Raw genomic sequence first — 57,671 nt, forward strand, 5'->3', positions numbered from 1 at the left:
TGTGGTTAAAGGAATGGAATCATCCAACATGGTAGTAACCACATCTACAAAAGGAACAGCTGCAAGAATTCCGTTATACAATTCTGGATTCATATTAATAATGGCACCCATTAACATACCACCTGCTGAACCACCATAAGCATATAAATGCTTTGGTGATGTGTAATTTTGTTCAATTAAATATTTTGAACAATCTATAAAATCATGAAACGTATTTAATTTGTTTAATAGTTTTCCGTTCTCATACCAATCTCTACCTAAATATTCACCACCACGAACATGAGCAATGGCGTAAATAAAACCACGATCGAGTAAACTTAGGCGTACTGAGGAAAATGAAGGATCGATTGTAGAACCATAAGAGCCATAAGCATATTGCAGTAAAGGACTTGTGCCATCAAACTTCACTCCTTTTTTATAAACTAACGACATGGGTACTTTTACACCATCGCGTGCCGTTGCCCAAATACGTTTAGACTCGTAGTTTTCCTTTTTAAAGGTACCTCCCAAAACTTCTTGCTCTTTTTTAATCTCACTTAATTTTGTTTTGAAATTATAATCAATTACTGAACTTGGTGAGGTTAAAGAATTGTAAGCGTAACGCAATACATCACTATCAAAATCAGGGTTACTACCTATATAGGCAGTGTAAGTTTCACTTTCAAATGGAAGAAAATAATCTTCAGTGCCATCCCAACTGATGATGCGCAGTTTGTTCAATCCGTTTTCACGTTCATTAACTACTAAATAATCTCTAAAAATTTCAATATCTTCTAATAAAACATCCTTTCTATGTGCAATAACTTCTTTCCAATAACGCTTTTCTGTTTTGGTTTCACTTGTTTTTAGTAGTTTAAAATTGGTGGCACCATCACAATTGGAAATAATATAGAAACTGTCATTATAATGGGCGATACTGTATTCAAAATCTCGTTTTCGCTTTTGAAATATTTTAAATTCTGCATCAGGCGTATCGGCATTTACAATACGATATTCCGAAGAAACCGTACTTGATGACCCAATAATTAAATATTTTTTTGACTTTGATTTATATATAAACGTATTAAATGTTTCATCAGCTTCATAAAAAACTTCTATGTCATCTTCAACATCTGTATGCAATTTATGCTTAAATATTTTATGCGAACGCAAGGTCACCTCATCTTTCATACAGTAAAACAAGGTTTTATTATCATTTGCCCAAGTAGAACTGCTTGTTGTATTTAAAATTTTATCGGGGTAAATCTCACCTGTAACCAGGTTTTTAATTTGAATGGTATATTGTCTCCTTCCAACCGTATCTACAGAAAAACTTACCAAGGTGTTATCTGGACTCACAGACATGCTTCCTAAATTGAAAAACGAAAAGCCTTTAGCCATCTCGTTACAATCGAAAAGTATTTCTTCAGGAGCTTCCAAACTGTCTTTTTTACGTGTGTAAACCGGGTAATCTTGCCCTTTTTCAAATCGGGTTATGTACCAATAGCCATTTAGTTTGTAGGGAACCGATGAATCGTCTTCCTTTATTCTGCCCTTCATTTCTTCAAACAAATCCTTTTGAAATGACTCGGTATGCTGCATCACTTCCTTTGTATAAGCGTTTTCTGCGTTCAAATATTCAACCACTTCAGGATTTTCTCTATCGTTCAACCAATAATAGTTATCAATCCTAACATCTTTATGTTTTGTTAGTTTTTTTGTTTTTTTTGGTGCTTGAGGGATTTGGACAATGGTTTTTAAAGACATATTTATTCTTAAATTAGGGCTGCAAAAATATAAAAATTAAATAGCTTTGTAGTGAATTCTAAATTATAAAATTATGTTTGGAGATATGATGAATATGATGGGTAAACTTAAAGAAACCCAACGTAAAGTTGAAGAAACTAAAAAACGCTTAGATACTGTTTTGGTTGATGAAAAAAGCAACGACAATAAACTTAAAATCACCTTAACAGCCAATAGAACCATTAAATCTATTGATATTGATGAAAGTTTGCTTGAAGATAAAGAACAACTGGAAGATTACTTAATTCTTACCTTGAATAAAGCCATTGAAAAAGCTACAAGCGTAAACGAAGCGGAACTTGCCGCCGTTGCTAAAGAAGGCATGCCTAATATTCCAGGTTTGGATATGTTTAAGTAGGCTTCTTAGATTGTTAGGCTCCTTAGAATTTTAGAGGGTTAGATTTTTCAGAACTTCTAGAAATTTTTCATGCATGGCATCGGTATAATCTAAATGTGTAACGATACGCAGTTTATTGGTGCCCATACCTATAATATGAACATTTTTATCTAAGAGTTTTTGAATGAATGTTTTTTCATTAACATCTCTATTCAATTCAAAAATAACAATGTTGGTTTCAATAGGTTCAACTGTTTTTATAATTGATAATTTGGACAAAGCTTCCCCTATTTCTTTGGCTTTTTTATGGTCGTCAATTAATCTTTCCATATTATTATCCAATGCATAAAGGGCTGCAGAAGCTAAATATCCAGCTTGCCGCATGTTACCACCAAAAACTTTTCGGATTCTTATGGCGTTTTTCATAATAGTCTCATCGCCAACTAAAACAGAACCTACCGGACACCCCAAACCTTTACTGAAACATACCGAAATAGTATCGAAAACTTCTCCATATTGCTCGGTAGTTTCATTTTTATCAACTAAAGCGTTCCACAACCGAGCGCCATCCAAATGAAATCCTAAATCCCGTTCATCACAAACCTTTCTAATTTTTAAAATCTCATTAAAATCCCAACAAGAACCACCACCTCTGTTGGCAGTATTTTCAATTTCAACCAATCTAGATGGACTATAATAATAAGCCTCTGGGTTTATAGCATCTATAACCTGTTGCGCCGTAAACATGCCTCTTTCGCCATCTATCAACTTACAGGACACGCCACTATTAAATGCAGCTCCACCAGATTCATAATTATAAATATGGGCGTATTTATCACAAATTACCTGATCGCCCGGGCTTGTATGCAACTTAATAGCTATTTGGTTTGCCATGGTGCCGCTAGGAAAAAACAATGCCGTTTGTTTACCGAACATGCTGGCAATTCGTGCTTCAAGCTGGTTAACGGTTTCATCTTCTCTAAAAACATCATCTCCAACTTTTGCTGCCATCATCGCTTCTAACATGCCTTTTGATGGTTTTGTAACGGTATCGCTTCTTAAATCTATTATCATATCAAAAAAATATAGGTAAAGCTATAAAATTATATTTAAGAATTGTTTTCTGCTCCTTGTATAAATCCTATTTTTGTTCAAAATAAAAAACTATGATAACTTCCGATCAAATTAAAGATCTTAATACCCGCCTAGACAAACTTAGGCACTATCTTTGACGTAGATAAAAAACTTATTGAAATACAAAACGAAGAAGAAAAAACCTTCGATCCCAATTTTTGGAACGACCCCAAAGCTGCCGAAGCCATTATGAAATCGCTTCGTGTTACCAAAAAATGGGTTGAAGATTATAACAAAGCCAAAACACTTACCGAAGATTTAGAAGTTCTTTATGAGTTTTATAAAGAAGGTGAGGCCACTGCCGATGATGTTGAACAGCAATATGAAAAAGCCTTCACGTTACTTGAAGATATTGAGTTTAAAAACATGCTTTCTGAAGAAGGTGATAGTTTAAGTGCCGTATTACAAATAACCGCTGGTGCCGGTGGTACCGAAAGTTGCGATTGGGCAAGTATGCTAATGCGTATGTACCTTATGTACGCCGAAAAAAGCGGATTTAAAGTTAAAGAACTCAACTTTCAAGAAGGCGACGTTGCTGGCATAAAAACGGTGACTTTAGAAATTGAAGGTGATTTTGCATTTGGCTGGTTAAAAGGTGAAAATGGCGTACACCGTTTGGTGCGTATTTCTCCATTTGATAGCAATGCAAAGAGACATACTAGTTTTGCTTCGGTTTATGTGTACCCCTTGGTAGATGACACTATTGAAATTGAAATAAATCCTGCTGATATTGAAATCACAACCGCACGTTCTAGTGGTGCTGGCGGACAAAACGTTAATAAAGTTGAAACTAAGGTCCAATTAACGCACAAACCTACAGGTATTCAAATACAATGCTCTGAAACCCGTTCGCAACATGATAACCGATCCAGAGCTATGCAAATGCTTAAATCTCAATTATATGAAATTGAGTTACAAAAGCAAATGGCTCAACGTGAAGATATAGAAGCTGGTAAAATGAAAATTGAATGGGGAAGCCAAATTAGAAACTACGTGATGCAACCCTATAAATTGGTTAAAGACGTAAGAACTGCCCACGAAACTAGTAATGTAGACGACGTTATGGATGGAAATATTGGTCCGTTTTTAAAAGCATATTTAATGATGATGGGGCAAAAAGTAGAAGACAATAATACATTATGAAACAAATAGATACCATAATTTTTGACCTGGGAGGTGTTTTGGTTGATTGGAATCCGGAATACGTTTTTTTAGATGCTTTTGATGGTGATAGAAAAAAAATGGCGTGGTTTTTTGAAAACATTTGTACACATGATTGGAACGAAAACCAAGATGCAGGGTATCCTTTAGCACAAGCAACTCAAGATTTGGTCGACAAATTCCCCGAATATGCACATTATATTAAAATGTATTATGGCCAATGGGAAAACATGTTGGGCGGCGCTATTGAAGGCACCGTAAAAATTCTTGAAACATTCATTAAATCTGATAAATACAAAGTTGTTGCTTTAACAAATTGGAGTAGCGAAACCTTTCCTATTGCTCAAAAACACTTTGAGTTTTTACAATGGTTTGAAGGCATTGTGGTTTCTGGAGATGAAAAAACCAGAAAACCTTTTAAAGACATTTATGATATTACTTTGGAACGTTTCAACATCACTCCAGAACATGCTATTTTCATTGATGATAATTTAAGAAATATTGAAGCTTCAAGTGCTTTAGGCATTAATAGTATTCATTTTGAAAGTCCAGAAAAACTCATTCAACAATTAAAAAACTATAATATTCATTTATAATGATAAAAATACTTCACAATAACAGATGCAGTAAATCGCGATGCGGAGTGGAATTTTTAGAAGCATCGGGAAAACCCTTCGAAATTGTAAAATATCTTGATGAAACTTTATCTGCTAAAGAATTAAAAGATATTATTAAACTTCTAAAAATAAAACCCATAGATTTAGTTAGAAAAAATGAAGCCATTTGGAAAACCGAGTTTAAAAACAAGACATTGAGTGATGATGAAATAGTTGATGCCATGGTTAAAAATCCGAAACTTATTGAACGCCCCATTGTTATAAATGGCAACAAAGCGGTTATTGGAAGACCTACCGAAAAAATCTCAGAAATCATCTAGAAATTCACCTAAAATCTTAGTTAAGTTAATTAACTTTTATTTAACAAAACAGCGTTAAACCATGGTTAGTTTTGCAAGTCTAATTCGCAAAACGTAATTATGTCAAAATTTTCAAGCTTCATTTTCATCTTTTTTTCGTTCATTTCTTTAGGATATGCACTGCCGGATAATGCCGATAAAAATATAACTATTTCTGGGAAAGTTATAGATAATGACACCAAAGAACCTTTAGAATATGCCACTGTAGCATTTTTTAGTAAAAAAGAAAATAAAATTGTTGATGGGGGTATTACAGACTCTAACGGTAATTTTAGTATAAAAATTGAAAACGGCGTTTACGATATTACTATTGAATACATTTCCTATAAAAAAATAACGTTGCCCAATAAAAGGTTGAATTCAGATTTGAATTTAGGCACTATTTCTTTGGAAATTGATTTTGCTGCTTTGGGTGAAGTTGAAATTATAGCAGAACGCACCACCGTTGAAATTAAACTAGATAAAAAAATATACAACGTAGGTAAAGACCTTACCGTTAGAGGCGGTACCGTTAGCGATGTGTTGGATAATGTACCTTCCGTTTCAGTAGATGTTGAAGGTAATGTGGCTCTTAGAGGTCAAGATAATGTAAAAATATTAATAAACGGCAAACCTTCAGGTTTAGTGGGCTTAAACTCTACCGCTGCCCTACGCCAATTACCCGCCGAAGCTATTGAGCGTGTTGAAGTCATCACGTCACCATCGGCTAGATACGATGCCGAGGGTACTGCGGGTATTTTAAATATCATTTTACGCCGAAGCAAAATGCAAGGTCTTAATGGAGCCATTACAGCCAATGCAGGTTACCCGCTTTCTGCTGGACTTTCAGGGAATATAAATTACAGAACAGGTGATTTTAATTTTTTCAATACTACTGGCTACAGTTACAGAGAATCCCCTGGAAATTCAAAAACAGAAACGGAGTATTTTAATGGTATTGAACCGAGTACCTTTTTAAATGAAAAGCGTGAATTTGATAGACAAAGTAAAGGGTTGAGTACAAATTTTGGTGTGGAATGGTATATTAACGATACCGCTTCTTTAATAACATCTATTGTTTATAGAGATAGTGATGAAAATAATGATGCTACAAACCTTACGAACGAATTAGATGTTAATGGCAATATTTTAAGCACCATAAATAGATTCGATCCAGAAGAAGAAACCGATAAAAATGTTCAGTACGCTGTTAATTTTGATAAGCAATTTGATGGTAATATGGATCATAGGTTAACCTTCGATTTTCAATATGAAAACAGTCAAGAAGTAGAAAAATCGTTAATTGTTCAAAATGGTGAAGATGTAGAAAATGTACAAACCATTGAAGAACAAAATAGCATTCTTTTACAAAGTGATTATGTACTACCTATTGGAGAAAAGAGTCAATTTGAACTTGGATATCGCGGTAATTTTAGTGAATTGAACACCGATTATACTCTTTTGGAATTTAATGACGATGGAACTGTTGATGATGATGGCAGCAATAATTTGATTTATAGAGAATACGTTAATGCCGTTTACTCGCAATTTGGAAGTAAGATTAAGGACAAATTTTCCTTTTTATTTGGATTGCGAATGGAAGCTTCAAGAATAACTGTTAACCAATTAACCAGTACCGATTTTGAACGCAAAAATTATCACGGTTTTTTCCCAACCTTAAATTTAGGCTATGAAATTTCAGAAAAACAAAGTATTACACTTGGTTACAACAGGAGGTTGAGTCGTCCGCGTTCTCGTTATATCAACCCATTCCCATCACGTAGTAGCCCTATAAACTTGTTTCAAGGAAATCCAGACCTTAACCCTAGTTACTCAAATTCATTTGATTTAGGCTATTTAAACCAAATAGGAAAACTTACTTTAAATTCATCCATATATTACCAACACGCTACCGATGTGTTTTCATTTATAGCCCAAGGAACTGATGATTTTTACATTTTTGACACATCGCAGACCGTAAACATAAACGACCCTAATTATGATGATTTAAACGATCAGTACACATTGGTTCAAGTTATAAAAAGAACACCTGTTAATTTAGCAACCAATGACCGATTCGGTTTTGAATTTACCGTAACACATAAACCAACCCAAAATTGGAACATTAACGGAAACTTCAATTTGTTTCATTCCACTACAAAAGGGTTTTATAATGGAACGGATTTTGGAGCAGAAAACTTAAGCTGGTTTGTTCGTTTAAACAATAAATACACCTTACCTTCTAAAATTGATTGGCAAACCAGAGTGTTCTATATGGGGCCATCTGAAGATGCCCAAAACAAAAACAAAGGTATGTTTTCAGCAAGTATGGCGTTCAGTAAAGATTTGTTTAAAGAAGCTGCATCTATTTCATTAAGTGTTAGTGATATTTTCAATTCACAAAAACGCATAAGCGAATCTACAACTCCAGAGTTTTATAGCAACTCAGAATTCCAACGAAGACAAAGAAGCTTTAACTTATCATTTACTTACCGATTCAATCAACAGAAAAAGAAAGATTCAGGAAGAAATAGAGAAGGAAATGATGGAGGGGATAATTTTGATTTTGAAGGTTAATAGTCCAACATATAAAAACAAAAAAAGGGAAGCTAAAATTTAGCTTCCCTTTTTTTGTGGAATTATATTGTTAAGTTATGAGTTTTGACGTTTAGCCTTCTTCTCTTCTCTCATTTCTTTTAATCTTTCAATTAAAGCTCCACCAATCCAATAAGGAATTACGAAGGTTAATAAGAAAATCATTAACCAAAAGCCTAATGTTAAAATGGTTAAAAAAGCTAAAAATCCTAAATATTGGTCAAAATCAAACATAATTGTATGTATCTATTAAAAAAATATTACGCAAATATAATGCAAAGGTTCTTGTTATACAATATCAAATTAAAATTTATTAACAGAGTTTTCAAGACTGCTTTTATTGTAACAGCTCACAGTTAAATCCGTTTGTATTTAAAATGCTTACTACCAAATTGACATTGATGCTGCAATTTTCAATTCTTAAAATGTTATCGCAATCTTCTAAATCAAAATTAATATAAGAATTTGGCAAATGGATGGCTAATTCACTTAACACCGTTTTTGCTGTGTTTTCATCTGCAATATTCGTTTTAAAAATCTCAACCATAATTATTTATTTTTCTGGAAACTTGCTTTCATCCATAAAAAATACTTCCCATTGGTGCCCATCTAAATCTTCAAAACTATGTTGATACATAAACCCATAATCTTGAGGTTCCATATAAATAGTAGCACCTGCTTTAACTGCTTTTTTTATTATATTATCAACTTCGTCGCGCGTATTTAACTGTAAAGCCACTAATACTTCCGTTTGCTTTTTTGCATTTGAAATTGGCTTTTTAGTAAAGTCTTTAAATTTTCCTTTAGTAAGTAACATAGCGTATAATTTGTCGCCCAACACTAAACATGCTGCAGTTTCATCTGTGAATTTAGAATTGACAGTAAACCCTAAAGCTTTAAAAAAAGCTATGGATTTATTTAAATCTTCTACTGCCAGATTAACAAAAAGTTGTTGTACCATAATTAAAATTTTTAGTTATTTTCTGATAAGTTTTTTACAATTTCAAGTGCTTTTGGAAACGTATTTTTAAAATAGCTTTCAAATTCTTTATCTGAATCCAAACTAACTTCTAAATGAGTCATCCCGTTTTTTTCAGTTAATGTATAATCCTCTTTAGCTCCAGACCACGCTTTTGTTTTTTCATCTATGGGTTGCTTAATATGGTCCTTAACAATTCCTAAATGTTCAAAACCCATAAAAGAGTTTGGGATGCTTTTATATATTTTGCTGAACATACCGCTGCCATTACCATCTAAAAACATTACGCTACTTCCCTCCTGCCAGTTTGAAACAGCATGAGAATCTTCACTAAAAACTTTAGTCCATTCCCGATACGTAACATCGTTCCATAATACAGACCAAACGGTTTCCTTTGGTGCTTGTATGGTTATCTTGAAATTTAATTTTGCAAACATTATAATTGGGTTTACTGTGGTTTTTTAAAACTGATCATCCACTCGACACCAAACTGGTCTTCTGTCATTCCAAAATAATCGCCCCAAAACGTATCGTCCATGGGCATGGTTACTTTTCCTTCTTTTGAAAGACCAGCAAACAATCTGTCCGCTTCTTCTTTAGTATCGGTGTTGATGGAGATATTAACATTTTGCCCTATGGTAACGTTACCCATAGACGGATTGCTATCACTGCCCATGAGCATATTTTTGCCAATAGGTAATGATACGTGCATGATTCTATTTCCAAATTCTTCGGGCATAGGTTCATCACAACCGTCTTCTTTTGGCATGTCGTTAAATCTTCCAAAAAACTCAAATTCACCTCTAAAAACGGATTTATAGAAGTTAAATGCTTCTTCGCAATTTCCGTTAAAAATGAGGTAAGGATTAATTGTTGTCATAATATATCGTTTTTATCTGTTTAAATTATTGTGGCATTTTGCTCATATCCATGTATAATACGCTCCAACTATGCGCATCGGGGTCAGAAAATCCAAATCCATACAACCAACCATCTTTTTCATAAGGTTTTGCATAAATGGTTCCTCCTGCTTTTTTTACAATTTCCACCATAGCATCTACTTCTTCTTTACTTTGTGCATCAATATTGAACAATACTTCAGTGCCAGAATTGGTATGTGTTGCATTTTTAGGAATGTATTCTTTGAAAGTTTCAATAGGAAACAGCATCATCACCACATTTTTACCGCCAATAAAAAAACTTCCTAAGTGGCTATTATCAATATGATGTGGATTCTCTATGAAACCAATTTCATTAAAAAATTGTTTCGATTTTTTTAAATCTTTTACCGGTAGATTAAACCAAAATTCTTTTGCCATGAGTGGTGTTTTTAATGATACTATACAAAGTTAACAATCTACTTTCAATACTTTAATGTGCATATACGTCAATATAAAGGGTTGATTGCGACAAGATTATTATCTATTTTTGATAAAAAGAAAATGGCATTGTAATGAAACATATATCGGTTTATATCCCAAAAGGACACTTCAGTTTAGTCAATATTGAAGGAGCCTACCAAATGTTTAATTGGGTAAATAGCTACTATGAGCAAATGGGGAAAAAGCCCCTATTTAATGTAGAACTTGTAGGTATTGAAAAAACATCTACACTGGCCAATGGTTTGTTTTCTATAAATCCGCAACGCTTCATTGAAGATGTAAAACATACAGACCTTATTATTATTCCAGCAATTCATGGAGACATAGCGCATAATTTAAAAATAAACGCTGAATTGCTCCCATGGCTTATTAAACAATACAACCAAGGTGCCGAATTGGTTAGTTTTTGCATTGGCACGTTTTATTTGGCGGCATCTGGGTTGCTTAACGGTAAACCCTGTTCTACACATTGGCAATATGCCAATGAATTTAGAACCATGTTTCCTAAAGCACTGTTGATGGATGATAAAATCATGACCGAATCTAACGGTATTTATACTAGTGGAGGGGCTTACTCTTTCACTAATTTAATAATTTATCTTATTGAAAAATATGCAGGACGTGAAGCGGCTATTATGGCTTCAAAAGGATTTATGATAGATATTGATAGAGAAAGTCAATCGCCGTTTATGATGTTTAAAGGGCAGAAAACACATGAAGATTTAGAAATACTTGAAGCCCAAAATTATATAGAACAAAATTTTAATGACCGAATAACGGTGGATGAACTCTGTAAAAACAGTCATGTAGCAAGACGCACTTTTGAACGTCGATTTAAAAAAGCAACTGCAAACACGGTATTGGAATATATTCAACGTGTTAAAATTGAAGCCGCTAAAAAGGAATTGGAAACCGGTAGAAAAACAGTAAACGAAGTGATGTACAATGTTGGTTATAATGACACAAAAGCGTTTAGAGATGTGTTTAAAAAAATAACAGACATGACGCCCATAGACTATAGAAACAAGTTTTCTTCCACATATAATTGAAATAAAAAAAGCACCATAACTCGCGTTATAGTGCTTTTTCATTTAAAAACAATGCCTAATTTAAATTGGGTTGAGGCGTCATTCGTAAATAAGGTTTAATTTCTTTATGTCCTTTTGGGAACATTGCCGGTATCTCCTCATTTGTAATTGCTGGCGAAATAACCACGTCTTCTCCATTTTTCCAGTTTGCAGGCGTAGCAACTTTATGGTATGCAGTTAGTTGTAAAGAATCGATAACACGTAATAATTCTTCAAAATTTCTTCCTGTTGATGCAGGATACGTTATAATCAACTTTACTTTTTTGTCATCGCCTATAACAAAAACGGAGCGCACCGTAAATTTATCACTGGCGTTTGGATGAATCATATCGTATAATTCAGATACTTTTCTATCTTCATCTGCAATAATTGGAAAATTTACTGTGGTATGTTGGGTTTCATTAATATCATTTACCCAACCTTTATGCGATTCTAAACCATCAACACTTAACGCAACCACTTTTACGTTACGTTTGTCAAATTCCGGTTTATATTTTGCCACAGTACCTAATTCGGTAGTACAAACAGGCGTATAATCTGCAGGATGTGAAAACAATATCCCCCAACTATCTCCTAACCATTCATGAAAATTAATATTTCCTTCAGTAGACTTTGCAGTAAAATTTGGAGCTTCGTCTCCTAATCTAATTGTTGCCATATTATATAATATTTTATTGAAAATTATTAAAAAAATCTATTACTGCTAAGTTACCTTTTTTTATTCAATTTATAAAAATGAAGTCGTTATAACTCTGTTAAAAAAACTTATAAAAACTAACACATATCATACCTATAAAAGCATAAAACAATTAACTTTGCATCTTACATTCATTAAAATAGTTAACAATGGGGTTTAGAATAGAAAAAGATACTATGGGCGAGGTAAAAGTACCTGCCGATAAACTTTGGGGAGCACAAACAGAGCGCTCTAGAAATAATTTTAAGATAGGTGCTTCGGCGTCTATGCCTTTAGAAATAATTTATGGTTTTGCTTATTTAAAAAAAGCTGCAGCTTATACCAATTGTGAATTAGGTGTTTTACCAATTGAAAAACGTGATTTAATTGCTGCCGTTTGCGATGAAATATTAGCAGGGAAGCACGACGACCAATTTCCTCTTGTGATTTGGCAAACGGGATCGGGAACACAAAGTAACATGAATGCTAATGAAGTGATTGCCAACAGAGCACAACAATTGGCTGGAAAAGTTATTGGTGAAGGTGAAAAAGTAATCCAACCTAATGATGATGTTAACAAATCGCAATCATCTAATGATACGTTTCCAACAGGCATGCACATTGCCGTTTATAAAAAAGTAGTAGAAGTTACCATCCCTGGTGTTAAACAACTTCGTAATACTTTAAAGAAAAAATCTGAAGCATTTAAAAATGTGGTGAAAATAGGGCGTACCCATTTAATGGATGCTACGCCACTTACATTAGGTCAAGAACTTTCGGGTTATGTTGCGCAATTAGATCATGGTTTAAAAGCGTTGGAAAATACATTACCGCATTTAAGTGAATTGGCTTTAGGTGGAACTGCCGTTGGAACGGGTTTAAATACACCAAAAGGGTATAGTAAGCGTGTTGCTGAATACATCGCTCAATTTACAGGGCTTCCTTTTGTTACTGCGCCTAATAAATTTGAAGCTTTAGCTGCACATGACGCTATAGTTGAAACACATGGTGCTTTAAAACAATTAGCCGTTTCTTTAAATAAAATTGCTAATGATGTTAGAATGATGGCATCTGGACCAAGAAGTGGTATTGGTGAAATTATTATTCCTGCGAATGAACCAGGTAGCTCTATTATGCCTGGGAAAGTAAACCCAACACAATGTGAAGCCCTTACCATGGTTTGTGCACAAGTAATTGGCAATGATGTGGCTATTTCTGTTGGTGGTTTGCAAGGACATTATGAATTGAATGTGTTTAAACCTGTAATGGCTGCAAACGCTATACAATCGGCACAATTAATTGGTGATGCTTGTGCAAGTTTTGATGAACATTGTGCGGTTGGTATTGAGCCAAACCACGAGGTTATTAAAAAACTATTAAACAACTCCTTAATGTTGGTTACTGCTTTAAATACTAAAATTGGTTATTATAAAGCAGCTGAAATTGCAAATACTGCACATGCTAACGGTACTACTTTAAAAGAAGAAGCTATAAATTTAGGTTATGTTACTGCCGAAGATTACGATGCTTGGGTAAAACCAGAAGACATGTTGGGCGGCTTGAAATAAACAATCCGTTTATATTATAAATTAAAAAAACAGGTAAATAATTTTACCTGTTTTTTTTGGTTGGTTAGCTATCAATCCTTGTATTGTTCAAAGGAAATCGAGTCAAATATATAATTTAACATATTCAAATATGTTAACAAATGTTAATTATTGTCAATTTTCTTTCTTATTCTACTTAACTGTACCGCTGTGATGCCTAAATAAGAAGCTATATGGTATTGTGGTATTAAAGTATCTACTTTAGGTATTTGCTTTCTTAATTCTGTATATCGGTCTTTAGCATCTAATGAAATCAATTCTACAAGTCGTTTTTCATACATAATATAAACCGATTCTAAAACCTTAGAATACAATATGTTAACCGACTCGTATTTTTTACACAATTCAATAAGCTTACGGTAATCAACCTCATACATTTCGCAATCTTCAAGTGTTTCAAACACAAACAAAGACGGATTTTTTTTAATCAAAGCTGTTAAAGGACCAATAAAACTTAGAGGCATGTAAAAATTTTTGTTGAATTCTTTACCAGACTCTGTACTTAAATAGCACCTAACAACCCCAGAAACAAGCATATATATTTTCGATGGGATTTCGTCTAATTTTACTATTTGCTTATTTGCTTTTACAGTTTTAAACTCAGAAATTTTTAAAAGTTCAACTACTATATCTTCAGAAATATTACTAAAAGAGTTTAAAAAATTTGAGGTAGATTTTATTTTATCAATACTGTATAAGGACATTCTAGATTTTTAAATTGCTTATTCATACACATAGAATTTCATAAAAAATATTTTAAAATATCTATGTTTAGTCTAAAATTACATCATCTCAAACATCTTCAGTTAATTTTTTCTATAATTTGCACATAAACTTGTTTAGATGTATTAAACCATCCGAATTTTAAACATATTGTAAAATAAAAAAAGCTTTAGGAATTAACCTAAAGCTTCATAATTAAGTGTTATATATAGTTTACTTTAAAGTGAACTCTGATGTAGCTACTAAATCTTTTGCATTATAAACATTTACAATGTAACGTCCTTTTTGAAAATCGGATTTACCTTTTGCAGCAACAAACTCACAAACATCCAAACTTGAATTTTCGTAATTGAATTTGCTTATAATACTATAGTTTACGGCTTTATCTCCAAATCTAACTTGTTCATTAAGTCCTAAAGTATTGCTTTTTGGATCTATAACTTGAACATATAATTCTTGGTCGCCAGATTGAACTAATTTATTTTTAGGCACCGTAAAACATACTCTAATTTTGTCGGTTCTACTTGCTCTTTCCGTTGGGATTAATTTACCAGAAGTTCTTTCGATAACTCCAAAACCTTTCATGTTTACAGCTCCTAATACAGCTGCATTTGAAACTACTTCAGCTAATGCATTGTTTTGTATTAATAAAGAATCTGTAAATATAGTACGCTCTTCTAAACGAACACGTGTACTATCTAAAGAGGTAGCTAAATATGAATTTTGGATTTTTAATTTATCGTTTTCAGCTAATAAAACATCCATTTCTTTTTGCAAAGACACATATTTTTGTTTGTAGCTCCACAAACTCTTTATATTAGTTTCAGAAATTTTTAATGAATCGATTAATCCTTGAATACGTGCTCTTGCTTCAATTAAATCGTTGTTAGCAACTTCATTTTCGCCAATAGCTTCATCATATTGTTTAGCCATCGCGTTTAAATCATTCATCACTAATTGTTTTTGCTCTGTTAAATCTTGTTGAACTTTCGAGCTGCTTTGGTACAAATTCATTGTATAAAACGCTGTTCCTAAAAATAGAACTAATGCAATACCTAATGCTACTTTAAGCCCCATACTACTTTTGTTGTTTTCCATAATTACTTGTTTTTAATTTTTTTAAGTCTAATGTTCTTTAATTTTAATACTTTATTTTTTTAATGCTAAAAATAAATTAAAGATGTATTTTTATTCTAAAATTTATTTACTTTTTTTATGGATAAACTGGTTTTATTTAACAATACGACTTTAAATGAATTATTAAACAAACGCCAAGGTGAATCCAAATTTGGTGAACATATTCAAACATTAACCAGCATTTCCAATATATACGACCAACTTATAAATTTGGATGTTAGCCATGTAATTATTGGTTTACCTGAAGATGTAGGCGTGTATGCAAACTACGGAAAACCAGGCACTTCAAGAGCTTGGGAGGCTACTTTAAAAATTTTACTGAATATTCAAAGTAATGAGTTTACCAAAGCAAATAAGGTTTTAATTTTAGGCCATCTTGATTTTACAGAAGAATTAATTAAGGTTTCCGAGCTGGATCCAAATAAAAAGAAAAGCATTGCCAAAGCTAGAAAAATGGTAAGTGACATAGATAAACACGTTACTTATATTATTCATCAAATTGTTTCGGCTGGAAAAAAACCGATTATCATTGGTGGCGGACATAACAATGCCTATGGCAATATAAAAGGCACGAGTTTAGCCTTAAAGAAACCGATAAATGTTATCAACTTTGATGCGCATTCCGATTTTAGACCAGAAGAAGGTCGTCATAGCGGAAACGGTTTTAGTTACGCTTACGCTGAAGGTTTTTTAAACAACTATTTTATTTTTGGGTTACAAAGAAACTATACTTCGGATAAATTGTTTAAATCGTTGAAAAAATTCAAATTAATTAAATATAATATGTTTGAAGATTTGGCGGTTGGCAAAGAATTAAAATTTAAGGAAGAACTTGAACGTGCTTCAAATCATGTTATTGATAAGCCTTTTGGTATTGAACTGGATTGCGATGCTATAGAAAATATACCTAGCAGTGCCATGACACCAAGTGGTTTTAGCGTTAATAAGGCCAGAAGTTATGTTTCGTATTATGGTAAATATGAAAATGCCCGTTATTTGCATATATGTGAAGCTGCACCAACAAAAAAAACAGAGCAACAAGTTGGGAAATTAATAACTTACTTGATTACCGATTTTATTGAAGCACACGAAAGTTGAAAATAACACGCTAAACCTAATTAAAATCTAAACATTAAATAGTTACAAGTATTCTATAAAATTTAAACAGTAAAAAACAAAGAAGCACAAGTTCCTATTGCAAATGAAATTATATTAAATCCTAATAGCTTATCCTTGTCAGTTTTATAATAAAATAAACTTACTCTTTTGGTGTTCATAATAACTTCTAGTAAACCAAAAATTGATATGAAAAACATCTTCAAAAGTATACTTTCTAAGTCATCTAAACCTTCCTTACAGAATTGAAAAACCACATTCCAAATTGTAAAATAAAAATAAAAGCTTATAAATATCCATCCATATTTATTTTTAAAAAAGATACCAATAAAAGGAAATGTAATTAATATAACAGTAAATAACAATTTAGTTCTTTGAATTAAATAAACTGCTCCATAATAGTCATATCCATCAAATCCACCTAATTTTAAAAAATTAATTAATCTATGAATTGCCAAAAAGTAAACACAACCAGTTATTATTAGTATCACTAAATGGACAATGTAAACTAATTTGAATTTCATTTTAATCTAATAGCTTATGTATTAAAGCATACTGTAATAATACAATGGTTCTAGTATCTTGTATATCGCCATTGTTCAACATGGTAACAGCATCTGTAAATGGTAATTCCAACACTTCAATATCTTCGTGTTCGCTCTCTAATCCGCCGCCTTCATTTACTTTCATGGCATCGGTATATTCCCCAATAAAAAAGTGCATTTTCTCGGTCATAACTCCAGGAGAAGAATAAGCTTCAAACACCTTTTTTACTTCCTTCAATCTGTAACCTACTTCTTCTTCAGTTTCTCTTATAATACATGCTTCAGGGTTATCTTTATCTAACATACCAGCACAAATTTCAACCAACATACCATATTCATTGTCATTTAAAAATGTAGGCATTCTAAACTGTTTTGTTAAAATTACAGTACCCTTTTCTTTATTGTAAAGCAAGATACCAGCACCATCACCTCTATCATAACATTCTCTAACTTGTGTTACCCAATTGCCATTACTTAATTTATAATCGAAGGTAAACTTGTTTAATATGTAATAATGGTTAGAAAGCAGTTCTTTTTTTATGTTCTTTAATTTCTCAGATGACATTGTGGATAGTATATATTATTAAAGTATTATGAAGCAATTTCGGTAAAAAAACATTAATTGGGTACACTATTTCATTATTGTTAATAAATTTTGATAAAATTAATTAACAAATTATTGTTTCATTTTCTGTCTTTAACCCCTATAAATAAGCAAAATATGTTATTTATATATATAATAAAAATCTTATACATATAGCGTCAATGCTGTCATTTATAATTGTTTAGTGAATAAAATACACTATATTTGATATGCCATTAAAAACAAACTTTGCACTGACTATGCTACCAAAATTACTGACCTGCTTTTCATCCATTTTTCTTTCAATAAATCAATCCGATATTGTTGTTGTTTTAAGTATCGTTGTTGTATTCTTTTTAATATTATTAATTTTAGGTGTTAGAAAATCTTATAAGCTTAAAAAAGAAAATGAACGCCTTGATAAAATAAGTGAAGAAATGGCTCGACAAGAAGAAAAGTATAAAGATTTTACAGATGGCCACATGTATGGTGGCAACTAAACTAAAAAACAACAAAAAAGCCTGCATTAGCAGGCTTTTTTGTTATAAACTCGGTACATTATTATTAACGTACCAACTTTTTATACTTAATACGTTTCGGCATCAAATCGCCACCCAAACGTTTCTTTTTGTTTTCTTCATATTCACTGAAACTTCCCTCAAAGAAATATACTTGTGAATCGCCTTCAAAAGCTAAAATATGGGTACATATTCTATCTAAAAACCATCTGTCATGCGATATTACTACGGCACAACCAGCAAAGTTTTCCAAACCTTCTTCCAATGCTCGTAATGTATTCACATCAAGGTCGTTAGTAGGCTCATCTAAAAGCAATACGTTACCTTCTTCTTTAAGTGTCATAGCCAAATGCAGGCGGTTACGTTCACCACCAGAAAGCAATTTAACCTTCTTGTTTTGTTCGCCACCAGAAAAATTAAATCGGCTTAAATAAGCACGGGAATTTACTTCCTTCCCTCCCATCAAAATCAATTCTTGTTCGTCACTAAAGTTTTGCCAAATGGTTTTTTCAGGGTCTATGTTAGAATGACTTTGGTCTACATAAGCAATTTTAGCAGTTTCACCTACTTTAAACTCACCTTTATCAGGCGTTTGTTCGCCCATAATCATTCTGAAAATGGTGGTTTTACCAGCGCCATTCGGTCCAATAACACCTACAATTCCTGCTTGAGGTAATTTAAAATTCAAATCTTCATACAGCAATTTATCATCAAAGCCTTTACTTACACCAATAGCTTCAATAACGTTGGTTCCTAAACGTGGTCCGTTAGGGATGTAGATTTCCAGTTTTTCATCAAGCTGCTTTTGGTCTTGACTTAATAACTTATCATAGTTTTGTAAACGCGCTTTTTGCTTGGTTTGACGCCCTTTTGCACCTTGTCTTACCCATTCCAACTCACGTTCCAAGGTTTTTTGGCGCTTAGAAGCTGTTTTACTTTCTTGTGCTAAACGTTTCGACTTTTGATCTAACCAAGACGAATAATTCCCTTTCCATGGAATACCTTCACCCCTATCCAATTCTAAAATCCAACCCGCAACATTATCCAAAAAGTATCTATCATGCGTTACAGCAATAACGGTTCCTTTATATTGCGCTAAATGATGCTCCAACCAATGTACCGATTCTGCATCCAAGTGGTTGGTAGGCTCATCCAATAATAACACATCCGGTTCTTGTAAAAGTAAACGGCATAAAGCCACTCGACGACGTTCTCCACCAGATAAAACACTTATCTTTTTATCACCTTCAGGTGTTCTAAGCGCATCCATGGCAATTTCCAACTTAGTATCCAGTTCCCAAGCATTCGACGCATCAATTTTATCTTGAAGCTCTGCTTGTCTCGCCATCAACTTATCCATTTTGTCTGGGTTAGAATACACTTCTTCTAGTCCAAACAAATCGTTTATTTTGTTGTATTCATCAAGAATGGCAACCGTTTCCGCAGCACCTTCCTTTACAATTTCCAAAACGGTTTTACTTTCATCAAGCTTCGGTTCTTGTTCTAAATAACCAACCGAATAATCTTGTAAAAAGGTAACATCTCCCTGATAATTCTTTTCAACCCCAGCAATAATTTTAAGCAATGTAGATTTACCCGAGCCATTTAAACCTAAAATTCCAATTTTAGCACCGTAAAAAAAGCTTAGATAAATATTTTTTAACACAGGCGTATTTGCCCCTTGAAACGTCTTGGTCAACCCAGACATCGAAAAGATAACTTTCTTATCGTCAGACATATAATTTTTGATTTACAATTTTTTATTTACGAATTATCAAACGAAAAAAGACTTCGTTTTTAGCATATTATTAGTGTTTTTGAGTGCGATTTTCAATCATAAATCTTAAATTGAAAATCGTAAATTCATTACACTCTCCCTTTTAAAGCATTAAACACCCAAGCAATGGCAAAAAAGCCAAATCCTACGGTTGCAAAACCCCAACCTGCTACATCATTATATCTGTAAGCTCCCATTAGTATTAAAACCACACCCATAATAATCATTAAAATAGTAGCCCAAGCCAAAACTGTATTTTTATTCATTGCCATAATTAGTTGTTTTTATTGGGCGCAACCTTGAAAAAAGGTCGGGCTTTCCGCTATATCTTTTTTATGTTTATCCTGTTTTCGTTAAGTACAGTAATGTTTCGAAAACACATAAAAAAGGATGCCGCTGCAATCCCTTGCGCAAATTCAGAACACAAATATCGTATTTTTAAATAAAAAAGCATCCTTTTCAAAACTTAATTTTAACTTATTACAAAAGCCATTTTTAACAGAAAAAAACATTTTATTTAACAAAAAATGTATTTAATCCGAAAAAACAGATACTTTATCTGTATTTATTTTTATCTAATTGAAATTCATATCTGTAAATTATTTAATTTTACATGTTTTTAGACGTGTAAGTGACAAGTTCAACAATCATATCGATTCAATAACCTGCACTTAAAAACAATTAAATTTTATATTCTCAATCAATTAATATGAAAATATTAGCCCCTTATTTTCTGTTTTTGTGCATCGCTATACAAGCGCAAACAGGCAAAGGTATTACAACTCCTAAAGCAGATTTAAGAGGTGTTTTTGTGCCTTCTATATCCAGTTTGTCTTGGCCAACCAACAGAAAAGCAACACCTGCTGTACAACAGGCTGAACTTATTGCTATTTTAGACGATTTAAAAACAAACGGTTATAACACCGTGTTTTTACAAGTACGTCCCGAAAGTGATGCGTTGTATGCTTCATCCATTGATCCATGGTCTTATTGGTTAACTGGTACACAAGGAAAAGCGCCTACCCCTTTTTGGGACCCATTGGAGTTTGCTGTTAAAGAAGCACATGCACGAGGCTTGGATTTACACGCTTGGTTAAACCCATACAGAGTTAAACAAACGCCAAACATGGAATTAGCCCCAAACAATGTGGCAAATTTACACCCAAACTGGACGTTTCAAGCTAAAATTAATAATACAGATAAAGCATTATCGTTAAAAATGCTTAATCCAGGAATTCCTGCTGTTAGAGATTATATTGTGAATGTTGTTAAAGATATTTCTAACAGATATGATGTAGATGGTATTCATTTTGACGACTATTTCTATCCTTATTCCGGTATGGAAGCCATTCCTCAAGATGCCCAAACATTTAAAGATCACAACCCTACTAAAATTGCTAAAATAGAAGATTGGAGAAGAAACAATGTAAACCTAATGATCGGGATGGTTTATGATGCCATACAAACCATTAATACTACCAAAAATAAAAACATTGTATTTGGCGTAAGCCCATTTGGAATTTGGAAAGCTGGCACTCCTTCGGGCATCAGTGGAACCTCTTCTTTTAGTGCTTTATTTTGCGACCCCATTGCTTGGTTAAATTCAGAGAAAATTGACTATTTGGCACCACAATTATATTGGGAAATAGCTAAAAAACAAGATTATATTTCACTATCAAAATGGTGGAACGATCAAGCCAAACTTTATTGCAAACAACTTTATGTAAGTCAGGCTTTTTATAAAATAGAACATACAAAACCTTGGGGAATTTCAGAAATACAAAACCAAATAAATCAAAATAGAGAGGCCCAAATGGATGCCACCTTTGGACAAATTGCGTACAGTTACACCTCTATAAAAAACAATTCAAAAGGCTTAAATGAAGTTTTAAATACTAATCATTTCAAATACAAATCTTTTGCGCCTCCTGTTTTAGGAATAGGTAAAGACGATATACGCCCAATGAAACCTGCAAATATCAGATTTGAACCATTCAAAATTTTGTGGGACACACCTAGCAAGGCACCAGACGGCGATTTACCTGTTAAATATGTTGTTTATGCCTTTGATAATGCTAATGAAGCAATTTCTAACATGCATGATGGTTCTAAAATACTTGATATTGTTGCTGGAAATGAATTGAATTTAACACAAGAACAAATTAATTCTAAGGTTTTTGTGGTAACCTCATTAGACAAGAATAATAATGAAGCAGGCGATTTTACCGAAACAAACAAATTTGGAATTACCCACAAAAAAGTAAATGAGTTGGTAATAAACCCAGTTCAAGGAATAGATTTGATAAATTGATTTCTTCAAATAAGTTCTTATCAAAATTCTTAAAGAAGAATCATCAAAATCAACTATTCAAATAAAAAACGGGTAAATCCTTGAAAAGACAAACCCGTTAAAACTCTAATTTTTACTAAATTAAATATTGATTATTCTCAAGTTGAGTTATTAAAAACTCTTTACTTTTATATCAGATCTTCTATTTAGTTTATGCTTTATTTCAGAACATTTTGTGTTATCATCACATTCATTAATCAATTGTGTTTCACCAAAAGCTTTTCCGTCAATTCTATAGTCTTCAATCCCATTTCCAAATAAATAATCTAAAGTACTTTTCAATCTTCTTTCAGAAAGTTTTTGATTATACGCTGCAGAACCTCTAGAATCGGTATGTGCACTTATTTCTAATAGTAATTTAGGATGCTCATTTAATATCAATATTAATTCTTTCAATGTGTTTTTTGAAGTTGTATTTAAACTAGATGAGTTTAAAGCAAAATATATATTATTTAAGTTATTAATTCTGTTTTGTATTTTATTCCTAACCTCTTCTTTTTCTTTTTCAAGGTCTGCAAGTCTTTGAGCCTCTTTTTCATTTTCTAATTTTTCTTTTAATAATCTAGCTTCCTCTGCCAATTTATTTGCTGTATCTATGGAATCTTTAACTCGAATTCTTTCATTAAATTCAGCATTGATTAATTTTAATTTTTCCTCTCCTTCCTCGGTTAATTCCTTTTTAACATTAAATCTATACACAACGCCAATAGCATGTTGCAAATGGTTTGTATTTTTATTCATAGTCCACTTTCCAGACGTATTGATATCTAATCCCAACCTATTGGAAAACCAAGTTCTAAAACCTAATACGCCGTTGTATGTTCCTCTAGGATTATTATTGGCATCTGTATAGCCAACACCTACTCCAACATAAGGATCAAACCAACCCGTTTCTCCAATAATTTTATTCAAATCATAGCTCAATCTTGAGTCAATAGAAAAATAATCCTTGTTACTTGTAAGTGGATAACCATCAACTGTTTTGCCTGTTTTATATTTATTATAGGATGCAATTCCCTCAACACCTAATCCATTTTTAAAATATTTTCCTATACTTAAACGAGAAGGAAATGGAACAGCATGCCATGCGGACTTTATATCAAATAATTCACGAAACATATCGCCAGAATCATCAACCACATTAAAACCTATTCCAAAAATCCAAGAACCAACAATAATTGAATCTTTTTTGGTAAGTTCGGGAGTTTGAGAATTAATTGTAAAAATATTGGCGATAAGAAAGACTAATAAAACTACTTTTTTTTGCATCACTTTAAATTGGGGTTGAAAATTTTACGCGAAAATAACATGCAAACACAGAATTTATATAATATATACTTTGAATCGTACAAATAATCGATAATAAGGTTCTATTTGGATTTTTATAATGAAATCCACCCCGAATTCGTGTTTAAAAATTGAAACGATCCTTAAATAAAAAAAGCGCCCCATAACGAGGGTGCTTTATATAATTATATTAAAATTTTAATTAGAAATCCATAGGAACTTCAATAAACAATAAACTGGAATCTTGCTCTGCTATAATTGAAAAAGCTTCGGTTTCAGAAATTCCTGCGGCATCACGTGTTTCTAAAACTGAGTTATCAATCAATACTTTCCCATTTATTGTCATCATATAAACGCCATGATTTCTACTTTTAAGTTTATATTCAAAATCAGTATTGCTATCTAAATCGATTCTAGAAATTATGGCGTCTTGATGAATTTTTAAGCTGCTTTCATGGTTTTCGTCAATAGATGTTACTAGGGTTTGAAGCTTGTTTTTTCTGTCAGATGCTTCAAACTTTTTTTGGTCATATCTTGGCTCCACATTTTGTTTATCTGGAAATATCCAAATTTGAAACAAGCTTAAATGTTCGTCTGCAGAACCGTTAATTTCAGAATGTTGTACACCTGTACCAGCGCTCATAACTTGAACCTCATTAGGCAGTACAGCTATCCATGCATCACCCATATTGTCTTTATGTTTTAGAACACCTTTTAACGGAATGGTAATGATTTCCATATTATCATGTGGATGAGTTCCAAAACCCATTTTTGGTGCAATAATATCGTCGTTAAAAACCCTTAAAGCGCCAAAATGCACTTTTTCGGAATTATGATAACTTGCAAAACTAAACGAATGGTTTGCCTGTAACCAACCATGGTTTGCAAACCCTCTACTTTCGGCTTTATGTATGATTGTTTTCATCTTTTCTATGCCCGCGCAGGCGGGTATCTTTTTTTAATTATTACTTTTTAAAGATTCCTGCTTCCGCAGGAATGTTATCTCATTTTATCTAACAGATTGCTTAATTGCTCTGCTTCATCTTCGGTTAAATTCTTTAGTAAATGGCTATTAAAATTATCAGGAATGGCATCTAATAGCGCATTTCCTTCTTTAGTTATAGCTATTTTAACAACGCGTCTATCGTGGTCGCAAGCTAAACGCTCAATATAATTTTTGGCGCATAGTTTATCCATTAACCTTGTGGCATTGGGCGAACGCTCTATCATTCTATCTTTAATAATTTGAACGTTTACGGGTTCACCTGCGCCTTTTAATATTCTTAAAATATTGTATTGCTGCGGCGAAATACCGTATTTTTTAAAAAAGTCGTTCTGAAAACCAGAAATCCAGTTTGCAGTGTATAAAATATTTAACAGGGCTTTAATTCTGTTATTGGCAAACTTTGAGTTGATATCTTTACTTATGTCTCCCATAATTTCTTGGTTTAAGTTAAAACATCGGCATATTGTTCATGCTTTTTCTTAAAAACAGCATTTGCAAACGGACAAAGCGGAATTACTTTTAAGTTATTGGCTCGTAAATATGCAACTGTCGCATCTACTAACTTATAGCCCACGCCTTGTCCTTTAAGCGAATCGCTCACTTCTGTGTGGTCTATAATAATCTTATTTGGTGCTGCATTCGAATAAGTCATTTCAGCAACTTTTACATCATCAATTTCAATGTAAAAAGCACCTTTTTTTCCGTTGTCTGCTTGCTTAATTTCCATATTATAGATTATTTTGAAATGTTTTTACTGCTTTTAATAGCTCTGAATTCAATGCATCGTTAACCAACTTTCCATCTTTAAAATTATCATTGAAACTTGGCAATGAAAACTCTGAAACAATATTTCCTCCATTAAAAGGAAATCTATTTTTAGCAATGCCCAATACACTGGCACCACCTCTAGCACCAGGCGAAGTTGCCATTAATAGCATGGGTTTATTGCTCCAAAGTTTTCCATCAATTCTAGACATCCAATCAAAAATATTTTTAAAGGCTGCTGAATACGCTCCATTATGTTCTGCTAAGGACAATATGATACCATCAGAAGCTTTAATTAAATTTAAAAATTTATGGGCGTTTTCCGGAAATCCTTGTTCTTTTTCCAAATCCACTCCAAAAAGCGGTAATTCAAAATCATTTAAATCTAAAATATCTATGTTTACATTTTCAACTAAACTTGCCGTATAAGTTGCTAACTTTTTATTAATTGATTCTTTACTGTTTGATCCTGCAAAGGCTATTATTTTCTTCATTAAACTGGTTTTTATGTATTAATTCTATAGAGAAACCTTATTTAGTTTCCATGGTAAATATATAACAATATTATTTATTTTCCAAGGAAACTATTTCCATGTAACTATATTTAATAAAACATTAACAAAAACAAACTATAAATTGAAACTTTTGTATTTTAGCTTCAAATAAAATACCGATGGATTTAAACTTCAATAAAAACGAAGATTACAATAAACTATTAGTTTCAGAACTTAATAAACGTCTTGCCAAAGTACATTTGGGAGGTGGAAAAAAGAGCATTGAAAAACACCACGCTAAAGGGAAAATGACGGCACATGAACGTGTGAATTATTTATTGGATGCTGGTACAAAATCCATTGAAATTGCCGCTTTTGCTGGTGAAGGCATGTATGAACCCCATGGAGGTTGCCCATCCGCAGGTGTTGTTGTAAAAATTGGTTACATAAACGGTAAACAATGTATTGTTGTTGCTAATGATGCCACTGTGAAAGCTGGTGCATGGTTCCCTATTACGGCCAAAAAGAATTTAAGAGCTCAAGAAATTGCTATAGAGAATAAACTACCTATAATCTATCTGGTAGACAGTGCTGGGGTTTACCTTCCTTTGCAAGATGAAATTTTTCCAGACAAAGAACATTTCGGAAGAATTTTTAGAAACAACGCCATTATGAGCAGTATGGGCATTACGCAAATTGCTGCAGTTATGGGAAGTTGTGTTGCGGGTGGTGCTTATTTGCCCATTATGAGTGATGAAGCATTGATTGTTGATAAAACAGGAAGTATTTTTTTAGCAGGCAGTTATTTAGTAAAAGCCGCCATTGGAGAGACTATTGATAATGAAACACTTGGTGGCGCTACGACACATTGCGAAATTAGCGGTGTAACCGATTATAAAGCCAAAGACGATAAGGATGCTTTAGATACCATCAAAAATATTATTGGTAAAATTGGTGATTATGACAAAGCAGGCTATAACCGAATAGATGCTAACAAACCAAAAGAAAATCCTGCAGATATTTATGGGATTTTACCAAAATCGAGAGCCGACCAATATGATATGTATGAAATTATCAAACGATTGGTTGATAATTCGGAATTTGATGAATACAAAGCAGGCTACGGAAAAACCATTATTACCTGTTATGCCCGAATTGATGGTTGGGCAGTTGGTATTGTTGCCAATCAACGTAAACTGGTAAAAACCAAACAAGGCGAAATGCAATTTGGTGGCGTAATTTATAATGATAGCGCCGATAAAGCCACGCGTTTTATAGCAAACTGTAACCAGAAAAAAATCCCTTTAGTGTTTTTACAAGATGTTACCGGGTTTATGGTGGGCAGTAAAAGTGAACATGGTGGCATTATTAAAGATGGTGCTAAAATGGTGAATGCCGTTAGTAATTCGGTAGTACCTAAATTCACAATCATCATTGGAAATAGCTATGGTGCAGGTAATTACGCCATGTGTGGTAAAGCCTACGATCCGCGATTGATTGTTTCATGGCCAAGTGCAGAACTGGCAGTAATGAGTGGTAACTCTGCCGCCAAAGTTTTGCTTCAAATAGAAAAAGCTTCTTTAGAAAAAAAAGGTGAAAAAATCACCCTAGAAAAAGAAGACGAACTCTACAATAAAATTAAAGACCGATACGATAACCAAGTATCCCCCTATTATGCTGCATCACGTATTTGGACGGATGCCATTATAGACCCCTTGGATACGCGTAAATGGATTAGCATGGGCATTGAAGCGGCAAACCACGCCCCTATTGAAAAAGCTTTTAATTTAGGAGTTTTACAGGTTTAAATTTTAAAATCTTCGCATTTTTTTGTATCTTTTGTATTGAAAATCAATAACTTCAATCATGGAAACAATTAAAACCCTAAATAAGTGGGCAAATGGGCATACCTATTTACCACTTGATTTGCTCCGCATTGCCTTAGGTACGTTCCTATTTATTAAAGGCATTAATTTTATGGCAGACAGCATGATGCTTACCGAGTTGTTTAAACCCATGCAAAATATGGCAGGTGGTATGATTGCCGTTCATTATGTAGCACCGGCACACTTTATAGGCGGGTTACTTATTGCCTGTGGCTTATTAACCCGTTGGGCCATTGTTGCACAAATACCTATATTAATTGGTGCCATTTTGATAAATTTTGTTGGCGAAATGAACACCAATAACTTAATATTAGCAATTATTACATTACTAGTATGTGCTTTTTTTCTGGTATATGGTTCTGGAAAACATTCACTGGATTATTATTTCAAAATGCAACAATAAAAGAAAGCGACTTTAAAGTCGCTTTTTTTATTATGACCTGCCAGTTTTTACAATTTAGTTTTTTACTATTTTTTGCGTAAATACAAAGCCTGTATTATCTGTAATATTAATAAAATAAACACCTGTTCTTAAAAACTCTATATTAAAACGACTTTCTTGGGTAGAAAATACTTTTGCTCCTATAGTGTTGTATATCTCAACATTGTTCAAAGTTTTTGCAAAACTTTCTATATTTACATAATTTGATGTTGGGTTGGGAAACACCTTTATTTTATTTTCAACTATTTTAGAATCTTCTACGCTTAATACTAGAGCACTATCGTAATTTGCAACAGTTCTATTATTACTACCTGAACTATAACTCTCTACTTTATTGTAAAAAGGATTGTCTTCTGTAATAAAATCTAAACCTGTTTTATCTTTGTATGGATGTGCGTAATTAGACATTAATTTAGTTAAATCATAAGTATAGCTTTCAACATAAGTGCCCCCATCATAAAAATAAGTTTCTGTTATTCTATTTGAATTTGAATCTAGATCATATTCAATTCTGTCTTCTTCCTCCCAAGATACACCATTCCAAGTTTCGTAAGTTTTAACAGTTATTTTATTATTTCCATTATAAGTAAACAAATCTCTATCTGACACGTTATATTGGACACCATCCCACTTTTCTAACAAAATAGTATCAGGTCTGTTGTTTAAGTTATATGTTAATGTAGAACGCTCTTTCAATACCCATATGCCACCTTCCCAATCATAATCATAGGCTACATTTATTTTGTTATTAGCATACTCAAAAACATTTTTATAAATGTTTACCCATGCACCATTTTCCCAAGATTGTAATAGGTATTCCGTGATATCTCCATTCCCATTGTATGAATAAACAACTCTTTCCGAATCGTCAAATTGACTCGTTGCATCATTCCATTCTTTATATAATTCCAAAGTCACTTTATTATTAGCATTGTATGTATATTCGGTATAATAGTCATTCTTCCATTTACTTTCTATTAAATCCCAAACCAACTCTGTTTCGAGTGTTAAATTATTATTGCTATCGTACTCATAATTAGTACCTCGACTATTAACCCAAGTTGAGCCATCAAAGAATTGATCAACGGTTGAGAATAGTTTGTCTTGCCCTTGCATTACTATTGTAAAAATAAACAAAGCTAAAAATGTAGTTTTTCTCATAATGTTTCGATGTATTGATTTACACAAAATTAAAGAAAAGTTTTTTAACTATTCTTTTAATTTTACAAATTATTATAAGATGAAACCAATCGTATAAATTCAGATTTGTAACCATCTTCATCGTCACCTCTCCCCGATTTAGCTAAAGTAATAACATCTTCTATTTTTGAATTGTTATGGTATTTAGAATGTCTTAATTGCATTCCAAACAAAGCAACTGCCGATGCAAAATCTAAACCTTTAGAAGCTTCAGTAACAACATCTTTTTGAATATGAACCATTTCTATACTTTTATCACCTTCAGGTTTTTTATATCTAAATTTCACCGTAAATAATTCATCTGAATAATCTTTAAGTGCTTCAGGTTTCGTGTATTTTAAATCGGCTACATCCTTTAAATACTTACTATCAACCCCAACTGGTATCACTTCATACAACGCAGTTACTGTATGTCCGCTTCCTAATTCGCCAGCATCTTTGGTATCATCTACAAAATCTTCATCAGCAAGCATTCTGTTTTCATAACCAATTAATCTATAAGCTTGTACTTTATTTGGGTTGAATTCAATTTGAATTTTCACATCTTTAGCTATGGTGAACAGTGTACCGCCAAATTCTTTACCAAAAACCTTTTGAGCTTCTTGCATATTATCAATATATGCATGGTTTCCATTTCCTTTATCAGCTAAAATTTCAAGTTTTGAATCTTTATAATTTCCATAACCAAAACCTAAAACAGATAGGAATACGCCCGATTTCCGTTTATCTTCAATTAAATGTTCCATGGCTTTATCACTTGATGCCCCTACATTAAAATCGCCATCCGTTGCTAAAATTACCCGGTTATTTCCATTCTTTTTGAAATTTTCTTCAGCTAATTTATAAGCTAATTTAATACCAGCACCACCTGCTGTTGAACCACCTGATTTCAAATTATCTAAAGCATTGATTATTTTTTCTTTATGTTTCCCTGAAGTTGGCTCTAACACCACGCCTGCTGCACCAGCATACACCACAATAGAAACTTTATCTTGTTCCCGTAACAGATTTACCAATAATTTAAAAGCAGATTTTAACAATGGTAATTTGTTTTGCGAACTCATAGAGCCCGAAACATCAATCAAAAAAGTTAGATTGGATGTTGGCAACTCTTCATTTGCATATGTTTTTCCTTGTAAACCTATTTTAACAATTTTGGTGCTGTTGTTCCAAGGTGTTTTGGCAACTTCGGTATTAATGGAAAATGGATGCTCACCAGTAGGTTGCGGGTAATTATAATCGAAATAATTAATCATTTCTTCAATTTTAACAGCATCAGGTTCAATAGCTAAACCACTGTTAATCATGCGTCTTATATTACTGTAAGAAGCTTTGTCTACGTCAATGGAAAATGTAGATAGTGGAGAAAGCGATGTTCTTTCAAAATTATTTTCTTCAATTACCGCATAACTTTCTTGGTTATTGATCCTGAAATTACCTTGATGTGTTGTAATAACCACGCAACCATTGCTTGCTATTTTACCAAACTTCTCTTTGGTTTCAGCCTTGTTGTAGCTTTTCTTAGCATCAATATCCGACTTTGGTAAATTTTCAATAATATAATTGTGTTCTTTTTTAATAGGAACGCCATCAACAATATATAAAGGTTGGTTTAATACTTCTGCATTATTTTTTGTTGAAATTATAATAACACCATTGCTTCCTCTACTCCCATAAATTGCTGTTGCATTGCTATCTTTTAGAATTGTTATATCGTTCACCTGATTTGGATTAACAGATTCCAGCATGTTATATGGCATTATATTACCATCTACCACCACTAAGGGCTGATTGTTACTAGAATTAGTTGAGGCCCCTCGAATTACAATATGCGCGTTAGAACCTGTGTTCCCTGTCGTGTTAGTTACTGCAACACCTGCTAGTTTTCCTTGCAATGCATTAGTAACTGAATTATACTGAATTTGGTTTGCAAGCTTATTATGGTAAGCTTCTTTTTTGTTTCTTTTTAACTGTGATGCCGATATTTGAGATACATAACCTGTTACATAACTTCTTCTTTGAGTACCATAGCCAACTACTACAACTTCATTTAAACAAGAGACATCTGCTTCCAATGCCACCGATACAGTATTTAGTTTACCTACATGTTTTTCAACAGATTTGTAGCCCAGAAATGAAAACACTAAAACATCAGTGTCTTTGGCTTTAATTTCGTACACACCATCAAAATTTGTTACTACCCCTGTTGAGGTTCCTTTTATTAAGACTTTAACTCCTGGAATTGGTGCGTTATCATCTGCGGCTGTTACCTTACCTGTTATTAGTCGTTCTTGTGATTGCATTTGCATTGAAACCGTCAACACAAAAATAAATTTTAGTAATGCTTTCATAATAGCTGATTTAAAGTTTTGCATAAAATTAAAACCAACTACTTTATTTTAAAACCACCAATGAGTGAAGTGGGCTTTTGAATGAGTTAAAGACGATTTGCTAACTCCAATGTTTTTTTACGATGAATTTTACCCGAAGCTGTTTCAATAAATGTATGTAACGTGAAAATTTGCTTCGGTTTTTCATGTTTTTTTAATTCAGAAAAAGCAGAAGCATCAATAGAATCTATAGAACCTTCAACAACAAGAACAAGTTGTTCTCCTAATGTTTCGTGGGGTTTGGACACCATAAAAAAACGAGATTGTATTTTGTTTTGAAGTTTAGCTTCAATTTGTTCTGGAAACAGTTTTAAACCGCCAGAGTTTATAACGTTATCAAAACGCCCTAACCATTCAAATTCGGTTTCTGAATGTATTTTTACAATATCGTTTGTTATTATTTTTTCTTTTGAAAGTTTAGGTGCATCAATTACTAGACAATCACGTGCATCAGTTGAAATACTAATATTTGGAAGTAATTTGAAATGTGATGCTGAAACAAGTTCAGCATGACGGAAGTTATTAAGTTTTTTAAGAGCGATGTGTGTAACGGTTTCCGTCATGCCGTAAGTTTCATAAACATGAGGATTGATATTTTTAATTTTAGCTTTTAAAGCATTGGAAACCGAAGCACCTCCAACAATAATGGTTTTAATTTGGTCGCAATCTTGTAATGTATTTTCAAGCTGTAGCGGTATCATGGCACAAAAATCATAGCCTTTCTCAACATCGAATACGGGCTTGGTAGTTGGTTCTACCAAATCCAGTTCCAAACCTAAAACCATGGCTCTAACCAACATCATTTTACCTGCAATAAACTGCGTTGGTAGGCAATGTAAAACTGAATTGCTTGGTTTTAAACCAAAAAAATCACCGGTAGCTAAGGCAGAATTTACCATAGCTTGTTTACTTATTTTTATGGACTTGGGTGTTCCTGTTGAGCCAGATGTATTTACTTCAACAAAATCGTTATCATCCAACCATTGATGTAAAAACTTGCCGATTTCCTGCTCATAGGTTGCGCCTTCTTTTACAAAATTATACGCAAGCTGCAATAGGTGTTCTTTTGAATAATGAACGCCTCTAATTTTGAATTTATCGTGAATATTTTTAAAATTCGTTTCCATTAGAATTAGTGTTTTCTATAACGAAAGTATCTTCTTTTACAGGTTCAACTACCTTTCCAAATAGTTTTTCTTTCCAATCGGTCCATTTATAAATTCGTGATAAAATAAATAGCAATATAGGGAAAACCACAAATACGGGAACAAAAATTTCGCCAATAGTCATTTCTGAAGGATCGGACATATCTTTTAAAATGGAATGTGTTTGAAATGCCGTCCAATCTGCAGTTACTAAAAGTGCAGTAAAAAGATTGTTGGCCGCATGAAACCCAAGCGATAGTTCCATACCTTCATCCATTAAAGTCATGATTCCCAAAAACAAACCTGTTCCTATATAATAAACCATGATGATGGGTCCTAATTTATCAACTTCTGGATTTGCTATGTGCAGTAAACCAAAAACTACTGAAGTAATAATCAATGGCATCCACTTGTTCTTTACAATAACCCCAATCCCTTGCATTAAATAACCTCTAAACAAATACTCTTCAAAACTAGTTTGTAGAGGTATTAAAAGAATAGCAATAACGCAGAGTATTAAAAAAGGCACGAGTTTAAAGTTTATTTCATAATCTTCTGGAGACATAAAATAATCTACTACAACTAAGCCGCTTGAAATAATGCCCCAAACAAAAAAGATAAGCCAAAAGCGTTTCCAATCTATCTTTTTTCTAGAAGTAGTTAAATGTGTAAAAGATTGATTGTGTAAATATCTTGACACTAACAATAAGCCCAATAAACCTACTGCAAAAGACAATAACATTAAAAACAAATTTAGATTTGGCTCTAAAAGTGACATCATTTTTGTTTCATCCATGCCCATTATATTATCGCCATCTTTAATAGCCTTAAACATAACTGCTGCCGTAAAAGGAATTTGCCCGATTACCACAGCAACAACAATAATTACCAGTCCTACCAAATACCGCCACCATTCGTGTAATACATTAAATACTTGGGCTATATACATATCTATAAATTAAATTTCCAATCTGTTTTATTATTATACTGCAAAGTACCGTTTTTTACTTCTAATGGGCAATCAAAATTATTGGTAAATAAAGCACCTGTGCCCAAACCTTGTGGCAACTTACTTTGTTTTGTGTAGGTGTATTGTGCAATGCCGTTCAACCCAATGTTACTTTCCAAGGCACTGGTAATCCACCATCCTACTTGGTTTTGTTGCGCTATTTCAATCCATGCATCACTTCCTTTAAAGCCACCTACTAAACTCGGTTTTAAAATAATGTATTGAGGTTTTATGGTTTGTAGTAACTTTTGCTTTTCTGTTACAGAAAACACTCCGATTAATTCTTCATCTAAGGCAATAGGAAGTGGTGTTTCTGCACAAAGTTTAGCCATAACATCTACTTGACCTTGTTTTATAGGTTGTTCTATAGAATGGAGGTCTAAATCTGATAAAATTTTTAGTTTTTCTAAAGCTTCGGAAGGTGAAAAAGCGCCATTGGCGTCCACACGTAGTTCGATATCTTTTGAAGTAAATTCTTTTCGAATGGATTTTAAGAGATTTATTTCGCTTTGAAAATCGATGGCTCCAATTTTCATTTTGATACAATGGAAACCTGCTTCAATTTTATCTTGAATTTGTTGTTTCATGAAGGCTTCAGACCCCATCCAAATCAGTCCGTTTATAGCAATGGAATCTTCACTTTGTGTAAATTTTGAAGGAAATAATTCAAACGGATTATGGCTTTCTAAAGATTTAAAAGCCATTTCCAAACCAAATTGAATGCTAGGAAATTCCAATAATTCATTCAGTAAAAAATCTAAATCTAATTGAATATTATCGCAAACCCATTGTAGTTTTTCTTCATAATCGGGTCTATCGTCAATAGACAAACCTCTAAACAACCCGCATTCACCAACGCCTTGTTTTCCTTCAGAATTTAAAATAAGAAAATAAGTTTCTTTGGTTTTTAGAACACCTCTAGATGTACCGCTGGCTTGTTTAAAATTTAAAATGTATTTTTTGTAAAAAGCTTTCATTAAATTACGAATTGTCAATTACGAATTACGGATTAGAATTTTTGCTTTGCATCGTTTTTTGAATACTTCCTATAACTCTAAGTATTTCTTCAACATCTATGAGTACTTTAATCGCTTTTTCTTCGTCTAAATAGCCCGAATCTTGTAATAATCGAAGCCAATATTTAGTTTCTCTTGCTTCTTTATATGAAATTGTAAGTTTAGCATAAAAATCTTTTTCCGATTGACCTCCTATGGCTTCTTCTATATTAGCGCCAATGGATGTACCACTTCGAAGTAATTGTTTAGATAGAACAAACTCTTTTTTATCTTCACATAAGTGCTTATAAATTTTAACAATTTGTAAAGCAAAAGCATATGTTTTGACTTGAATAATATTTTCTTTCATCTACAATGTTACCTCGTAATTCGTAATTGATAATTCGTAATTCGTAATTCGTAATTGAAAATTGATAATTACAATTCAATACTTTCACCAATTTCCAACAACATTAAATCTTTCCCTTTATCAAAGAATTTACGTTTGGCTTCTTCGTGGTCTATTTCAATGTAACCAAAGGTATCAAAATGATAGCCTAATACTTTATCGCATTGTACAAAATCACTCGCTATAATAGCATCATCAATGCCCATGGTAAAATTATCACCAATTGGTAAAATGGCTAAATCTAACTTGGTTTTCATAGGGATGAGCTTCATATCGAAGGTCAAGGCAGTATCTCCTGCTATGTAAATGTTTTTGTGTTCACCTTCAATTACAAAACCACCTGGTTGTCCGCCATATGTTCCATCGGGAAACGACGAAGTATGAATAGCGTTCACGTACTTAACAGTTCCAAATTCAAAATCCCAACTACCTCCATGGTTCATAGGGTGGCCTTCAATACCCAAGGCTTCAAAATGCGATACAATTTCAAAATTAGACACCACAATGGCATTGGTGCGTTTTGCAATGGCTTCCACATCTACAATATGGTCTTGATGCGCGTGGGTAAGTAAAATATAATCGGCTTTAAGCGTATCGATATTTATATGCGCTGCCTTTGGGTTTGCCGAAATAAATGGGTCTACAAGAATATTTACATCATTAACTTGTATCCCTAAACTAGCGTGACCGTAAAATGTAATTTTCATCCGTTTTTAAATTTATTTTATCAAGTAAGTAAAATACAAAAATTTCACAACAAATGCCCTATCCCCATTAATACCGATAAAAGCACTGTTGTTAAGGCTACTTTTTTTAATTCAGGATCCAATAATTTTGAATCCTTATTTTTTAAAACTTTTTTAATATGAATGATTAAAGGAATATAAGCCACAAAATAGACTAAATTAAGGATGGATGTGAAATACAACAACCCAAACAAACCAGATAAGACAATGGCTAAAACAATAATTGTTACGTGATATTTTTTAGCATTTTCTATACCTATTTTAACAGCTAAAGTTAATTTATTCGATTTTTTATCCGATTCTATATCACGCATATTATTCAGGTTTAAAACTGCTGCGCTTAATAAACCAATAGTAATTGCGGGTAAAAACACAACATGATCTATCTTTTTTGCATATAATACATAGCAACCTATAACGCTTACTAGTCCAAAAAACACAAACACATACACATCGCCTAAGCCTTTATAACCATAAGCATCATTACCTACGGTATATCGAATGGCTGCGGCAACCGATGCAATGCCAAGTAAAAAGAAAATAAGCGTTAGTAAAAAATTTTTAACTCCAAACGCCGTAAAAATTAGAAAAAACGCTAAACCAATGGAGATTAACACATTTATTTTTATGGCATTAAACATGTCTTCGGGAGAAATTTTTCCTGTTTGAATGGCACGGTCTGGACCTACACGATCAATATTATCGGTGCCTTTTATGCCATCGCCATAATCGTTCGCTAAGTTTGATAAAATTTGAAAACTTAGAGTTGTTAAAATAGCCAAAGCAAAAATTAACCCATCGAAACAGCCATTATATGCAGCAAAACAAGACGCTAAAATAATACCTGAAATAGATAAAGGGAGCGTTCGTAAACGCATGGTTGAAATCCAAATAGAAATTTTATTCATACTATGGAATCCATTTTTTTACAAAATTAGGCTTGCGTTTTTCTAAGAAAGCATTTCTACCTTCAACCGCTTCTTCAGTCATATAAGCTAAACGGGTAGCTTCACCTGCAAATACTTGTTGCCCTACCATACCATCATCTGTTAAATTCATGGCGAATTTCAACATTTTTATTGAAGTTGGCGATTTTGCCAGTATTTCCTGTGCCCATTCATAGGCCGTGGATTCCAATTCATTATGCGGAATAACTGCATTTACCATGCCCATTTCAAACGCTTCTTGGGCTGAATAATTTCTTCCTAAGAAAAATATTTCACGTGCCTTTTTCTGCCCTACCATTTTAGCTAAATAGGCTGACCCATACCCACCATCAAAACTGGTAACATCGGCGTCCGTTTGTTTAAAAATAGCGTGTTCCTTACTGGCTAGTGTTAAATCGCAAACCACATGTAAGCTATGTCCACCACCAACTGCCCATCCAGGAACAACAGCAATAACTGCTTTAGGCATAAAACGAATTAAGCGTTGTACTTCTAGTATATTCAAACGGTGATAACCATCTTCACCCACATAACCTTGTTTTCCCCTAGCTTTTTGGTCGCCACCAGAACAAAAACTCCAAATACCATCTTTAGTTGATGGTCCTTCGGCCGATAACAATACTACTCCTATATTTACGTCTTCATTCGCATTATAAAATGCATCATATAATTCACTAGTTGTTTTTGGTCTAAAAGCATTACGCACATTTGGCCTGTTAAAAGCGATTCGAGCTACTCCATTACATTTTTTATAGGTAATGTCTTCATACTCCTTAACAGTTTCCCAATTAATTTGCTCCATTTCTTATTATTTTGCTCAAAAATAATTTTTATTTCATTAAAATACCTGTTTCGTGTGCTTATATTTATTGTTTTTTATCTGTTATTTAATATGTACATACAATTATTCTTTTCGTTATTAAATACTCCATCTATATATATTTAAATTAAAAATTATTTATTGTTGGCAACAGTTAAATTTAAACCAAAAAAAGCCTTAAATAATAATTAAATACACAAAACTTCACTAGTTTTTTTGAGATATTCCAATAAGTAGAAACACATATTTGTTTGTAGTCTTTTTTTTAATATTTTTGTGTTAAATTAATTTTCATCCAATTAAAAAATACGATTCAGCTTATTTTTATGTATATTGTCGATGAAATAACCCCAGAGCCTATGTTAGTTAAGATTACTATTCTAATTTTTGCCTTAGTAGCTTTTAATTTTTTATTGTTAAAATTAAGTAGCAATAAAATTGAAAAACAAACAAAAGTTAAAAAAATGCCAGTAGTCCTTCAAAAGGAGACTACCACCGAACAGGAATCTGTAACGCTTGCTCCAACAGGAAGTTAGCTTTACTAAAGTGTTTGTTTCCAAACCAATAACCTCTATTAGCACTTAATGGAGATGGGTGTCCTGACGTTAATACTTGGTGCTTTTTAGTATCAATTAGTTTTTGCTTTTTCTTTGCATAACCTCCCCAAAGTAAAAAAACTACACTTTCTTTTTTCTCACTAATCGTTTTTATTACCGAGTCCGTAAACAGCTCCCACCCTTTATTTTGGTGGCTTCCCGCTTGGTGCGCCCTAACTGTAAGTGTGGCATTTAATAAAAGGACGCCTTGATCTGCCCAACGCATTAAATTTCCGCTTTTTGGGTATGGTATTCCTAAGTCTGTTTCAATTTCTTTAAAAATATTGATTAATGAAGGGGGGTGTTTTAAACCTTCATTTACCGAAAAGCATAAGCCATTGGCTTGACCAACATCGTGATAAGGGTCTTGACCTATAATAACAACTTTTACATCATCAAAATGGCAATGGTTGAATGCATTAAAAATTTGATTTCCTGGAGGGAAACAGGTATGATTTCTATATTCAGCTTTAACAAAGCCTACTAAATCCTTAAAATAGAGTTTTTCAAATTCTGTTTCTAAATAAGGTTTCCAACTTTCGTGTATATCAACATTCATAAGCATATATCTAAAATCGAACTAAAATAATACTATCTTTAGTCTTATTAAAACAATTTACGATTGAAAAAAATAAAATTCCCAACCGCTCAAACCATACTTATTATTATTGCTGGCATCGTTGCTATTTTAACTTGGATGATTCCTTCTGGAAAATTTGATTCTTTAACATATAACAAAGCCGAAAATACATTTACTAAAACAAGTTTAAATAAAACCGAAACCTTAGCGGCATCCCAAGAAACATTAGATGCGTTAAATATCAATATCCCTATAGAAAAATTCACGAATGGTGATATTTGGAAACCCATAGGAATACCGAATACCTACCAAAAAGTTGAAGCAAAACCACAGGGTTTCGTGGCTTTCATTCAATCGCCCATAAAGGGCATTATTGAGGCTGCCGACATTATTTTTCTGGTTTTATTCATTGGTGGTTTAATTGGAATAATGAACCATACAGGTGCTTTTGATGCAGGCATATCTTGGTTAGCACATACCTTAAAGGGAAAAGAATTTTTGTTAATTATATTGGTAACCTTACTTATAGCCATTGGCGGCACTACTTTTGGACTTGCAGAAGAAACCATTGCCTTTTACCCTATTTTAATCCCTATTTTTTTAGCTGCAAAATATGATGCCATGGTGGCATTGGCCTGTATTTATTTAGGCTCGTCTATTGGCACTATGTGTTCAACAACCAATCCGTTTAGTGCCATTATAGCTTCGGATGCCGCTGGTATTAATTGGACTACTGGTTTAACAGGACGCTTTATCATGCTTATTTTAGGAACGCTTATTTGCACCCTTTACACACTAAGGTATGCAAAACGCGTAAAAAATGACCCTTCTAAATCTGTTATTTACAGTCAAAAAGAAGCCATTGAAACCATGTTTGGAAACACAACAAACTCAACAATTAAATTATCTATTCGCTTAAAACTCATCCTTTTTATATTCGCCATGTGTTTTATTGTGATGATTTATGGCGTATCGCAACGTGAATGGTGGTTTTTGGAAATGACTGTTGTTTTCTTTGTTGGGGCCATTATTATTGGGTTTTTAGCCAAAATTGACGAGTATACTTTTGTTGATACTTTTGTAAAAGGCGCCAGTGATTTACTTGGTGTTGCCCTTATTATAGGTATTGCAAGAGGTATTACCGTATTAATGGAAGATGGTCAAATAAGCGATACCTTATTATATTATGCAAGCAACGCAACCAACGGTATGCATAAAGGTGTTTTCATTAACGCCATGCTTTACATTTATGGTGGCTTGTCGTTTTTTATACCATCATCTTCTGGTATGGCGGTTTTAACCATGCCCATCATGTCACCTTTGGCCGATGGTGTTGGCATTGGAAGGGAACTGATTGTGAACACCTATCAATACGGCATGGGATTATTTGCATTTATAAACCCAACGGGACTTATCTTAGCGTCGTTAGCTATTGTGAAAGTGGGCTATGATAAATGGTTGAAATTCGTGATGCCGTTGGTTATTATCTTAACCGTTTTTACGATGCTGGTGCTAACAATTACGGTTTACTTATAAGTTGGGCTTTATACTTAATCTGACATAAAATTTTGAAATATTTTTTTCGTAAATTTGTTTAAAAGATTATAAGATGGACATTCAAGCTACAAAACTGGAATTACTAAAAATCATATTGGAAAATGAAAACACTGAATTTATCCAACGTGTAGCTGATTTCGTAAAAAAAGAGAAAAAAGACTTTTGGAATGAATTAAGTTTGTCTGAACAAGAAGAAATTAAAAAAGGAATTCAAGACCTTGATAATGGCAAAAGAGTTTCTTATGAATCTTTTTTAAAGAAAATTTCATAGTAAATGAAAGTATTCTTATCAGAACTCGCAGAAACAAAACTTCTAAAACTCTCTGATTACATATTAGAAAAATGGAATTCAAAAACAAGAGATAAATTTATTTCTAAACTTACTGAAAAGATTGAGTAAATATCAATCCAACCAGAAAGTTGTCCAAAATCATCTGGATTTAAAAACCTTTATAAATGCGTAGTAACAAAACAAACAACGCTTTATTATAGAATAAACTTTGATAAGGAGGAAATTGAAATCATTACAATTTTTGATAGTAGACAAAATCCTGAAAAGCTAAAAAAAGACATTAAATAGCTGTAAGTAACGGCTTGTTCTAGCATACTTCTGAAAATCTACGAGAATTTTTAGTTTATCTAATACATGCAAAGTTAACCGCTAAACCACGTAACTACTTATTGCCGAAGCCGTTTTTAATTAATTTTATAAGCCACCACTTTATTTCCAAAAAAAGTAGGTATCAATAGGATGTTTTTATTTGGAATGATCCCAATATCGGCAGCATTAAGTTTTTCTTCTTGAGTATCCAATATTTTGGTGGCGGCATCACCAGGGAAATTTTTATCCACAAAAAACACTTCTCCTGTCCATGAAGAAATTAAATAGCCCTGTTTTATAGGCACAATACCATCTCCTTTTAAGATACCGGTAGCTACAAGTGTTTGCGCCTTTGTTTTCTTATCAATAGCTACAAAATCACCCTTACTAAACGAGACAATAAGTATACGGTCTTTTTCAACCAATATGCCATTAGGATTAAACCCTTCCAAGTCTAACCATATAGACACTTCATCATTAACTAGTTTGTAAATTTTACTATCTCTAGAATCTGTAATATACACATCGCCATTCGAATCTATATCTACATCATTTAAAAAAACAGCATTTTCAACTGCAATGGTTTTCTCTACAGCGCCCGATGTCATATCAATTTTAATCATGGCATCAATATCTGCCACATAAAGTTTATCATTATAATAATTAGCTCCTTTTGGCGCATGCATATTTGTAACCCAATATTGGGTAAGTGTTTTTCCTTCTGAGCTAATAACGGAAATGGTTCCGTCTCCATCCTTGGCATCGGTAGGCACATTACCCATGTTTGACACATAAATAACATCCCTCTTTAAATCGTATCTAACCGCTTCGCAAGTTTTTAACAACGTATCGCTTTCCCATAGTTTGGTTAAAACCACCTCAGTTTTTATGGGTTTTTGTGATGCTGTTTCTTTTTTATATTGTTTACAAGAAACTAAAACCGTAATACTTAATAGGAATAAAAATGGAGATGCCTTCATAATATATAATTTTAATGACTAAGATAATATTTTTACCAGTAACTCTTTTAGTAAATCACCTTGTGGAACTGCATTGGAACCTACACCTTTGCTCTTTACATCAAATTCCCGAAGGGTTGAAACCACTTCACTTACTTTTCGCATCGGATAATTTCTTGCAGCCGTTACATAATCGTTAACAAAATAAGGATTCACTTTTAATGCCGAAGCCACATTTCGAGGTGATTTATCATTCAACCCATGAAAATGCAGTAACTGTGAAAAAAAGCTGAACAGTAAAGAAACCGTAACCACCATGGGGTTATCTTTGGGGTTTTCGGCAAAATAATTTACAATTCTATAGGCTTTAAGCGCATTCCGTTCGCCAATGGCATGGCGTAACTCAAAATTATTGAAGTCTTTACTAATGCCTATATTTTCCTCAATATGTTCTGGCGTAATTTGAGTTCCTTTAGGCAGGATAATTTGAAGCTTATCTAATTCATTACTTATTTTACTTAAATCGGTTCCTAAAAACTCCACCAACATTTGCGCTGCTTTTGGGGCAATCGTATAATTTTTTGTGGATAAAACCCGTCGAATCCAATCCGCTACTTGGTTTTCATATAACTTTTTACTTTCGTAAACCACAGCACTTTTTTGTAGCGTTTTATAAAGCGCTTTACGTTTATCAATGGTTTTATATTTATAGTTTAAAACCAGTATGGTAGATAGTTGCGGTTGTTTTGCATAATCTACCAACTTTTCTATGGTACGCGATAAATCTTGGGCTTCCTTCACAATAATAACTTGGTATTCTGCCATCATCGGGTAGCGTTTGGCATTACTTACCACGTCTTCAACCGTTACATCACGCCCATAAAGTACCATTTGGTTAAAACCACGTTCTTCTTCACTTAAAACAGTATCCTCAATAAAATCGGATATTTTATCTATATAATAAGGTTCTTCGCCCATTAAAAAATAAATGGGTTTCAACTTTCCGTTTTTTATATCGGTTACTAATTGTTTTACTTCGTCCAAATTCTTCAAATTTTCAAAAAGACAAGCACCAAATTCCAATCTTAAAAATAATTGGTATTTGGCATTTGAATATTGTGAGTTTTAATTTTTGAATCTTAACTTTGAAAAATTAATTACAACGCATTGCAAAAACTCAATTTTCCTAAGTTTTCATTTCGATTCAAAAATAGCGAAAATAAAATTTCTATTTTTGATGACATCCGTAAAAAATTTGTGATTTTACAACCCGAAGAATGGGTGCGCCAACATTGTGTTCAGTATTTGATGATTGAAAAAAAATATCCGAAATCATTGATTAATGTTGAAAAAGAACTCTCTATCAACAATTTAAAAAAGCGGTACGACATTGTAGTTTTTAATCCCAATGGCAGCATACACCTAATAGTAGAATGCAAAGCGCCAAACATCACCATTAACCAAGATACTTTTGACCAAATTGCACGCTACAATTTATCTTTACAAGCTACTTTTTTAATGGTTACTAACGGCATAAACCATTATTATTGCCAAATGGATTTTGAAAACGAGCGTTATTCTTTTTTAAAAGATATCCCGAATTACAATTAAAAATGGACAATTAAAAATTAACAATGGGGAATGAAATTGAACAAAAATTAAAAATTGCAATTGTTGTCCTTAACTGGAATGGCAAAAAATTATTAGAACAATTTTTACCATCGGTTATAGAACATTCAAAAGAAGCTACGGTTTACGTAGCCGATAATGCTTCAACCGATGATTCCGTAAATTTTGTAAAAACAGCATTTCCCTTAGTAAAAATTATTCAAAACACAGAAAACGGTGGTTATGCAAAAGGTTACAACGATGCTTTAAAACAGGTTGAAGCCGATGTTTTCTGCCTTCTTAATAGCGATGTTGAAGTTACCAAAAACTGGTTAACTCCTATTATTGAAACCTTTAATAACGAATTTAACAGCGCCATTATTCAACCAAAATTATTAGATTTTAATAAACGAGATTATTTTGAATATGCTGGAGCTGCAGGTGGTTTTATAGATAAATACGGTTACCCATATTGTAGAGGACGTATTTTTAACACCATTGAAAAAGATAACGGACAGTACAACGATACCTCAGAAATTTTTTGGGCATCGGGTGCTTGTTTATTTATTAGAAAACATGTGTTTAACGAACTGAATGGGTTGGACGAAGCTTTTTTTGCCCATATGGAAGAAATAGATTTATGTTGGCGCGCAAAAAACAAAGGTTACGCTGTTAAATATGTTGGTCAATCTACCATTTACCATGTGGGAGGCGCCACATTAAGCAATACAAACCCTAAAAAAACCTTCCTTAATTTTAGGAATAGTTTGTTTGCAGTAACAAAAAACGCCCAAGGAAACATCTTTTTTATTATCCTAATACGGCTAATTTTAGATGGTGTTGCAGGAATTAAATTTTTGCTAGAAATGAAGCCAAAACATATTTTAGCCATTTTGAAAGCACATATTAGTTTTTATGGCCATTTAAAGCAACTTTTAACACAGCGAAAATCAACAAAAAACAAAATAAAGTACTACAAAAAAGCATCCATTGTTGTCGATTATTTCATTAAAAACAATGTGTTTTATAAAAGTTAACAAGTTGTTTGCAAAAATTTTGTTAAAATCCTGCAAACAATCGTTTTTTACATATTTTTGCACAAACAAACAAGAAATATTAATCCCTTAAATAATTATGAAGAAAATTTTTTTATTAAGTGTATCTGCAATGCTTGTATTAAGCTCATGTGTTTCTAAAAAGCAATTTACAGATCTTGAAACTAAATACAAAGAATCTCAAGATTTATTAAACTCTGCAACCGTTAAATTAAACACATGTTTAGAAGATAGAGCTTCTGCTACTGCAAGAGCAAAAGCATTAGAAGAGCAAGTTTCCGATTTAAGAAAAAGTAACGACAACTTACAAATACTATCTTCAAAAGGAGCTAGTAACATCGAGAAAACTTTGGAAAGCATCAAAGAAAAAGACATGAAAATTACACGTCTTCAAGATGCATTAACTAAAAAAGACAGTATTACACTTGCTGTAGTAACTAGCTTAAAACGTGAAGTAGGTATCAACGATCCAGACATCGAAATCAATGTTGAAAAAGGTGTAGTATTTATTTCTATTGCCGATAAATTATTATTCCAAAGCGGTAGCTACAATGTAACTTCAAAAGCTAAAGAAGTACTTGCTAAAGTTGCAAAAGTAGTAAACAGCAAACCAGATTTCGAATGTATGGTTGAAGGTCATACTGATAACGTACCTTACAATGGTGGTGTATTAATTGATAACTGGGATTTAAGTGTGAAGCGTTCTACTTCTATCATTAGAGTATTACAAACACTTGGTGTAAACCCTGCACAATTAATTGCTGCTGGACGTGCTGATTATGTGCCATTAGTAGAAAACAATTCTGCAGAAAACAGAGCAAAAAACAGACGTACTAGAATTGTAGTACTTCCTAAAATCGATCAATTCTATGATATGGTTGAAAAAGAAATGAAAAACCTTTCTGTTCAAAAATAATTAGAATTTAGAATAAATAAGAAAGCTCAACTGTAAAGTTGGGCTTTTTTTATACTCATTATTTAAAAAGTTATAATGGCGTTTCCCTATCGGGTCAGGCTTTCGGCTATATCTTTTTTTCGTGCCTCAAAAAAGGATGCCGCCTCAATCCTTAACCCAGCCTACCTATGTAGTTGAGTAACAAAGCGATTTTAAGTCATGCCGAACCAAAGTGAGACATCACACAAATAAAAAATGTTGAAGTTAAATCTAAAAAATTATGCGACCTTCGCCCCCATCCGAAGTGACAGGGAATCACCATAAATATAACTCTAAAAAATTTCTAAACCCCCTTTGCCTTCTCTCACTACTTCGGGTTCATGTCCTGATAAATCAATAACCGTAGAAGCATGGTTATCACCATAGCCACCATCAATAACCAAATCCACCAAATTATCCCATTTTTCTAAAATAAGTTCGGGGTCGGTAGTATATTCAATAACCTCATCTTCATCACGTATGGAAGTAGAAATAATAGGGTTTCCAAGTTTCTTTACAATTTCTAACGCTATATTGTTTGCAGGAATACGAATACCAACCGTTTTTTTCTTTTTAAACGGATTTGGCAAAGTGCTGGAACCCGGAAGAATAAAGGTATAGGGCCCAGGAAGTGCCCGTTTCAATATTTTAAAGGTAGAAGTATCAATTTGTTTTACATAATCGCTTAAATGGCTCAAATCGTGACAAACAAACGAAAAATTAGCTTTTTCCAACTTCACACCTTTTATTTGAGCCACGCGTTCTAAAGCTCTTAAGTTATTAATATCGCAGCCCAAACCATAAACCGTATCGGTAGGATAAATAATTAAACCTCCTCGTTTTAAAACAGCTACTACCTTATCAATCTCTTTAGAATTAGGATTTTCTTCATAAATTCTAACAAACTCAGCCATAATAATTATCTTGTAATACCGTTAAAAGTAAATATAATTTTTGTTATGAAGTATCTTAATCTATTTTTCTTCTGCTTTGTTCTTTCAATTTCTTTTTTTAACTGTGAAAACGAAACAATAAACAACTCAAATAACGATTTAAACCCTTCAAAAACATATCAAGAATTAAACATTTCCTATGGAAATGACACCGATCAAATTTTCGATTTATACTTACCGGCAAATAGAACTGCAAACACAAAAACACTTATTCTAGTTCATGGAGGTGGATGGTCTTCGGGTGATAAAGTTGATATGGATCCCATCAAAGATTTAATTCGTCAAGATTTACCAAACCTAGCTATAGTAAATATTAACTACCGATTGGCCGATGCCAATAACAACCCATACCCTATGCAAATTGATGATATTACTACCATTATAAACTATCTGAAAACCAATAAAATCAAGTATACCATTTCAGATAATTTTGGCTTTATAGGTACTAGTGCTGGTGGCCATTTGGCATTACTTTGGAGTTATGCTTTTGACACCCAAAACAATATAGATATGGTTTGCAGTATTGTAGGACCTACAAATTTAACCGACCCCCTTTATTTAAACAATACCAATGCGGAGTTGCAAGCCATGTTGGATTTATACGGTGTAAATGCCGAAATTTCTTTTTTAGAGGAAGTAAGTCCGTTGCACCGGGTAACAGCAACTGCACCTCCAACCATTTTATTTTATGGCGCCCAGGATCCTTTAATACCAACTACCCAAGGCACCAATTTACGGGACAAATTGGAAAATTTAAACGTGACGCATCAATTTACTTTATACCCCTATGGAGGGCATGGATGGATTGGATTGGATTTATTGGATACATGGATAAAACTAAAAGCATTTACCCAAACACACCTTTAATTGATTAACAATATGATATTCATTGTGTTTTTAAACACAAAAAAAGCAACTTAAATTGAAATCTAAGTTGCTCTTTTTCGCTATTAACCTTCTTTAAATAGTATAAAATTATCTCATACCGCCACCTGGAGGTCCTCCCATACTACGACCTTGTTCACCTTGACCAGAGTTAGATGCAGTTTTAGGTTGCTTTTCTTCTTTTGTTTTTTCTTGATATTTCAACCATTTGCCATATTGTTTTTCACTAAGCAAGGCTTCTAAAGTTTTATTCAAATTTTGTTCAGCTTTTTTTACGGCATCTTTGGCAGGTTGAATTTTAGCATTTATTAATGCTTTCGGGTCATCCTTTGTATCTGTATATCGTTCTCTGCTATTATTATCTCCTCCCATCTGTTGGTTACCCCTCTGCCCTCGTTTAGATTTTAGAGTCGTATTCACATATACATTTAATGTGTCAAAATTATCTTTATTAAGCAATGCAATTTCATCCATTTTAATATTGTAAGTTCCAATAGCACGACTTACATTTTGAATCAAATTTTTATCCTTTTTAATTTTACTCTTTTTCATGGCCTCTTCAGCATCATACTTAAAAATACCAGCTACTTGTGTAGCATTAAATTCTGGCATTTCTTCTTGCTGCTGCATACCGCCACCTCTTTGACCCATACCGCCACCTTGTTGTGGCCCACCCATACCGCCTCCACCTCGTTGGGCATAAGCTAAACTCATACTCAATACGAATACTAATAACAAAATCTTTTTCATGTAATTTTTAAGTTTTTTAAATTGAATTGTATCTCTACTTTATATATAGATACCAAAACACGAAAAAACTTGTGGTGTGAATATGACTTTTTTTTTCTAATAAATAGGCTTGACCGAAATCAATCTTATACTACTGTCTCTTCGAGCATTGCCAAAACCAAAACGTGTTTAGGTTGAAGGTTGCTAGCAAAGCGAATTGAGAGGTTTTTTAAACTTAATAACTTCAAAGCTAGGTCTCAACTGCACTCGACCTGATAAAAAAGAGGTGATTTCACGATTAACCTATAACCTCCAACTTGGCAAACCTCAATAATAATTTTTTAACACCTCCGTGCTGAAACTTAATTTCAGCTTTAACATCGGCTCCAGCGCCTTCTATTTTCATAACTTCACCAGCACCAAAACGCATGTGCTTAACAAGGTTTCCAACTGCTAATTTACTGTCAAATAAATTGGTATTACTATCAGTAGCTGCAACGGGTTTTAAATTTTTTGGTGTGGTTACTTGGTTTCTTACAGGCTCTTGTTTTGTTGAACTGCCTTTTTTCAATACGGCTTGTTTTGCAGGTTTAAACCTTATTTTGTTTGGTTCAACATCTCCAAAAATATCAGCATCAAGCATGGGGTTAAAACGACGCTCTTCAATGGGTGTGGTAATATCCAAATATTGTTCATCTATTTCTTCAATAAAACGGCTTGGTTCAGAATCTACCAATTTACCCCAACGGTAGCGCGAGAGTGCATAGGTTAAATACGCTTGTTTTTCGGCACGTGTTAAGGCTACATAAAATAAACGGCGTTCTTCTTCCAATTCACTGCGTGTGCCCATACTCATGGCACTTGGGAATAAATCTTCTTCCAAGCCCACTATAAACACATATGGAAACTCCAAACCTTTGGCCAAATGTATGGTCATTAATGCTACGTGGTCTGTATCGCCTTTATCAGCATCTAAATCGGTAGCTAAAGCGACATCTTCTAAAAACTCAGCTAAATTCCCTGTGGTATCGGCCAATTCTTTTTGTCCTTCCACAAAATCTTTCATACCGTTTAAAAGCTCCTCTATGTTTTCCATTCTGGTGACACCTTCTGGCGTACCATCTTTTTTAAACTCGCTTATTAAACCACTGGTTCGGGTAACGTGTTCGGCTAATTCAAAAACATCTGCCGTTTGATTCATTACCTGGTAACTTTCAATCATGGTAACAAAATCTAGAAGCTTTCCTTTAGTACCAGAATTCACTTTTATATCGGTCTTATCGATGTTTTTCATTACCTCAAAAATAGACCGTTTGTAACCGTTTGCCGCTACCACTAGTTTATCTATGGTTGTTCCGCCAATACCCCTAGGTGGAAAATTAATCACACGCTTTAAGGCTTCTTCGTCGGCAGGATTTATAATCAATCGTAAGTACGATAAAACGTCTTTAATTTCTTTTCGTTGGTAGAATGACAGGCCTCCATAAATTCGGTATGGAATATCACGTTTTCTCAACGCATCTTCAATAGCACGCGACTGGGCATTGGTTCTATATAAAACAGCAAAATCGCTATTGGGCACATGATGTTGTATTTTGTTTTCCCAAATGGTACTTGCTACAAAACGTCCTTCATCACCATCGGTTAATGAACGGTTTACCACTATTTTTTCACCTTCATCATTCGCTGTCCAAACTACCTTATCTAATTTGGTTTGATTTTTTTCTATGATGGAATTGGCAGCATTTACAATATTTTTGGTAGAACGGTAATTTTGCTCCAATCGAAACTCTTTTACATCATCATAATCTTTCTGAAAATTCAAAATATTACTAATATTCGCACCACGGAAGGCATATATACTTTGCGCATCATCACCCACCACACAAATATTTTGAAATTTATCAGCTAAAGCCCTTACAATTAAATACTGCGAATGGTTGGTATCCTGATACTCATCAACCAAAATGTATTTAAAGCGGTTTTGGTATTTCATTAACACCTCCGGAAAACGCGTTAGTAACTCATTGGTTTTCAATAGTAGATCATCAAAATCCATAGCCCCTGCTTTAAAACAACGCTCAACATACTCTTTGTAGATATCGCCCAAACGCGGACGTCTCGCCATGGTATCGGCTTCAATAAGTTCTGGATTTTGGAAATAAGCACGCACCGTAATCAAGCTGTTTTTATACGATGAAATTCTGGAACGAACTTGCTTATATTTATAAATATCTTTATCAAGATTCATTTCTTTGATGATAGACGAAATTAATCTATCAGAATCCTGTGTGTCGTAAATGGTGAAATTACTTGGGTACCCTAACTTATCGGCTTCAATACGTAAAATTTTAGCAAAAACCGAATGAAAGGTTCCCATCCATAAATTTTTCGCTTCACTTGTTCCTACAATAGTGGCAATACGCTCTTTCATTTCACGTGCCGCCTTATTGGTAAAGGTTAGTGATAAAATATTAAATGGGTCGATACCCTCGCTCATTAAATAAGCAATTCTATAGGTAAGCACACGTGTTTTACCCGATCCTGCACCGGCAATTATAATCATGGGCCCATCTTTTTGTATGGTAGGCTCTAATTGCGCTTCGTTTAATTGACTTAAATATTTTTCCAAAATTGCATAAAAGTTTTACGACGTGAAATTAACCATTGTTACGCTTTTAATTAAACCGATTTATTAATAATTATAAACAATTCATATATAATTTCACTCTAGTTAATTTTTAGATATATTTATACTTTAATAATTTTTTTATAATACTATGTTTTCATTTTTATCAAGTATTGCCTGGTGGGGCTGGATATTAATTGCTTTGGTATTGGTTGCCATACGAGATGTTTTTATCCAAAAAGCGCATACAATAAGTCATAACTTCCCTATTGTAGGCCACTTGCGATATATTCTGGAAAAATTTGGGCCTGAATTAAGACAATATTTTGTTGCAAACAACAGAGAAGAACTCCCTTTTAACCGAATAGAACGCGGTTGGATTTACGCTTCTGCAAAGAAAGAAAACAATTACGAAGGCTTTGGCACAGATAGGGATATTTATGCACACCATCATATTTTTATAAATAATGCGATGATGCCTTATCAAATTAGTGAAAACCACCCCAATTCTATTGATAAAACATTTTTACCATGTGCTAAAGTTATGGGCGCTTTTCATAAACGAAGAAAACCTTATAGGCCAGCTTCAATTATAAATGTATCGGCTATGAGTTTTGGCTCACTTTCCGCGAAAGCGATAGAATCTTTAAATAAAGGAGTAAAAATTGCTGGTGCGTATCATAACACAGGTGAAGGAGGATTATCGCCATATCATTCTCATGGTGGCGATGTTATTTTTCATTTTGGAACGGGTTATTTTGGAGTTCGTGCTGCTGATGGTGGTTTTTCAATGGAAAAATTGGTAACACTGGTTGAAACGAATCCATTTATAAAAGCTATCGAAATAAAACTATCACAAGGCGCAAAACCTGGTAAAGGAGGTGTGCTTCCTGGTGCAAAAATAACCGAAGAACTTGCCTTTATTAGAGGCGTGGAAATTGGTAAAGATGTGTTATCGCCTCCAAACCATAAAGCGTTTTCAAATGTTACTGAAATGGTAGATTTTATTGAAAAAATTGCGGAAGCAACCGGACTTCCCGTTGGAATTAAAGCTGCCATTGGAAAATTAGATCAATGGGAAGAACTGGCAGATATAATGGCTGAAACCGGCAAAGGCCCTGATTTTATTACCGTTGATGGTGGTGAAGGTGGCACTGGTGCAGCACCGCCTAGTTTTGCAGACCATGTTTCGTTACCTTGGGTATACGGTTTCAGTGATTTGTATAGATTGTTTCAAAATAAAGGTTTGAGTGAACGTATTGTATTTATAGGCAGTGGCAAACTGGGGTTTCCAGCTAAAGCGGCTATGGCATTTGCCATGGGAGCAGATTGTATTAATGTGGCTCGTGAAGCCATGATGAGTATTGGCTGTATTCAAGCGCAAATATGCCATACAAACCGTTGCCCTAGTGGTGTAGCTACTCAAAATAAATGGTTACAAAATGGGATTGATCCTACTTTAAAATCGCAGCGATTAGCACAATATTTTAAAACCTTTAGAAAAGAATTGATTGAAATTACGCATGCCACTGGGTACGAGCATCCTTGCCAGTTTACAATGAGTGATGTTGAAATTAATGTAGATGACCACAACCTTTCAAAAGAGCTAAATAAAACCTATATGTATGAAAAAACACCTGTGCCATTTACTTCCATGCAAGATTTAAAAGATTGTTTATATTTGGGCGGGAAAACTAGTTAAAAAAACACCTACTTAACCAAACAATATTTTTTATGGATGCCAACAGATTTATTGACCTATTATTATTCGCCATACCTTCATTGCTTACAGGCCTAATTGCCTATTACTTTTTTAAGGAACACACCAAAAATGAAGATGGCAGAAGACGCTTTTTGTTAAAAAAAGATTTACAGGTAAACGCCCTGCCTATGCGCTTACAAGCCTATGAACGCATGGTGTTATTTTTAGAACGCATCACACCTTCTAGCTTATTAATAAGAATATCTCCAATGTCCTCAAATAAAGAAGCTTATGAAGCTTTAATTATACAAAGTATTGAACAGGAGTTTGAACATAATTTAACGCAGCAAATTTATGTGAGTGAAAAATGCTGGAGTATCATCAATGCTGCAAAAAACGCAACCATTCAACTTATACGAAAAGCCAGTTTACTTGAAAAAACAGATAGTGCCAACAAACTTAGAGAGGTTATTTTAATGGAAATGATGGAACGCCGTTCACCTAGTGATGCTGCTTTATCCTTTATAAAGGAAGAGGTTTCTGAATTATGGTAAATTACTCCATTCTCAATTCATTCGACATGGCTTGTTTATCTTTGTCTTTGGCGTAATCAAACCCTTGTTGCCACCAATCAACCATTAATTTTTTATTGAATATCAACGAGTTTTCAGTCAGTTTAGAAGGCGTATAATACAAATTAAGCTTTACATCTCTGTTTTTTGCCGCTAACTTGCCTATAAGGATATCGCTTCGTTCTACTTGGTCCAACAAATGTCCAAACAAATTAAGCATTAATGAAAAGGGATTTTTACCCAGCACTTTCATGTACTCCATATTTTCAGATTCCAAAACAACCGCATCAATTTCGGTGGCACCACGCTGTATAGCTTCTCGTATGGGCACAACACAACCAAAAGCACCATCGGCATACTCAAAACCATCCACTTTTGCTAAAGACATAAATGGAATGTAGTTACATGAAATCCAAATCCATTCACAAAACTCTTCATATGAAAAATCTTTAATGGACTTATATTCGACCCTGTTTTGTGATAAATTTGAAACCGTAACAACTACATCTTCTTTAGTGGTTCTGATTAAATGATATTCTTCTTCAGTAAAATGCTTTTTTAAATATCTTTTAAGTGCTTTGCTCTCTCCAAAAGTGCGCTTCATTTTTATAAATTGCCAAAGCGAGTTTAAAAAGTTTATGGACACATATTCTCTATCACCTTTTCTTCGGGTCCTGAACGGGTTCACACTAAAAATATTACTTTGCTTCACATCGGTAAACACATCGTAAATTTTGTCAATTTTGCCAGCAGCAATGTGCGGCACTAACAAACTTCCGGTGGACGTACCCACAAACAAATCGTATTGATACCCTTTTTCTTTAATTAAAAATTCTGCAACGCCTCCCGCATAAGCCCCTTTACTTCCGCCACCTGATATTACTAATGCTCTCATAATTAATTTTCTAACTGACTTGTTTTTTGGTTTTTGAATCTTGCAAAATCATAACCACTTTGCCACCATTGTGTCATTTTTTCTTTGTTAAAAATAAGGGAATTCGTGGTTAAAACAGTCGGTGCATAATAAAAATTGATAATCGCATTATTATGGCTTGCAGTAAACTTTCCTATTCTTATGTTTTGGGATTCAATTCTATCCAACATAAAAGCAAACATATTTGTTAATAATGAAAATGGATTTTTAGAAGGCAAACGGTTAAATTGATTCGTTTCGGTTTGCAAAATAATAGCATCAACCTCGGTAGCACCTCTATTTATGGCTTCCTCGATAGGCACCATATTGCCCAAGCCTCCATCAGCATATTCGCAACCGTTTTTTTTAACTAAAGTCATGAAAGGTGTGTAGTTGCATGATATCCAAACCCAATCTATAAACTCATCGTAATCAAACTCCTTTAAACATTTGTACTCGACCTGATTTAGCGATAAATTAGAAACAGTTACAACAACATCTTTAGTATCATATTTCAAAACTAGAAACTCCTCTTCAGTTAAAGTTTTTTTAATTAAATTTCTTAGGTTATAGCTTTCTCCAAATGTTTTGCTGCCTCTTAATAGATTAAACAGAACGCTTACATGGTTTATTGCTATATTTTGACTACCATGTTTTTGCTTAACCACAAATGGACACACATCAAAAATACTTTCGTTAGTTACGCTGGTATAAACATCTTTAATTTTCTCAATTTTTTTTAAAGCCAAATGAGACGCCAATAAACTGCCTGTGGAGGTGCCAATATACAATTGGTAATCACGTTTAAGCTCTTCAATTAGGTATTGTGCAACACCGCCTGCAAATGCACCTTTACTGCCACCACCAGAAATTACCAATGCTTTCATTTTTTATAGGTGTTTATTTGCTCTAACATAACTTTTGCGAATTTTGAAAACTGCCAACTATGGTGTGTTGTGGCTTGTTTTAAATTTTCAATACAAACGGAGTTACAAGCATTTATTTGTTGTAAATATAAAAAAGCATTCTGACGAATTTCAAAATTATAATTAGGATTTGTATAGTTGTTTAATTCATCAAAATATTGTTTTTTGTTTTCTGGTTCAAACGCTTCTGTCACCAATGCTAAAGCTAACCATAAAATACGAATGTTTTTGTCATTAAACCCTTCAATTCCTTTTGTTTTATTTAGATACTTACTTCGCTCTTGCGGAAAATTCAACCATAAGTTGAATAGTGCTTTTTCAATGGTAATGTACGATTTGTCGTTTAATAGGGTTTCATAATCTTCTCTTAATTCTGAAGGTATTTCTGTTAGGTTTATAGCAATGGCTTGACGGACTTTTAAATCTTTTGTGCTGAAAGCTTTTATATAAATATCGTAATCTTCAACAAGTGTTATTAACTCTTTAGAAAAAATGAGTTTTTTGATTTCAGAATATGTAGCCTTATCAATAAATCTATTTAAGCTAAAATTTGGAGAATGTGAGGAAAATAACAATTCACTTTCTAAGACATCTAATTTTGAAATAATTTGTGAACTATTCTTCAATATGTCATAACATTTTGAGTAATTGAAACTTTTGTCGTTAAGCCAATCATCAACAAAACCCGCCAAATTCTTCCCACTAGCCTTCTCAACTTCCCTAATAAAATCATCAGTCTCTACATTTTTAAACTGATAGTTGATTAAATAATTTTTAATGGCCGTTTTAAAAGCTTTATCGCCTACTTGCTCGCGTAGCATATGTAAAACCCAAGCGCCTTTTTTGTAAAACGTGGTACTACTCGATTTGGGGTCTAATAACGATGTGTTTTGTCCTAATGTATCCTGCTCTAACAATTCTTGGGCATATTCATATAGCTGCCAGTAGTAATAATCTTCTCCAAAAACTTCTTTTTCCGCTAATAAGGCATAATACGTAGCAAAACCTTCTTGAAGCCAATGGTGTGTTCCGGAAGTTTCAGTAACCAAATTACCAAACCATTGATGCGCCAATTCGTGGGCATTTACATTTACATAATTTTTATCCACAAAAGCAATAGAATCAATTACATAACTATCGGCAAAAATAGTGGTACTGGTGTTTTCCATACCGGCATACAGAAAATCTTTAACAGGTACTTGCTTGTAATTTTGCCAGGGGTACTTCACACCTATTTCTTCTTCTAAAAAATTGAACATAGGCTTGGTATAGCGATATGTGGGCTCCAATTTTAAAGAATCTTCTGGGTAATAATACATTTCTAAAGGAACCCCGCTTTTTGATTTTTCAACCTTTTTCTTATATTTCCCAATAGCCAAGGCCACTAAATAGCTGCTCATGGGTTTTTGCATATCGTAATGCCATGTAATTGTTGATTCGTTAATTTGTTGATTCGTTAATTTGCCATTAGCGATTACTTGGTAATTCTTGTCAAATTCAATACTTAAATCGAATTCTACTTTCTCACTCATATCATCAAAACTTGGCAACCAGTTACTGGTGTATTTGCCCTGACCTTGGGTCCAGATCTGTTTATTTCCTTCCTCAAAACCCCAATCAATAAAATACATGGCTTTTTTGGGGCTCGTTTTCCACGCAATGGTTACTTTATGGTTTGTGTTTGCTTTAAAAGGATGTTTGATGATTAGATGTTTTCCGTTATATAAACTTCCTGCAATGGTTTCATCTAAAACATATTTTATTTCCGAAAAAGCAACAGCATCAACATAAACGGAATCTGTGTTTTGTAAAATTTCAAACTCATAAGTAATAGTACCCCCCACTTCTTTTTTGCTCAAATCTCCAAAAGCAATAGCTGCTTTTGCTTTTTTAAAATCAACATAATCAGCTTGTTGCCCTTCAGCAATAAAATTTACAAAAAAAAAGAAGACTAAAAGAATTCGAATCATAAGAATAACGTATCAACGATTAAGCCAAAATACGCAAATTTTCTATTTTATGAATTGCATGAAAAGCAGTAAATTCGTCTTCTATGACTACCAATCTTCAAACTCCTATCGATTATTTAAAAGGCGTTGGCCCCAATAGGGCCGATTTGCTACGGAAGGAGTTGGGCATTCACACCTATCAAGATTTAATAAACTTATTTCCAAATAGATACATAGACCGGACCCGTTATTACAAAATCAGCCAACTCCAACAAAGTAATGCTGATATACAGGTGATTGGGAAGCTTGTTGAATTTAAAGAGGTAGCGCAAAAACAAGGGAAGCGTTTGGTTGGCACCTTTCAAGATGAAACGGGTGTGATGGAATTAGTTTGGTTCCGTGGGCACAAATGGATTCGTGATAGCATAAAATTAAACAAGCCTTATGTTATTTTTGGTAAGGCCAATTGGTTTAATGGTAGGTTTAGCATGCCGCATCCAGAAATGGAACTATTGGAAGAACACGAGAAAAACT

The 57,671-nt window shown here is 33.4% G+C and carries 59 protein-coding genes (2 of these 59 cut by a window edge); 21 read left to right on the plus strand and 38 right to left on the minus strand.

Going from position 1 to position 57,671, the window contains the following annotated elements; all coding sequences use genetic code 11:
* Positions 1-1,746: the 5' portion of a S9 family peptidase gene (locus J8H85_RS01635; RefSeq protein WP_209652020.1), read on the minus strand. Its footprint begins 321 nt before the window's first position; 1,746 of the gene's 2,067 nt are visible here — the first part of the coding sequence; it begins with the start codon at positions 1,744-1,746; the stop codon falls past the left edge of the window.
* A 73-nt stretch (positions 1,747-1,819) separates the two neighbouring features.
* Here J8H85_RS01635 and J8H85_RS01640 point away from each other — a divergent pair, with 73 nt between their 5' ends.
* The gene (locus J8H85_RS01640; protein WP_209652022.1) at positions 1,820-2,143 is read left to right on the plus strand and encodes a YbaB/EbfC family nucleoid-associated protein; all 324 of its coding nucleotides are present in this window, start codon (positions 1,820-1,822) and stop codon (positions 2,141-2,143) included.
* A 30-nt stretch (positions 2,144-2,173) separates the two neighbouring features.
* Here the strand turns inward: J8H85_RS01640 and J8H85_RS01645 are convergent, their stop codons facing one another.
* Positions 2,174-3,196 (minus strand): threonine aldolase family protein, encoded by a 1,023-nt coding sequence (locus tag J8H85_RS01645; RefSeq protein WP_209652024.1) that lies wholly within the window; start codon positions 3,194-3,196, stop codon positions 2,174-2,176.
* 92 nt (positions 3,197-3,288) lie between these two features.
* On the opposite strand from J8H85_RS01645, the gene prfB reads away from it, so the two are divergent.
* The 4 genes from prfB (at position 3,289) to J8H85_RS01665 (ending at position 7,949) form a co-directional block, all read left to right on the plus strand.
* Positions 3,289-4,399, plus strand: a protein-coding gene (prfB, locus tag J8H85_RS01650; protein ID WP_209652026.1) for a peptide chain release factor 2 whose coding sequence is annotated in 2 segments (ribosomal slippage) — positions 3,289-3,351 and positions 3,353-4,399 — 1,110 coding nt in all. Because the reading frame shifts where the segments join, the coding sequence is not laid out codon by codon here.
* Entirely contained in the window at positions 4,396-5,013 is a 618-nt protein-coding gene (locus J8H85_RS01655) for an HAD family hydrolase (protein WP_209652028.1), read from the plus strand. The genes prfB and J8H85_RS01655 overlap by 4 nt, the downstream gene beginning before the upstream one ends.
* Positions 5,013-5,354: an arsenate reductase (glutaredoxin) gene (gene arsC / locus J8H85_RS01660; protein WP_209652030.1), complete on the plus strand. Its 342-nt coding sequence runs from the start codon at positions 5,013-5,015 to the stop codon at positions 5,352-5,354. The genes J8H85_RS01655 and arsC overlap by 1 nt, the downstream gene beginning before the upstream one ends.
* A gap of 99 nt (positions 5,355-5,453) precedes the next feature.
* The gene (locus J8H85_RS01665) at positions 5,454-7,949 is read left to right on the plus strand and encodes an outer membrane beta-barrel family protein (protein WP_209652032.1); all 2,496 of its coding nucleotides are present in this window, start codon (positions 5,454-5,456) and stop codon (positions 7,947-7,949) included.
* A 75-nt stretch (positions 7,950-8,024) separates the two neighbouring features.
* Here J8H85_RS01665 and J8H85_RS01670 read toward each other — a convergent pair whose 3' ends face one another.
* The 6 genes from J8H85_RS01670 to J8H85_RS01695 form a co-directional block, all read right to left on the minus strand.
* Positions 8,025-8,201, minus strand: a complete 177-nt coding sequence (locus J8H85_RS01670; protein ID WP_209652034.1) for a hypothetical protein — start codon at positions 8,199-8,201, stop codon at positions 8,025-8,027.
* 103 nt (positions 8,202-8,304) lie between these two features.
* Complete coding sequence (locus tag J8H85_RS01675; protein WP_209652036.1) at positions 8,305-8,514, minus strand: hypothetical protein; 210 nt, start codon at positions 8,512-8,514, stop codon at positions 8,305-8,307.
* 6 nt (positions 8,515-8,520) lie between these two features.
* Positions 8,521-8,928: a VOC family protein gene (locus tag J8H85_RS01680; RefSeq protein WP_209652037.1), complete on the minus strand. Its 408-nt coding sequence runs from the start codon at positions 8,926-8,928 to the stop codon at positions 8,521-8,523.
* Between the two features lie 11 nt (positions 8,929-8,939).
* Positions 8,940-9,383 (minus strand): SRPBCC domain-containing protein, encoded by a 444-nt coding sequence (locus J8H85_RS01685; RefSeq protein ID WP_209652039.1) that lies wholly within the window; start codon positions 9,381-9,383, stop codon positions 8,940-8,942.
* 11 nt (positions 9,384-9,394) lie between these two features.
* Positions 9,395-9,826 (minus strand): VOC family protein, encoded by a 432-nt coding sequence (locus J8H85_RS01690; protein ID WP_209652041.1) that lies wholly within the window; start codon positions 9,824-9,826, stop codon positions 9,395-9,397.
* Positions 9,827-9,851: 25 nt separating this feature from the next.
* On the minus strand, positions 9,852-10,265 hold the full coding sequence (locus J8H85_RS01695; RefSeq protein ID WP_209652043.1) for a VOC family protein: 414 nt from the start codon (positions 10,263-10,265) through the stop codon (positions 9,852-9,854).
* Positions 10,266-10,399: 134 nt separating this feature from the next.
* Here J8H85_RS01695 and J8H85_RS01700 point away from each other — a divergent pair, with 134 nt between their 5' ends.
* Positions 10,400-11,377: a GlxA family transcriptional regulator gene (locus tag J8H85_RS01700; RefSeq protein WP_209652045.1), complete on the plus strand. Its 978-nt coding sequence runs from the start codon at positions 10,400-10,402 to the stop codon at positions 11,375-11,377.
* A 55-nt stretch (positions 11,378-11,432) separates the two neighbouring features.
* Here J8H85_RS01700 and J8H85_RS01705 read toward each other — a convergent pair whose 3' ends face one another.
* On the minus strand, positions 11,433-12,074 hold the full coding sequence (locus tag J8H85_RS01705) for a peroxiredoxin (protein ID WP_209652047.1): 642 nt from the start codon (positions 12,072-12,074) through the stop codon (positions 11,433-11,435).
* A gap of 188 nt (positions 12,075-12,262) precedes the next feature.
* Here J8H85_RS01705 and fumC point away from each other — a divergent pair, with 188 nt between their 5' ends.
* Positions 12,263-13,660, plus strand: coding sequence for a class II fumarate hydratase (gene fumC / locus J8H85_RS01710; protein WP_209652049.1), 1,398 nt, complete (start codon positions 12,263-12,265; stop codon positions 13,658-13,660).
* 143 nt (positions 13,661-13,803) lie between these two features.
* Here the strand turns inward: fumC and J8H85_RS01715 are convergent, their stop codons facing one another.
* A complete protein-coding gene (locus J8H85_RS01715) occupies positions 13,804-14,403 on the minus strand; it encodes a Crp/Fnr family transcriptional regulator (protein WP_209652051.1) in 600 nt (199 codons plus the stop codon).
* A gap of 232 nt (positions 14,404-14,635) precedes the next feature.
* Positions 14,636-15,520, minus strand: a complete 885-nt coding sequence (locus J8H85_RS01720) for a chromosome partitioning protein ParA (protein ID WP_209652053.1) — start codon at positions 15,518-15,520, stop codon at positions 14,636-14,638.
* A 117-nt stretch (positions 15,521-15,637) separates the two neighbouring features.
* Here J8H85_RS01720 and J8H85_RS01725 point away from each other — a divergent pair, with 117 nt between their 5' ends.
* Positions 15,638-16,657, plus strand: coding sequence for a formimidoylglutamase (locus J8H85_RS01725; protein ID WP_209652055.1), 1,020 nt, complete (start codon positions 15,638-15,640; stop codon positions 16,655-16,657).
* A 62-nt stretch (positions 16,658-16,719) separates the two neighbouring features.
* Here the strand turns inward: J8H85_RS01725 and J8H85_RS01730 are convergent, their stop codons facing one another.
* Both J8H85_RS01730 and J8H85_RS01735 read right to left on the minus strand, forming a co-directional pair.
* On the minus strand, positions 16,720-17,199 hold the full coding sequence (locus J8H85_RS01730) for a hypothetical protein (protein ID WP_209652056.1): 480 nt from the start codon (positions 17,197-17,199) through the stop codon (positions 16,720-16,722).
* 1 nt (position 17,200) lies between these two features.
* Entirely contained in the window at positions 17,201-17,785 is a 585-nt protein-coding gene (locus J8H85_RS01735) for an NUDIX domain-containing protein (protein WP_209652058.1), read from the minus strand.
* A 278-nt stretch (positions 17,786-18,063) separates the two neighbouring features.
* Here J8H85_RS01735 and J8H85_RS01740 point away from each other — a divergent pair, with 278 nt between their 5' ends.
* Complete coding sequence (locus tag J8H85_RS01740) at positions 18,064-18,303, plus strand: hypothetical protein (protein ID WP_209652059.1); 240 nt, start codon at positions 18,064-18,066, stop codon at positions 18,301-18,303.
* Between the two features lie 64 nt (positions 18,304-18,367).
* On the opposite strand, the gene ettA is transcribed toward J8H85_RS01740, so the two are convergent.
* Positions 18,368-20,059 carry an energy-dependent translational throttle protein EttA gene (ettA, locus tag J8H85_RS01745; protein WP_209652061.1) on the minus strand — a complete coding sequence of 564 codons (1,692 nt, stop codon included), beginning with the start codon at positions 20,057-20,059 and terminating at the stop codon, positions 18,368-18,370.
* A gap of 128 nt (positions 20,060-20,187) precedes the next feature.
* Positions 20,188-20,370, minus strand: coding sequence for a CAL67264 family membrane protein (locus J8H85_RS01750; protein ID WP_209652063.1), 183 nt, complete (start codon positions 20,368-20,370; stop codon positions 20,188-20,190).
* A 437-nt stretch (positions 20,371-20,807) separates the two neighbouring features.
* On the opposite strand from J8H85_RS01750, the gene J8H85_RS01755 reads away from it, so the two are divergent.
* The gene (locus J8H85_RS01755) at positions 20,808-22,409 is read left to right on the plus strand and encodes a glycoside hydrolase family 10 protein (protein WP_209652065.1); all 1,602 of its coding nucleotides are present in this window, start codon (positions 20,808-20,810) and stop codon (positions 22,407-22,409) included.
* Positions 22,410-22,559: 150 nt separating this feature from the next.
* Here the strand turns inward: J8H85_RS01755 and J8H85_RS01760 are convergent, their stop codons facing one another.
* From J8H85_RS01760 to J8H85_RS01780, 5 genes are all read right to left on the minus strand, one after another.
* Complete coding sequence (locus J8H85_RS01760; protein ID WP_209652067.1) at positions 22,560-23,717, minus strand: OmpA family protein; 1,158 nt, start codon at positions 23,715-23,717, stop codon at positions 22,560-22,562.
* Between the two features lie 220 nt (positions 23,718-23,937).
* Positions 23,938-24,660 carry a pirin family protein gene (locus tag J8H85_RS01765; RefSeq protein ID WP_209652069.1) on the minus strand — a complete coding sequence of 241 codons (723 nt, stop codon included), beginning with the start codon at positions 24,658-24,660 and terminating at the stop codon, positions 23,938-23,940.
* A 74-nt stretch (positions 24,661-24,734) separates the two neighbouring features.
* Complete coding sequence (locus J8H85_RS01770) at positions 24,735-25,172, minus strand: MarR family winged helix-turn-helix transcriptional regulator (protein ID WP_209652070.1); 438 nt, start codon at positions 25,170-25,172, stop codon at positions 24,735-24,737.
* A gap of 11 nt (positions 25,173-25,183) precedes the next feature.
* On the minus strand, positions 25,184-25,468 hold the full coding sequence (locus tag J8H85_RS01775; protein WP_209652072.1) for a GNAT family N-acetyltransferase: 285 nt from the start codon (positions 25,466-25,468) through the stop codon (positions 25,184-25,186).
* Between the two features lies 1 nt (position 25,469).
* Positions 25,470-26,000 (minus strand): NADPH-dependent FMN reductase, encoded by a 531-nt coding sequence (locus J8H85_RS01780; protein WP_209652074.1) that lies wholly within the window; start codon positions 25,998-26,000, stop codon positions 25,470-25,472.
* 179 nt (positions 26,001-26,179) lie between these two features.
* On the opposite strand from J8H85_RS01780, the gene J8H85_RS01785 reads away from it, so the two are divergent.
* Both J8H85_RS01785 and J8H85_RS01790 read left to right on the plus strand, forming a co-directional pair.
* Entirely contained in the window at positions 26,180-27,808 is a 1,629-nt protein-coding gene (locus J8H85_RS01785; protein WP_209652076.1) for an acyl-CoA carboxylase subunit beta, read from the plus strand.
* Between the two features lie 58 nt (positions 27,809-27,866).
* On the plus strand, positions 27,867-28,289 hold the full coding sequence (locus J8H85_RS01790; protein WP_209652078.1) for a DoxX family protein: 423 nt from the start codon (positions 27,867-27,869) through the stop codon (positions 28,287-28,289).
* A gap of 54 nt (positions 28,290-28,343) precedes the next feature.
* On the opposite strand, the gene J8H85_RS01795 is transcribed toward J8H85_RS01790, so the two are convergent.
* The 10 genes from J8H85_RS01795 to ung form a co-directional block, all read right to left on the minus strand.
* The gene (locus J8H85_RS01795; RefSeq protein ID WP_209652080.1) at positions 28,344-29,489 is read right to left on the minus strand and encodes a T9SS type A sorting domain-containing protein; all 1,146 of its coding nucleotides are present in this window, start codon (positions 29,487-29,489) and stop codon (positions 28,344-28,346) included.
* A gap of 62 nt (positions 29,490-29,551) precedes the next feature.
* On the minus strand, positions 29,552-31,879 hold the full coding sequence (locus tag J8H85_RS01800) for a VWA domain-containing protein (RefSeq protein ID WP_209652082.1): 2,328 nt from the start codon (positions 31,877-31,879) through the stop codon (positions 29,552-29,554).
* A gap of 86 nt (positions 31,880-31,965) precedes the next feature.
* Positions 31,966-33,045 carry an AMP-binding protein gene (locus tag J8H85_RS01805; RefSeq protein ID WP_209652084.1) on the minus strand — a complete coding sequence of 360 codons (1,080 nt, stop codon included), beginning with the start codon at positions 33,043-33,045 and terminating at the stop codon, positions 31,966-31,968.
* The gene (locus J8H85_RS01810; protein WP_209652086.1) at positions 33,029-34,012 is read right to left on the minus strand and encodes a CPBP family intramembrane glutamic endopeptidase; all 984 of its coding nucleotides are present in this window, start codon (positions 34,010-34,012) and stop codon (positions 33,029-33,031) included. The genes J8H85_RS01805 and J8H85_RS01810 overlap by 17 nt, the downstream gene beginning before the upstream one ends.
* A gap of 2 nt (positions 34,013-34,014) precedes the next feature.
* Positions 34,015-35,049 carry an o-succinylbenzoate synthase gene (locus J8H85_RS01815; protein ID WP_209652088.1) on the minus strand — a complete coding sequence of 345 codons (1,035 nt, stop codon included), beginning with the start codon at positions 35,047-35,049 and terminating at the stop codon, positions 34,015-34,017.
* 25 nt (positions 35,050-35,074) lie between these two features.
* The gene (locus tag J8H85_RS01820) at positions 35,075-35,437 is read right to left on the minus strand and encodes a four helix bundle protein (RefSeq protein ID WP_209652090.1); all 363 of its coding nucleotides are present in this window, start codon (positions 35,435-35,437) and stop codon (positions 35,075-35,077) included.
* A 68-nt stretch (positions 35,438-35,505) separates the two neighbouring features.
* A complete protein-coding gene (locus tag J8H85_RS01825) occupies positions 35,506-36,183 on the minus strand; it encodes a metal-dependent hydrolase (protein WP_209652092.1) in 678 nt (225 codons plus the stop codon).
* Positions 36,184-36,227: 44 nt separating this feature from the next.
* On the minus strand, positions 36,228-37,130 hold the full coding sequence (menA, locus tag J8H85_RS01830) for a 1,4-dihydroxy-2-naphthoate octaprenyltransferase (protein ID WP_209652093.1): 903 nt from the start codon (positions 37,128-37,130) through the stop codon (positions 36,228-36,230).
* Between the two features lies 1 nt (position 37,131).
* Positions 37,132-37,971 (minus strand): 1,4-dihydroxy-2-naphthoyl-CoA synthase, encoded by an 840-nt coding sequence (locus tag J8H85_RS01835; RefSeq protein ID WP_209652096.1) that lies wholly within the window; start codon positions 37,969-37,971, stop codon positions 37,132-37,134.
* 507 nt (positions 37,972-38,478) lie between these two features.
* A complete protein-coding gene (ung, locus tag J8H85_RS01840; RefSeq protein WP_209652098.1) occupies positions 38,479-39,144 on the minus strand; it encodes a uracil-DNA glycosylase in 666 nt (221 codons plus the stop codon).
* 63 nt (positions 39,145-39,207) lie between these two features.
* Between ung and J8H85_RS01845 the strand changes: the two genes are divergently transcribed.
* On the plus strand, positions 39,208-40,701 hold the full coding sequence (locus tag J8H85_RS01845; RefSeq protein WP_209652100.1) for a YfcC family protein: 1,494 nt from the start codon (positions 39,208-39,210) through the stop codon (positions 40,699-40,701).
* A 73-nt stretch (positions 40,702-40,774) separates the two neighbouring features.
* Positions 40,775-40,993: a hypothetical protein gene (locus J8H85_RS01850; protein WP_209652102.1), complete on the plus strand. Its 219-nt coding sequence runs from the start codon at positions 40,775-40,777 to the stop codon at positions 40,991-40,993.
* A gap of 425 nt (positions 40,994-41,418) precedes the next feature.
* On the opposite strand, the gene J8H85_RS01855 is transcribed toward J8H85_RS01850, so the two are convergent.
* Both J8H85_RS01855 and holA read right to left on the minus strand, forming a co-directional pair.
* Positions 41,419-42,303 carry an SMP-30/gluconolactonase/LRE family protein gene (locus J8H85_RS01855; protein ID WP_209652104.1) on the minus strand — a complete coding sequence of 295 codons (885 nt, stop codon included), beginning with the start codon at positions 42,301-42,303 and terminating at the stop codon, positions 41,419-41,421.
* Positions 42,304-42,321: 18 nt separating this feature from the next.
* Positions 42,322-43,326 carry a DNA polymerase III subunit delta gene (gene holA / locus J8H85_RS01860; RefSeq protein ID WP_209652106.1) on the minus strand — a complete coding sequence of 335 codons (1,005 nt, stop codon included), beginning with the start codon at positions 43,324-43,326 and terminating at the stop codon, positions 42,322-42,324.
* Positions 43,327-43,449: 123 nt separating this feature from the next.
* On the opposite strand from holA, the gene J8H85_RS01865 reads away from it, so the two are divergent.
* The 3 genes from J8H85_RS01865 to J8H85_RS01875 all read left to right on the plus strand — a co-directional run bounded on the left by J8H85_RS01865 (position 43,450) and on the right by J8H85_RS01875 (position 45,861).
* A complete protein-coding gene (locus J8H85_RS01865; protein ID WP_209652108.1) occupies positions 43,450-43,893 on the plus strand; it encodes a type I restriction enzyme HsdR N-terminal domain-containing protein in 444 nt (147 codons plus the stop codon).
* Positions 43,894-43,916: 23 nt separating this feature from the next.
* Complete coding sequence (locus tag J8H85_RS01870) at positions 43,917-44,927, plus strand: glycosyltransferase family 2 protein (protein ID WP_209652110.1); 1,011 nt, start codon at positions 43,917-43,919, stop codon at positions 44,925-44,927.
* Positions 44,928-45,024: 97 nt separating this feature from the next.
* Positions 45,025-45,861, plus strand: a complete 837-nt coding sequence (locus J8H85_RS01875) for an OmpA/MotB family protein (RefSeq protein WP_209652112.1) — start codon at positions 45,025-45,027, stop codon at positions 45,859-45,861.
* 311 nt (positions 45,862-46,172) lie between these two features.
* Here the strand turns inward: J8H85_RS01875 and J8H85_RS01880 are convergent, their stop codons facing one another.
* Entirely contained in the window at positions 46,173-46,793 is a 621-nt protein-coding gene (locus J8H85_RS01880; RefSeq protein ID WP_209652114.1) for an L-threonylcarbamoyladenylate synthase, read from the minus strand.
* A gap of 45 nt (positions 46,794-46,838) precedes the next feature.
* On the opposite strand from J8H85_RS01880, the gene J8H85_RS01885 reads away from it, so the two are divergent.
* Complete coding sequence (locus tag J8H85_RS01885; protein WP_209652115.1) at positions 46,839-47,699, plus strand: alpha/beta hydrolase; 861 nt, start codon at positions 46,839-46,841, stop codon at positions 47,697-47,699.
* Between the two features lie 108 nt (positions 47,700-47,807).
* Here the strand turns inward: J8H85_RS01885 and J8H85_RS01890 are convergent, their stop codons facing one another.
* Both J8H85_RS01890 and J8H85_RS01895 read right to left on the minus strand, forming a co-directional pair.
* Complete coding sequence (locus J8H85_RS01890) at positions 47,808-48,467, minus strand: hypothetical protein (RefSeq protein ID WP_209652117.1); 660 nt, start codon at positions 48,465-48,467, stop codon at positions 47,808-47,810.
* A 277-nt stretch (positions 48,468-48,744) separates the two neighbouring features.
* Complete coding sequence (locus tag J8H85_RS01895; RefSeq protein WP_209652119.1) at positions 48,745-51,078, minus strand: ATP-dependent helicase; 2,334 nt, start codon at positions 51,076-51,078, stop codon at positions 48,745-48,747.
* Positions 51,079-51,226: 148 nt separating this feature from the next.
* Between J8H85_RS01895 and J8H85_RS01900 the strand changes: the two genes are divergently transcribed.
* On the plus strand, positions 51,227-52,777 hold the full coding sequence (locus J8H85_RS01900; RefSeq protein ID WP_209652122.1) for an FMN-binding glutamate synthase family protein: 1,551 nt from the start codon (positions 51,227-51,229) through the stop codon (positions 52,775-52,777).
* Between the two features lie 32 nt (positions 52,778-52,809).
* On the plus strand, positions 52,810-53,331 hold the full coding sequence (locus tag J8H85_RS01905) for a DUF7935 family protein (RefSeq protein WP_209652124.1): 522 nt from the start codon (positions 52,810-52,812) through the stop codon (positions 53,329-53,331).
* Between the two features lies 1 nt (position 53,332).
* On the opposite strand, the gene J8H85_RS01910 is transcribed toward J8H85_RS01905, so the two are convergent.
* The 3 genes from J8H85_RS01910 to J8H85_RS01920 are packed head-to-tail and all read right to left on the minus strand — an operon-like array spanning position 53,333 to position 57,158.
* The gene (locus J8H85_RS01910) at positions 53,333-54,244 is read right to left on the minus strand and encodes a patatin-like phospholipase family protein (protein WP_209652126.1); all 912 of its coding nucleotides are present in this window, start codon (positions 54,242-54,244) and stop codon (positions 53,333-53,335) included.
* A 2-nt stretch (positions 54,245-54,246) separates the two neighbouring features.
* Positions 54,247-55,149, minus strand: a complete 903-nt coding sequence (locus J8H85_RS01915; protein ID WP_209652127.1) for a patatin-like phospholipase family protein — start codon at positions 55,147-55,149, stop codon at positions 54,247-54,249.
* Positions 55,146-57,158: a M1 family metallopeptidase gene (locus J8H85_RS01920; protein ID WP_209652128.1), complete on the minus strand. Its 2,013-nt coding sequence runs from the start codon at positions 57,156-57,158 to the stop codon at positions 55,146-55,148. Before J8H85_RS01920 ends, J8H85_RS01915 begins: the two co-directional genes overlap by 4 nt.
* Before the next feature lie 83 nt (positions 57,159-57,241).
* Between J8H85_RS01920 and recG the strand changes: the two genes are divergently transcribed.
* Positions 57,242-57,671: the start of an ATP-dependent DNA helicase RecG gene (recG, locus tag J8H85_RS01925; RefSeq protein WP_209652129.1), read on the plus strand. Its footprint extends 1,673 nt past the window's final position; the window shows 430 of its 2,103 coding nt (coding positions 1-430); its start codon is at positions 57,242-57,244; the stop codon falls past the right edge of the window.

The organism is Mariniflexile gromovii, assembly GCF_017814435.1.
Taxonomy (GTDB): Bacteria; Bacteroidota; Bacteroidia; order Flavobacteriales; family Flavobacteriaceae; genus Mariniflexile; species Mariniflexile gromovii.

Bases quoted from the DNA above. Each gene is read 5' to 3' on its own strand.
- J8H85_RS01770 (WP_209652070.1), bottom strand. From the start codon at position 25,172: ATGGGAGACATAAGTAAAGATATCAACTCAAAGTTTGCCAATAACAGA.
- J8H85_RS01870 (WP_209652110.1), top strand. From the start codon at position 43,917: ATGGGGAATGAAATTGAACAAAAATTAAAAATTGCAATTGTTGTCCTT.
- J8H85_RS01705 (WP_209652047.1), bottom strand. From the start codon at position 12,074: ATGGCAACAATTAGATTAGGAGACGAAGCTCCAAATTTTACTGCAAAG.
- J8H85_RS01670 (WP_209652034.1), bottom strand. From the start codon at position 8,201: ATGTTTGATTTTGACCAATATTTAGGATTTTTAGCTTTTTTAACCATT.
- J8H85_RS01675 (WP_209652036.1), bottom strand. From the start codon at position 8,514: ATGGTTGAGATTTTTAAAACGAATATTGCAGATGAAAACACAGCAAAA.
- J8H85_RS01880 (WP_209652114.1), bottom strand. From the start codon at position 46,793: ATGGCTGAGTTTGTTAGAATTTATGAAGAAAATCCTAATTCTAAAGAG.
- J8H85_RS01780 (WP_209652074.1), bottom strand. From the start codon at position 26,000: ATGAAGAAAATAATAGCCTTTGCAGGATCAAACAGTAAAGAATCAATT.
- J8H85_RS01875 (WP_209652112.1), top strand. From the start codon at position 45,025: ATGAAGAAAATTTTTTTATTAAGTGTATCTGCAATGCTTGTATTAAGC.
- J8H85_RS01640 (WP_209652022.1), top strand. From the start codon at position 1,820: ATGTTTGGAGATATGATGAATATGATGGGTAAACTTAAAGAAACCCAA.
- J8H85_RS01685 (WP_209652039.1), bottom strand. From the start codon at position 9,383: ATGTTTGCAAAATTAAATTTCAAGATAACCATACAAGCACCAAAGGAA.
- J8H85_RS01815 (WP_209652088.1), bottom strand. From the start codon at position 35,049: ATGAAAGCTTTTTACAAAAAATACATTTTAAATTTTAAACAAGCCAGC.
- J8H85_RS01790 (WP_209652078.1), top strand. From the start codon at position 27,867: ATGGAAACAATTAAAACCCTAAATAAGTGGGCAAATGGGCATACCTAT.
- J8H85_RS01820 (WP_209652090.1), bottom strand. From the start codon at position 35,437: ATGAAAGAAAATATTATTCAAGTCAAAACATATGCTTTTGCTTTACAA.
- J8H85_RS01665 (WP_209652032.1), top strand. From the start codon at position 5,454: ATGTCAAAATTTTCAAGCTTCATTTTCATCTTTTTTTCGTTCATTTCT.
- J8H85_RS01800 (WP_209652082.1), bottom strand. From the start codon at position 31,879: ATGAAAGCATTACTAAAATTTATTTTTGTGTTGACGGTTTCAATGCAA.
- J8H85_RS01910 (WP_209652126.1), bottom strand. From the start codon at position 54,244: ATGAGAGCATTAGTAATATCAGGTGGCGGAAGTAAAGGGGCTTATGCG.
- J8H85_RS01835 (WP_209652096.1), bottom strand. From the start codon at position 37,971: ATGGAGCAAATTAATTGGGAAACTGTTAAGGAGTATGAAGACATTACC.
- J8H85_RS01735 (WP_209652058.1), bottom strand. From the start codon at position 17,785: ATGTCATCTGAGAAATTAAAGAACATAAAAAAAGAACTGCTTTCTAAC.
- J8H85_RS01795 (WP_209652080.1), bottom strand. From the start codon at position 29,489: ATGAGAAAAACTACATTTTTAGCTTTGTTTATTTTTACAATAGTAATG.
- J8H85_RS01810 (WP_209652086.1), bottom strand. From the start codon at position 34,012: ATGTATATAGCCCAAGTATTTAATGTATTACACGAATGGTGGCGGTAT.
- J8H85_RS01885 (WP_209652115.1), top strand. From the start codon at position 46,839: ATGAAGTATCTTAATCTATTTTTCTTCTGCTTTGTTCTTTCAATTTCT.
- J8H85_RS01855 (WP_209652104.1), bottom strand. From the start codon at position 42,303: ATGAAGGCATCTCCATTTTTATTCCTATTAAGTATTACGGTTTTAGTT.
- J8H85_RS01690 (WP_209652041.1), bottom strand. From the start codon at position 9,826: ATGACAACAATTAATCCTTACCTCATTTTTAACGGAAATTGCGAAGAA.
- J8H85_RS01765 (WP_209652069.1), bottom strand. From the start codon at position 24,660: ATGAAAACAATCATACATAAAGCCGAAAGTAGAGGGTTTGCAAACCAT.
- J8H85_RS01750 (WP_209652063.1), bottom strand. From the start codon at position 20,370: ATGGCAATGAATAAAAATACAGTTTTGGCTTGGGCTACTATTTTAATG.
- J8H85_RS01785 (WP_209652076.1), top strand. From the start codon at position 26,180: ATGGATTTAAACTTCAATAAAAACGAAGATTACAATAAACTATTAGTT.
- J8H85_RS01695 (WP_209652043.1), bottom strand. From the start codon at position 10,265: ATGGCAAAAGAATTTTGGTTTAATCTACCGGTAAAAGATTTAAAAAAA.
- J8H85_RS01915 (WP_209652127.1), bottom strand. From the start codon at position 55,149: ATGAAAGCATTGGTAATTTCTGGTGGTGGCAGTAAAGGTGCATTTGCA.
- menA (WP_209652093.1), bottom strand. From the start codon at position 37,130: ATGAATAAAATTTCTATTTGGATTTCAACCATGCGTTTACGAACGCTC.
- ung (WP_209652098.1), bottom strand. From the start codon at position 39,144: ATGAATGTTGATATACACGAAAGTTGGAAACCTTATTTAGAAACAGAA.
- J8H85_RS01920 (WP_209652128.1), bottom strand. From the start codon at position 57,158: ATGATTCGAATTCTTTTAGTCTTCTTTTTTTTTGTAAATTTTATTGCT.
- J8H85_RS01900 (WP_209652122.1), top strand. From the start codon at position 51,227: ATGTTTTCATTTTTATCAAGTATTGCCTGGTGGGGCTGGATATTAATT.
- J8H85_RS01645 (WP_209652024.1), bottom strand. From the start codon at position 3,196: ATGATAATAGATTTAAGAAGCGATACCGTTACAAAACCATCAAAAGGC.
- J8H85_RS01740 (WP_209652059.1), top strand. From the start codon at position 18,064: ATGCTACCAAAATTACTGACCTGCTTTTCATCCATTTTTCTTTCAATA.
- J8H85_RS01850 (WP_209652102.1), top strand. From the start codon at position 40,775: ATGGACATTCAAGCTACAAAACTGGAATTACTAAAAATCATATTGGAA.
- J8H85_RS01655 (WP_209652028.1), top strand. From the start codon at position 4,396: ATGAAACAAATAGATACCATAATTTTTGACCTGGGAGGTGTTTTGGTT.
- J8H85_RS01725 (WP_209652055.1), top strand. From the start codon at position 15,638: ATGGATAAACTGGTTTTATTTAACAATACGACTTTAAATGAATTATTA.
- J8H85_RS01755 (WP_209652065.1), top strand. From the start codon at position 20,808: ATGAAAATATTAGCCCCTTATTTTCTGTTTTTGTGCATCGCTATACAA.
- J8H85_RS01680 (WP_209652037.1), bottom strand. From the start codon at position 8,928: ATGGTACAACAACTTTTTGTTAATCTGGCAGTAGAAGATTTAAATAAA.
- J8H85_RS01700 (WP_209652045.1), top strand. From the start codon at position 10,400: ATGAAACATATATCGGTTTATATCCCAAAAGGACACTTCAGTTTAGTC.
- J8H85_RS01715 (WP_209652051.1), bottom strand. From the start codon at position 14,403: ATGTCCTTATACAGTATTGATAAAATAAAATCTACCTCAAATTTTTTA.
- J8H85_RS01905 (WP_209652124.1), top strand. From the start codon at position 52,810: ATGGATGCCAACAGATTTATTGACCTATTATTATTCGCCATACCTTCA.
- J8H85_RS01720 (WP_209652053.1), bottom strand. From the start codon at position 15,520: ATGGAAAACAACAAAAGTAGTATGGGGCTTAAAGTAGCATTAGGTATT.
- J8H85_RS01825 (WP_209652092.1), bottom strand. From the start codon at position 36,183: ATGAAAATTACATTTTACGGTCACGCTAGTTTAGGGATACAAGTTAAT.
- fumC (WP_209652049.1), top strand. From the start codon at position 12,263: ATGGGGTTTAGAATAGAAAAAGATACTATGGGCGAGGTAAAAGTACCT.
- arsC (WP_209652030.1), top strand. From the start codon at position 5,013: ATGATAAAAATACTTCACAATAACAGATGCAGTAAATCGCGATGCGGA.
- J8H85_RS01890 (WP_209652117.1), bottom strand. From the start codon at position 48,467: ATGAAAAAGATTTTGTTATTAGTATTCGTATTGAGTATGAGTTTAGCT.
- J8H85_RS01760 (WP_209652067.1), bottom strand. From the start codon at position 23,717: ATGCAAAAAAAAGTAGTTTTATTAGTCTTTCTTATCGCCAATATTTTT.
- ettA (WP_209652061.1), bottom strand. From the start codon at position 20,059: ATGTCTGACGATAAGAAAGTTATCTTTTCGATGTCTGGGTTGACCAAG.
- J8H85_RS01730 (WP_209652056.1), bottom strand. From the start codon at position 17,199: ATGAAATTCAAATTAGTTTACATTGTCCATTTAGTGATACTAATAATA.
- J8H85_RS01775 (WP_209652072.1), bottom strand. From the start codon at position 25,468: ATGGAAATTAAGCAAGCAGACAACGGAAAAAAAGGTGCTTTTTACATT.
- J8H85_RS01805 (WP_209652084.1), bottom strand. From the start codon at position 33,045: ATGGAAACGAATTTTAAAAATATTCACGATAAATTCAAAATTAGAGGC.